Origin of the sequence: Arthrobacter cavernae (assembly GCF_017368795.1) — a bacterium.
In the GTDB taxonomy this organism is placed as follows: Bacteria; Actinomycetota; Actinomycetes; order Actinomycetales; family Micrococcaceae; genus Arthrobacter; species Arthrobacter cavernae.
Window position 1 is genome coordinate 1 of sequence record NZ_JAFNLL010000012.1, and the last position, 55,707, is coordinate 55,707.

General features: G+C 67.8%; 56 protein-coding genes and 1 pseudogene (1 of these 57 only partly in view). 36 read left to right on the top strand and 21 right to left on the bottom strand.

Annotation, left to right across the window (positions count from 1 at the left end; translation table 11 throughout):
* From J1902_RS06335 to J1902_RS06345, 3 genes and pseudogenes are all read left to right on the top strand, one after another.
* Window positions 1-387 (top strand): annotated as a pseudogene (locus tag J1902_RS06335) (hypothetical protein); the annotation flags it as partial.
* Between the two features lie 10 nt (window positions 388-397).
* A complete protein-coding gene (gene nth, locus J1902_RS06340) occupies window positions 398-1,192 on the top strand; it encodes an endonuclease III (RefSeq protein WP_207615414.1) in 795 nt (264 codons plus the stop codon).
* Window positions 1,189-1,866 carry an NUDIX hydrolase gene (locus J1902_RS06345; RefSeq protein WP_207615415.1) on the top strand — a complete coding sequence of 226 codons (678 nt, stop codon included), beginning with the start codon at window positions 1,189-1,191 and terminating at the stop codon, window positions 1,864-1,866. The genes nth and J1902_RS06345 overlap by 4 nt, the downstream gene beginning before the upstream one ends.
* A gap of 73 nt (window positions 1,867-1,939) precedes the next feature.
* Here J1902_RS06345 and J1902_RS06350 read toward each other — a convergent pair whose 3' ends face one another.
* The 3 genes from J1902_RS06350 to J1902_RS06360 form a co-directional block, all read right to left on the bottom strand.
* Complete coding sequence (locus J1902_RS06350) at window positions 1,940-2,140, bottom strand: YegP family protein (RefSeq protein WP_207615416.1); 201 nt, start codon at window positions 2,138-2,140, stop codon at window positions 1,940-1,942.
* 246 nt (window positions 2,141-2,386) lie between these two features.
* Window positions 2,387-3,025, bottom strand: coding sequence for a CHAD domain-containing protein (locus tag J1902_RS06355; protein ID WP_207615525.1), 639 nt, complete (start codon window positions 3,023-3,025; stop codon window positions 2,387-2,389).
* A gap of 97 nt (window positions 3,026-3,122) precedes the next feature.
* On the bottom strand, window positions 3,123-4,808 hold the full coding sequence (locus J1902_RS06360; protein WP_207615526.1) for a bifunctional 3'-5' exonuclease/DNA polymerase: 1,686 nt from the start codon (window positions 4,806-4,808) through the stop codon (window positions 3,123-3,125).
* A gap of 212 nt (window positions 4,809-5,020) precedes the next feature.
* Between J1902_RS06360 and ssd the strand changes: the two genes are divergently transcribed.
* The 7 genes from ssd to J1902_RS06395 all read left to right on the top strand — a co-directional run bounded on the left by ssd (window position 5,021) and on the right by J1902_RS06395 (window position 10,451).
* On the top strand, window positions 5,021-6,184 hold the full coding sequence (gene ssd, locus J1902_RS06365; RefSeq protein WP_242701694.1) for a septum site-determining protein Ssd: 1,164 nt from the start codon (window positions 5,021-5,023) through the stop codon (window positions 6,182-6,184).
* Between the two features lie 35 nt (window positions 6,185-6,219).
* Window positions 6,220-7,500, top strand: a complete 1,281-nt coding sequence (locus J1902_RS06370) for a TadA family conjugal transfer-associated ATPase (RefSeq protein ID WP_372434396.1) — start codon at window positions 6,220-6,222, stop codon at window positions 7,498-7,500.
* Entirely contained in the window at window positions 7,497-8,330 is an 834-nt protein-coding gene (locus tag J1902_RS06375; RefSeq protein WP_207615417.1) for a hypothetical protein, read from the top strand. The genes J1902_RS06370 and J1902_RS06375 overlap by 4 nt, the downstream gene beginning before the upstream one ends.
* Window positions 8,330-8,950 carry a type II secretion system F family protein gene (locus J1902_RS06380; protein ID WP_207615418.1) on the top strand — a complete coding sequence of 207 codons (621 nt, stop codon included), beginning with the start codon at window positions 8,330-8,332 and terminating at the stop codon, window positions 8,948-8,950. The genes J1902_RS06375 and J1902_RS06380 overlap by 1 nt, the downstream gene beginning before the upstream one ends.
* 144 nt (window positions 8,951-9,094) lie before the next feature.
* Window positions 9,095-9,529 carry a DUF4244 domain-containing protein gene (locus J1902_RS19260; protein WP_242701695.1) on the top strand — a complete coding sequence of 145 codons (435 nt, stop codon included), beginning with the start codon at window positions 9,095-9,097 and terminating at the stop codon, window positions 9,527-9,529.
* Window positions 9,526-10,056: a TadE family type IV pilus minor pilin gene (locus J1902_RS06390; RefSeq protein WP_207615419.1), complete on the top strand. Its 531-nt coding sequence runs from the start codon at window positions 9,526-9,528 to the stop codon at window positions 10,054-10,056. The genes J1902_RS19260 and J1902_RS06390 overlap by 4 nt, the downstream gene beginning before the upstream one ends.
* A complete protein-coding gene (locus J1902_RS06395) occupies window positions 10,053-10,451 on the top strand; it encodes an Rv3654c family TadE-like protein (protein WP_207615420.1) in 399 nt (132 codons plus the stop codon). Before J1902_RS06390 ends, J1902_RS06395 begins: the two co-directional genes overlap by 4 nt.
* 116 nt (window positions 10,452-10,567) lie before the next feature.
* On the opposite strand, the gene sftH is transcribed toward J1902_RS06395, so the two are convergent.
* Together sftH and J1902_RS06405 are read right to left on the bottom strand one after the other, a co-directional pair.
* Complete coding sequence (sftH, locus tag J1902_RS06400; RefSeq protein WP_207615421.1) at window positions 10,568-12,910, bottom strand: DEAD/DEAH box helicase; 2,343 nt, start codon at window positions 12,908-12,910, stop codon at window positions 10,568-10,570.
* A gap of 97 nt (window positions 12,911-13,007) precedes the next feature.
* A complete protein-coding gene (locus J1902_RS06405; protein WP_207615422.1) occupies window positions 13,008-13,703 on the bottom strand; it encodes a GNAT family N-acetyltransferase in 696 nt (231 codons plus the stop codon).
* Window positions 13,704-13,830: 127 nt separating this feature from the next.
* Between J1902_RS06405 and trhO the strand changes: the two genes are divergently transcribed.
* On the top strand, window positions 13,831-14,727 hold the full coding sequence (gene trhO, locus J1902_RS06410) for an oxygen-dependent tRNA uridine(34) hydroxylase TrhO (protein WP_207615423.1): 897 nt from the start codon (window positions 13,831-13,833) through the stop codon (window positions 14,725-14,727).
* 8 nt (window positions 14,728-14,735) lie between these two features.
* Here trhO and J1902_RS06415 read toward each other — a convergent pair whose 3' ends face one another.
* A complete protein-coding gene (locus J1902_RS06415; protein ID WP_207615424.1) occupies window positions 14,736-15,266 on the bottom strand; it encodes a DUF6023 family protein in 531 nt (176 codons plus the stop codon).
* Between the two features lie 77 nt (window positions 15,267-15,343).
* Window positions 15,344-15,784: a DUF6023 family protein gene (locus J1902_RS06420; protein WP_207615425.1), complete on the bottom strand. Its 441-nt coding sequence runs from the start codon at window positions 15,782-15,784 to the stop codon at window positions 15,344-15,346.
* A 94-nt stretch (window positions 15,785-15,878) separates the two neighbouring features.
* Here J1902_RS06420 and J1902_RS06425 point away from each other — a divergent pair, with 94 nt between their 5' ends.
* The 8 genes from J1902_RS06425 (at window position 15,879) to proC (ending at window position 26,044) form a co-directional block, all read left to right on the top strand.
* Window positions 15,879-17,552 carry a DUF7059 domain-containing protein gene (locus J1902_RS06425; RefSeq protein ID WP_207615426.1) on the top strand — a complete coding sequence of 558 codons (1,674 nt, stop codon included), beginning with the start codon at window positions 15,879-15,881 and terminating at the stop codon, window positions 17,550-17,552.
* A 36-nt stretch (window positions 17,553-17,588) separates the two neighbouring features.
* Window positions 17,589-18,233, top strand: coding sequence for an ArsR/SmtB family transcription factor (locus tag J1902_RS19270; RefSeq protein ID WP_307794385.1), 645 nt, complete (start codon window positions 17,589-17,591; stop codon window positions 18,231-18,233).
* A gap of 110 nt (window positions 18,234-18,343) precedes the next feature.
* Window positions 18,344-21,070: a type I DNA topoisomerase gene (topA, locus tag J1902_RS06435; protein WP_207615428.1), complete on the top strand. Its 2,727-nt coding sequence runs from the start codon at window positions 18,344-18,346 to the stop codon at window positions 21,068-21,070.
* A gap of 455 nt (window positions 21,071-21,525) precedes the next feature.
* The gene (locus tag J1902_RS06440) at window positions 21,526-22,314 is read left to right on the top strand and encodes a hypothetical protein (RefSeq protein ID WP_207615429.1); all 789 of its coding nucleotides are present in this window, start codon (window positions 21,526-21,528) and stop codon (window positions 22,312-22,314) included.
* A gap of 170 nt (window positions 22,315-22,484) precedes the next feature.
* Window positions 22,485-22,919, top strand: a complete 435-nt coding sequence (locus tag J1902_RS06445) for an SseB family protein (RefSeq protein ID WP_207615430.1) — start codon at window positions 22,485-22,487, stop codon at window positions 22,917-22,919.
* A gap of 91 nt (window positions 22,920-23,010) precedes the next feature.
* Window positions 23,011-24,093: a Ppx/GppA phosphatase family protein gene (locus J1902_RS06450; protein ID WP_242701697.1), complete on the top strand. Its 1,083-nt coding sequence runs from the start codon at window positions 23,011-23,013 to the stop codon at window positions 24,091-24,093.
* Window position 24,094: 1 nt separating this feature from the next.
* Window positions 24,095-24,931 carry a sugar phosphate isomerase/epimerase family protein gene (locus J1902_RS06455; protein WP_207615431.1) on the top strand — a complete coding sequence of 279 codons (837 nt, stop codon included), beginning with the start codon at window positions 24,095-24,097 and terminating at the stop codon, window positions 24,929-24,931.
* Window positions 24,932-25,213: 282 nt separating this feature from the next.
* On the top strand, window positions 25,214-26,044 hold the full coding sequence (gene proC, locus J1902_RS06460; RefSeq protein ID WP_207615432.1) for a pyrroline-5-carboxylate reductase: 831 nt from the start codon (window positions 25,214-25,216) through the stop codon (window positions 26,042-26,044).
* A 36-nt stretch (window positions 26,045-26,080) separates the two neighbouring features.
* Here proC and J1902_RS06465 read toward each other — a convergent pair whose 3' ends face one another.
* Both J1902_RS06465 and J1902_RS06470 read right to left on the bottom strand, forming a co-directional pair.
* Window positions 26,081-26,719, bottom strand: a complete 639-nt coding sequence (locus J1902_RS06465) for a potassium channel family protein (protein WP_207615529.1) — start codon at window positions 26,717-26,719, stop codon at window positions 26,081-26,083.
* Window positions 26,720-26,759: 40 nt separating this feature from the next.
* Window positions 26,760-28,193, bottom strand: a complete 1,434-nt coding sequence (locus tag J1902_RS06470; protein WP_207615433.1) for a TrkH family potassium uptake protein — start codon at window positions 28,191-28,193, stop codon at window positions 26,760-26,762.
* Between the two features lie 100 nt (window positions 28,194-28,293).
* Here J1902_RS06470 and J1902_RS06475 point away from each other — a divergent pair, with 100 nt between their 5' ends.
* From J1902_RS06475 to J1902_RS06490, 4 genes are all read left to right on the top strand, one after another.
* Window positions 28,294-29,505: an acetoin utilization protein AcuC gene (locus J1902_RS06475; RefSeq protein WP_207615434.1), complete on the top strand. Its 1,212-nt coding sequence runs from the start codon at window positions 28,294-28,296 to the stop codon at window positions 29,503-29,505.
* A 66-nt stretch (window positions 29,506-29,571) separates the two neighbouring features.
* Entirely contained in the window at window positions 29,572-30,117 is a 546-nt protein-coding gene (locus tag J1902_RS06480) for an ArsR/SmtB family transcription factor (RefSeq protein ID WP_207615435.1), read from the top strand.
* A 251-nt stretch (window positions 30,118-30,368) separates the two neighbouring features.
* Window positions 30,369-31,709, top strand: coding sequence for an NADP-specific glutamate dehydrogenase (gdhA, locus tag J1902_RS06485; RefSeq protein ID WP_207615436.1), 1,341 nt, complete (start codon window positions 30,369-30,371; stop codon window positions 31,707-31,709).
* 134 nt (window positions 31,710-31,843) lie between these two features.
* Entirely contained in the window at window positions 31,844-32,257 is a 414-nt protein-coding gene (locus J1902_RS06490; RefSeq protein ID WP_207615437.1) for a nuclear transport factor 2 family protein, read from the top strand.
* Between the two features lie 4 nt (window positions 32,258-32,261).
* Here the strand turns inward: J1902_RS06490 and J1902_RS06495 are convergent, their stop codons facing one another.
* Entirely contained in the window at window positions 32,262-33,536 is a 1,275-nt protein-coding gene (locus tag J1902_RS06495; RefSeq protein ID WP_278253602.1) for an alpha-hydroxy acid oxidase, read from the bottom strand.
* 108 nt (window positions 33,537-33,644) lie between these two features.
* Between J1902_RS06495 and J1902_RS06500 the strand changes: the two genes are divergently transcribed.
* Complete coding sequence (locus J1902_RS06500; RefSeq protein ID WP_207615438.1) at window positions 33,645-34,337, top strand: FadR/GntR family transcriptional regulator; 693 nt, start codon at window positions 33,645-33,647, stop codon at window positions 34,335-34,337.
* Between the two features lie 84 nt (window positions 34,338-34,421).
* Here the strand turns inward: J1902_RS06500 and J1902_RS06505 are convergent, their stop codons facing one another.
* Together J1902_RS06505 and J1902_RS06510 are read right to left on the bottom strand one after the other, a co-directional pair.
* A complete protein-coding gene (locus J1902_RS06505) occupies window positions 34,422-36,923 on the bottom strand; it encodes a beta-glucosidase family protein (RefSeq protein ID WP_207615439.1) in 2,502 nt (833 codons plus the stop codon).
* The gene (locus J1902_RS06510) at window positions 36,924-38,189 is read right to left on the bottom strand and encodes an MFS transporter (protein ID WP_307794386.1); all 1,266 of its coding nucleotides are present in this window, start codon (window positions 38,187-38,189) and stop codon (window positions 36,924-36,926) included.
* Window positions 38,190-38,300: 111 nt separating this feature from the next.
* Here J1902_RS06510 and J1902_RS06515 point away from each other — a divergent pair, with 111 nt between their 5' ends.
* A complete protein-coding gene (locus J1902_RS06515; RefSeq protein WP_207615440.1) occupies window positions 38,301-38,900 on the top strand; it encodes a TetR/AcrR family transcriptional regulator in 600 nt (199 codons plus the stop codon).
* Here J1902_RS06515 and J1902_RS06520 read toward each other — a convergent pair.
* A complete protein-coding gene (locus tag J1902_RS06520) occupies window positions 38,890-39,903 on the bottom strand; it encodes a LacI family DNA-binding transcriptional regulator (protein ID WP_207615441.1) in 1,014 nt (337 codons plus the stop codon). The two genes, J1902_RS06515 and J1902_RS06520, sit on opposite strands and share 11 nt — an antisense overlap.
* Before the next feature lie 364 nt (window positions 39,904-40,267).
* Here J1902_RS06520 and J1902_RS06525 point away from each other — a divergent pair, with 364 nt between their 5' ends.
* The 3 genes from J1902_RS06525 (at window position 40,268) to J1902_RS06535 (ending at window position 42,060) form a co-directional block, all read left to right on the top strand.
* Window positions 40,268-41,416: a 3-deoxy-7-phosphoheptulonate synthase gene (locus tag J1902_RS06525; RefSeq protein ID WP_242701699.1), complete on the top strand. Its 1,149-nt coding sequence runs from the start codon at window positions 40,268-40,270 to the stop codon at window positions 41,414-41,416.
* Window positions 41,417-41,574: 158 nt separating this feature from the next.
* A complete protein-coding gene (locus tag J1902_RS06530) occupies window positions 41,575-41,787 on the top strand; it encodes a helix-turn-helix domain-containing protein (RefSeq protein WP_207615442.1) in 213 nt (70 codons plus the stop codon).
* Between the two features lie 174 nt (window positions 41,788-41,961).
* Window positions 41,962-42,060 (top strand): 30S ribosomal protein bS22, encoded by a 99-nt coding sequence (locus J1902_RS06535; protein ID WP_003792170.1) that lies wholly within the window; start codon window positions 41,962-41,964, stop codon window positions 42,058-42,060.
* A 140-nt stretch (window positions 42,061-42,200) separates the two neighbouring features.
* On the opposite strand, the gene J1902_RS06540 is transcribed toward J1902_RS06535, so the two are convergent.
* A complete protein-coding gene (locus J1902_RS06540) occupies window positions 42,201-43,019 on the bottom strand; it encodes an HAD family hydrolase (RefSeq protein ID WP_207615443.1) in 819 nt (272 codons plus the stop codon).
* Between the two features lie 96 nt (window positions 43,020-43,115).
* Between J1902_RS06540 and J1902_RS06545 the strand changes: the two genes are divergently transcribed.
* On the top strand, window positions 43,116-43,370 hold the full coding sequence (locus J1902_RS06545; protein ID WP_207615444.1) for a glutaredoxin family protein: 255 nt from the start codon (window positions 43,116-43,118) through the stop codon (window positions 43,368-43,370).
* A gap of 85 nt (window positions 43,371-43,455) precedes the next feature.
* Window positions 43,456-44,151, top strand: a complete 696-nt coding sequence (locus J1902_RS06550; protein ID WP_207615445.1) for a redox-sensing transcriptional repressor Rex — start codon at window positions 43,456-43,458, stop codon at window positions 44,149-44,151.
* Window positions 44,152-44,194: 43 nt separating this feature from the next.
* Here J1902_RS06550 and J1902_RS06555 read toward each other — a convergent pair whose 3' ends face one another.
* The 3 genes from J1902_RS06555 to J1902_RS06565 all read right to left on the bottom strand — a co-directional run bounded on the left by J1902_RS06555 (window position 44,195) and on the right by J1902_RS06565 (window position 46,574).
* Complete coding sequence (locus tag J1902_RS06555) at window positions 44,195-44,935, bottom strand: hypothetical protein (protein ID WP_207615446.1); 741 nt, start codon at window positions 44,933-44,935, stop codon at window positions 44,195-44,197.
* 222 nt (window positions 44,936-45,157) lie between these two features.
* Window positions 45,158-45,814, bottom strand: coding sequence for a hypothetical protein (locus tag J1902_RS06560; RefSeq protein WP_207615447.1), 657 nt, complete (start codon window positions 45,812-45,814; stop codon window positions 45,158-45,160).
* Window positions 45,815-46,025: 211 nt separating this feature from the next.
* Window positions 46,026-46,574, bottom strand: a complete 549-nt coding sequence (locus tag J1902_RS06565; RefSeq protein WP_207615448.1) for a YceI family protein — start codon at window positions 46,572-46,574, stop codon at window positions 46,026-46,028.
* Between the two features lie 204 nt (window positions 46,575-46,778).
* Here J1902_RS06565 and J1902_RS06570 point away from each other — a divergent pair, with 204 nt between their 5' ends.
* From J1902_RS06570 to ccsB, 5 genes are read left to right on the top strand one after another with little or no spacing between them, the layout of a single operon-like run.
* A complete protein-coding gene (locus J1902_RS06570) occupies window positions 46,779-47,444 on the top strand; it encodes a histidine phosphatase family protein (RefSeq protein ID WP_207615449.1) in 666 nt (221 codons plus the stop codon).
* A gap of 2 nt (window positions 47,445-47,446) precedes the next feature.
* Entirely contained in the window at window positions 47,447-48,061 is a 615-nt protein-coding gene (locus J1902_RS06575) for a TlpA family protein disulfide reductase (protein ID WP_207615450.1), read from the top strand.
* Window positions 48,062-48,072: 11 nt separating this feature from the next.
* On the top strand, window positions 48,073-48,828 hold the full coding sequence (locus tag J1902_RS06580) for a cytochrome c biogenesis CcdA family protein (RefSeq protein WP_207615451.1): 756 nt from the start codon (window positions 48,073-48,075) through the stop codon (window positions 48,826-48,828).
* A complete protein-coding gene (gene resB, locus J1902_RS06585; protein WP_207615452.1) occupies window positions 48,828-50,543 on the top strand; it encodes a cytochrome c biogenesis protein ResB in 1,716 nt (571 codons plus the stop codon). Before J1902_RS06580 ends, resB begins: the two co-directional genes overlap by 1 nt.
* On the top strand, window positions 50,543-51,613 hold the full coding sequence (ccsB, locus tag J1902_RS06590) for a c-type cytochrome biogenesis protein CcsB (RefSeq protein WP_207615453.1): 1,071 nt from the start codon (window positions 50,543-50,545) through the stop codon (window positions 51,611-51,613). The genes resB and ccsB overlap by 1 nt, the downstream gene beginning before the upstream one ends.
* Window positions 51,614-51,951: 338 nt before the next feature.
* Here ccsB and J1902_RS06595 read toward each other — a convergent pair whose 3' ends face one another.
* Both J1902_RS06595 and J1902_RS06600 read right to left on the bottom strand, forming a co-directional pair.
* Window positions 51,952-52,890, bottom strand: a complete 939-nt coding sequence (locus J1902_RS06595; RefSeq protein ID WP_207615454.1) for a PDDEXK family nuclease — start codon at window positions 52,888-52,890, stop codon at window positions 51,952-51,954.
* 193 nt (window positions 52,891-53,083) lie between these two features.
* Complete coding sequence (locus J1902_RS06600; RefSeq protein WP_207615455.1) at window positions 53,084-53,461, bottom strand: PLDc N-terminal domain-containing protein; 378 nt, start codon at window positions 53,459-53,461, stop codon at window positions 53,084-53,086.
* A 79-nt stretch (window positions 53,462-53,540) separates the two neighbouring features.
* Between J1902_RS06600 and J1902_RS06605 the strand changes: the two genes are divergently transcribed.
* Window positions 53,541-53,849 carry a DUF4229 domain-containing protein gene (locus J1902_RS06605; RefSeq protein WP_207615456.1) on the top strand — a complete coding sequence of 103 codons (309 nt, stop codon included), beginning with the start codon at window positions 53,541-53,543 and terminating at the stop codon, window positions 53,847-53,849.
* A 61-nt stretch (window positions 53,850-53,910) separates the two neighbouring features.
* Here the strand turns inward: J1902_RS06605 and J1902_RS06610 are convergent, their stop codons facing one another.
* Together J1902_RS06610 and J1902_RS06615 are read right to left on the bottom strand one after the other, a co-directional pair.
* Window positions 53,911-54,792 carry a 1,4-dihydroxy-2-naphthoate polyprenyltransferase gene (locus J1902_RS06610; protein ID WP_207615457.1) on the bottom strand — a complete coding sequence of 294 codons (882 nt, stop codon included), beginning with the start codon at window positions 54,790-54,792 and terminating at the stop codon, window positions 53,911-53,913.
* A gap of 96 nt (window positions 54,793-54,888) precedes the next feature.
* Window positions 54,889-55,707 carry the 3' portion of an AMP-binding protein gene (locus tag J1902_RS06615; protein ID WP_207615458.1) on the bottom strand. 312 nt of this gene lie beyond the right edge of the window, so the window shows 819 of its 1,131 coding nt (coding positions 313-1,131); its start codon lies off the right edge, out of view; its stop codon occupies window positions 54,889-54,891.

Genomic DNA, 55,707 nt, shown 5'->3' on the forward strand with positions numbered 1-55,707 from the left:
GCCGCGCAGCCTGCAGCCGCGCAGCCTGCAGCCGCGCAGCCCGCGGTGGCAGCCCAGCCCGAAGCCGCACAGCAGCCGCTGGCGGCCACCATGGCCACGCCGGTGGTCTCCGCGGACATGCGGGCAGTCAGCGAATCCATCGGTGCCACCGTGGACCCGGCAAGCCGCCCCGAGGAGTCCGCGCATGCCCCTGCCTACGAGGCCTTCTGGTTCGCCGTCGCGCAGCCCCGCCCGGCCCTGAGCGAGCAGACCGGGGAACCCGTCTTCACGATCCAACCCGGCGGCTGGGTGCTGGCCCTGGAAGACCGCGGCCACGAATTCCTGGTCCAGGACACCGACGGCAAGGTAGGCGTCCTGCGCGACCTCAGCCACATCGAGCGCGGTTAGGCAGCCCGCCGTGGCCGCTGACGGAGGCGAAACGCCGCTTGCCCTCAAGCGCCGCGCGCGCCGGATTAACAAGGCTCTCGCTGTGATGTACCCGTATGCGCACGCCGAGCTGGACTTCCGGAACCCTTTCGAACTCGTCGTGGCCACAGTGCTGTCCGCCCAGACCACCGATGTTCTGGTCAACCAGGTCACCAAGATCCTGTTCGCCCGCTACCCGGACGCCCGCGCCATGTCCGAGGCCGAACCCGCCGAACTGGAAGCGATCCTGCAGCCCACCGGCTTCTTCCGGGCCAAAGCGAAGAATGTCCTGGCGCTGAGCACCCGACTGGTGGACGAGTACGACGGCGAGGTGCCCGGCCGGCTGGAAGATCTGGTGACGCTTCCCGGCGTCGGGCGGAAAACCGCGAACGTGGTGCTGGGCAACGCCTTCGGTGTCCCCGGGATCACCGTGGACACACACTTCGGCAGGCTCGCCCGCCGCTTCGGCTGGACCGCCTCGGAGGACCCCGTGAAGATTGAATTCGATGTCGCGGAACTGTTCGAGCCCAAGGACTGGACCATGCTGTCCCACCGCGTGGTCTTCCACGGCCGCCGGGTCTGCCATGCGCGCCGGCCCGCCTGCGGCGCCTGCCCCGTCGCCACGCTGTGCCCCAGCTACGGCGACGGCGAGACCGACCCCGCCAAGGCCGCCAAACTGCTCAAGTACGAGCTCGCCCCCGGCAACGAGGCGCTCCTGGCGCAGCTGCTGGCCGAGACGCACCGCGCAGCGGAGATCCGGATGGAATCGCAGAGGAGGCCTTCGTGACGGCGCTCGAGGACCTGGCAGGACTGATTACGCGCTTTGATGCGGGCGGGGAGCAGCGCTCGGAGCATTGGGCGCAGCTGGCGGTGGGCGAGGAAACCAACAGGCCCGCGGCGGTCCTGATGCTGTTCGGCGTGCTCGATGACATCCCCGCCGAGTCCGGGCGCCCCATCGCGCCCGCGGACCTGGATGTCCTGCTGCTGGAACGCGCGCACACCCTGGATGACCACCCCGGGCAGGTGGCGTTCCCCGGCGGCAGCGTCGATCCCGAGGACGATTCGGTGGTGGCGGCGGCACTGCGGGAGGCTGTGGAGGAAACGGGGCTCGACGCCGGCGGTGTCCAGGTTCTGGGCGTCATCCCCGAACTGGGGCTGGCCCACAGCAACTTCAGGGTGACGCCGGTGCTGGCGTGGTGGGCTTCGCCGTCCCCGGTGCACGTGGTGGACCATGGGGAATCGGCCCAGGTATTCCGGGTGCCGGTGCGCGATCTGCTGGATCCGGACAACCGCGTCACGGCCACCATCACGCGCTTCGGGCGGACGTTCAGGAGCCCGGGCTTCACCGTCAATGGCGTGGTGGTGTGGGGCTTCACCGGGATGGTTCTCAGCGGGCTCTTCGATGAGCTGGGCTGGACTGTCCCGTGGGATGAAGAGCGGCTGGTCGAGATCGACATCTAGCGGCGGGGCCGCCTGGGTCTTGGAGTGCCCGGGCCGCACGGCGCCCGCTGTGGGCGCCGGTGCGGCACATGCGCTAAGCCGCCATGCGCTCCGAGTTGGAGCGGTCCACGATGAGACCCGTGGCGGCGTTTTCCCGGACGGCATTGATGCCGGCAACCACGCCCTGAAGGTGCTTGAACGTCGGCGACACTGCCACAACTGTTCCGTCCGCGGCCGTGAGCCGGAACCGGTACAAATCGTCGCTGTCCTTGAGAATTTCGAACTTGCCAGCCATAGCTGCAGTCTCCCCCTTCATGCTTCCTTGCATACCGGCGTCCGCGATGTGTCGGACGCCACAGTGGGATAGTAGGCAGATGCCGCAGGGCAAACGAAGTTACCGCACGGTACATGACCTTCCCGGGGTCATACCGGCACATCTGGCTGAATATGCTGGCCAAAGGGCCTTCCCGGCGCTAGGGTGCGGGCTGGCATGGGGCGACTGTTGCGCACGGGGGTGCCCGGGGTGCGCAGGCGGGTGAGCTCAGAACAGCAAGACGCGGCGCGGCGCCGGCACCGGGAACTCGACGGCGGCCCGGAACTGTGCCTCGGCGCCGGCCAGGCGGCGGGCCTCCATGCCCTGGAGCTCCGCGGCGTCCGCACTGTCCACGCCGGGCCGGGCGGCAAGCTCCATAAGCCACGCTCCGGCCACCACGCTGTCGTGCTGCTCGCCGAGGATCCGCTGCATGGCGACAGCGGGCTGGATGATCCCTGCCGCGGTGGGACCAAAGGCTTCGGCCACGGCCTCCACCTCATACCGTAGGCACTTGATGTCCTTGCGCGCCTGGTGCAGCAGCGTGTTCCGCTCCGATTCGTCGCCGGCTGCTGCCTCTGCAGCGAGGCTGAGTTGCAGCATCTCCCACTGGGTCTGCAGCCGCCGTGCCAGCTCCCCCAAGGTGTGGTGCCGCCCGTCATGGCGCAGCCGGTGGGAGTCCTTGCCCTTTCCTGCGAGGAGGGCCTCCCGGGCTGCCTGGACGGCCCTGTGGCTGCGCTTGCCCGCACCAAGGCAAGCCGTGCGCCGTGGATGGCTTCCTGGTCGGCTGCCGCGATCAGGGGGAGGTAGCCCTCCAGCTCGGTCAGCTGGAAAGCAAGGTACGTTCCCAGCGCGTCGCGGCCGTCGGATCCCACGGGGACAGTGTCCTACGGCGCTGGGGTGTGGGCAAGGTCGGGCCGGCTCGGCGGGTGGGGGTGCCGGGGCTTTGGGGCCGGTCGGGCTGCTCTTATTTCGCCTTGTCGTAGGAGTCGACGACGGCGATGCTCACCGGGAATTCGACCGGGATGGCGCCGAAGAGGAGTTCCTTGGCGGCATTGGCGGATTCCTCGATGGCACGGATGCACGCGTCCACCGCATCGTCCGGGGCATGGACCATGACTTCGTCGTGGAGGAAAAACACCAGTTCTCCGGACGGCGAGCCCTCGGCACGCAAGGTGCGCAGCCGCCGTCGTAGTTCAGCCAGCCAGCAGGAGGCCCAGTCCGCGGCGGAACCCTGCACCACGAAGTTGCGGGTGAAGCGACCCCTGGAGCGGGCCAGGCTGTCCGCGCGGCGCTGCTCCTCCGCCGTCGTGGACCGCTGGCTGCGGAGCCATCCCTGCGACGGCGGCGGGCTGCTGCGGCCCAGCCGCGAGGTGACGGTGCGGCCTGCCTCGCCGTCGCGCGCGGCCTGTTCCACGAAGCCGACCGCCCGCGGGTAGGTCCGGGCGAGCTGGGGCATGAGGCGCCCCGATTCGCCGGTGGTGGCGCCGTAGATGGCGCCGAGGAGGGCGATCTTGGCCTTGGCCCGGTCGCCGCCGAAGCCCTGGGCCGCGATGCCGGCGTAGAGGTCCTTGCCGCGGGCGGCCTCGGCCATTTTGGTGTCCTGCGCGAGTGCCACCAGCACGCGTGGTTCCAGCTGGGAGGCATCGGCGACGATCAGCTTGTGCCCGGGATCGGCATGGACGGCGCCGCGGATGTTGCGCGGGATCTGCAGTGCCCCACCGCCGCGCGAGGCCCAGCGCCCGGACACCACGCCGCCCACCACGTACTCGGGCCGGAACCGCCCGTCGCGGACCCAGGTGTCCAGCCATGCCCAGCCGTTGGCCGTGTGCAGGCGCGAGAGCTTCTTGTAGGCCAGGAGCGGCTCGATGACGGGGTGGCTGGATTCCTGCAGTTCCCACTGCCGGGTGCTCTTGACCTCGATGCCGTTGCGGTGCAGGGCGCGCATGAGGTCCTGCGGGGAGTCCGGGTTCAGGTTCGGCGACTTGAGGATGCTCCGCAGCTCGGCACAGAGGGCCTCCAGCTTGGCCGGACGGTGGCCCGCCGGCGGGCGCGGGCCCAGATGGCCGGCCAGGATCTCCTCGTGCAGCTGCTCCCGCCACGGCACTCCGGAATGCTGCATCTCGGCGGCGATCATGGCCGTTGCCGATTCGGCGGCCAGCAACAGCTGGAGCCTCTTCTGCTTGTCCGCCGGCGCCTGGACCAGGGCGTGCTGCTGGGCGGCGAATTCGGTGCGGAGCTCCTCGAGGCCGGCCTGTGCCTGGCGGGGACCGGGGTCCTCGAAGAGGGCGCCCTGCTCGGCGGGCGGGGCGGGCGGCTGCAGGGCCCGCGGCGGCTGGGAGCCGTCGTCCTGCGTGAGCTTCTCGGCGTTCAGGGCGTAGTTGGTGTGGGCGGTGAACTCGGAGTGGGCCAGGATCGCGCCGCACAGGGCAAGGTCATGGCACCGTTCGAGCTCGACGCCGGCAGCCAGGAGCGCCGGGTACCAGTCCTGGGTGCGGAGCCAGACCCAGCGCGGGCGCTGCGCCTCGAGCTCATGCACGACGTCGGGCAGCTCGCTTGCGCTGACAACACGCGCGTCGGCTGTGGCCTTGCCCGCCGGGGAGACCCGCTGGATGGCTGCGCCGTCGGCATGGGCGGCGAGCAGCAGGTACATGCCCTCCATCATGCCCTGCCGCTGCGGGATGCCGCACGCATTGCGGACAGCTGCTGTTCCGTTCCAGGCGTCTTGCGGTTGGCGGGTCTGTTCTTGTTGGGGGCGGGGGCCGGGGTCGGACCGTTCCTCCACAGGGAGCGCCGGGGACGTGTTGTCCACATACGCCTCTTTCCAGCTGTTCCCGGCATGCCGTCGTCGGCGACATTGGCTCCATGAGAAGGCGACACCTCGAGCAGCGGGCACCCGGCGGCAATACACGTAGCGGCACCATCCATGGCGGCATGCGTGGAAGCGGCGACGGCGGCAGGGACGGTCCCGGCGCGTGGCTGCCCCCGGCGTCGGGTGAGATTCTCCTGGTCACGGGCAACAATTTTCTCCGCGATGAAACGGAACGGATCGTGGCCGCGGCCGGAGGGAGCCTGCGGACCGCCGCGGACGCTGCCCAGGCCGCCGCAGGCTGGGACAATGCGGACATCGTCCTGGTCGGCAGCGATGTCCGCGAGCTCCCGCCGCGCCGGCGGGCCCCTGCTGTCCTGCTCGGTGTCAGCGGCGAGGACGGCAACATCTGGCAGCTCGCAGCGGTGCTGGGTGCCGAGCGCGTGGCGCTCCTGCCGGAAGCCGCCGCATGGCTTGCCGAGCACCTCAGCGCCTCCCGCTCGCCGGAAGCAGGAGGGCACGTGCTCGGACTGACCGGCGGGAGCGGCGGTGCCGGGGCAAGCACTGCGGCTGCCTGGCTGGCCCAGGCGGCGGCCGGACACGGCGCCCGGACCCTGCTGATCGACGGCGACCCGTGGGGCGGAGGCCTTGAGCTCACCCTCGCCGCGGAGGACACCCCTGGCCTGCGCTGGCCCGATCTCGCCGAGGCCCGGGGGAGCATCGACCACGCCCAGCTGTCCGACTCCCTTCCCGTTGCCGGCGGCTTCTCCTTTCTCTCCTGGCCCGGGACCAGGGAGCGGCCACCCGCAGTGGACCCCGCGTCCGTGGCCGCCGTCATGGACGCGGCCAGGCGCGGCTTTGAAGTCGTCATCGTCGACATCGGCCGCGGCACCGACTCGCTGCGATCGTTTGCCTGGGACTGCGACAGGATCCTGCTGCTGGCAACGGCACAGCTGAAGTCGGCAGTGGCCGCCGCGCGGCTGCTGAATGAGCTGCCTCCTGTGGACACCGGACTCGTCATCCGGGGCAACCCGGGGGCCGGCATGGACGCACCGCTCATCGCCGAATCCTTGGGGCTGCCGCTGCACGGAGTCCTTCCCGAAGTCCGCGGCACGGGCACCGCCGCCGAGCTGGGCCGCCTGCTGGAGCTTGGCCGCCGGAAGCCCGTCCGGCGCTTCGCCGCCGGTGTCCTGGAGCTGCTCGACGGGGACGCGCCGTGAACGGCCTGGGCGCGGGCATGGGTTTGGGCGCGGGCATGCCTGGCTCCGGGCCGCGGCGTCGCCAGAGCCAGCGACTGGACTCGGCACTGCTGGAGACGGTCCGCGAATCCGTCATGGCCGGGGCGGGGCCCGTCACGCCTACACGCGTGGCCGCGGCCGTCCATGCCAGCGGCCGCCTGCTTGGCACCGCCGGGGCGCTCGCCGCCGTCGAGACCATCAGCGCTGAACTCAACGGGCTCGGCCCCTTGCAGCAACTGGCACGGGACCCGGCCGTGACAGACATCTTCGTCAACGGAACGCAGTCCGTGTGGCTGGACCGGGGGCATGGATTGGAACGGTCCGCCGTCCACTTCGAGAGCGAGGCCCAAATCAGGGCACTGGCCGTGCGGCTGGTTGCGGCCGGTGGCCGCCGCCTGGACGACGGCTCGCCATGCGTGGATGTCAGGCTCGACGGCGGCTACAGGGTCCATGCGGTGCTGCCGCCGATATCGACCGCCGGCACGCTGCTGTCCATCCGCATCCGGCGCGAGGAGGTGTTCACGCTGGCGGAGCTGCGGGCCGGCGGCATGTTCGGTCCGCTCGTCGAGCAGCTCCTGCGCGCTGTCATGCAGCGAAGACTGAGCTTCCTGATCAGCGGCGCCACGGGATCCGGCAAGACCACGCTGCTGTCCACCATGCTTGGCCTGAGCCGGCCGGAGGAACGTCTGGTCCTGATCGAGGATGCCGCCGAGTTGAACCCGGTCCATCCGCATGTAGTGTCTCTGGAATCACGGCACGGGAACCTCGAGGGCGGCGGTGCGCTGGATCTTGGCGAGCTGGTCCGGCAGGCTCTGAGGATGCGCCCGGACCGCTTGATCGTGGGCGAATGCCGTGGCGCGGAGGTCCGCGAACTGCTGACGGCCCTCAACACGGGCCACACCGGCGGCGGCGGGACCATCCACGCCAACACAGCCGAGGCCGTGCCGGCCCGCCTGGTAGCGCTCGGTGCCCTCGCCGGGCTGAGCCAGGACGCCGTGCGGCTGCAGGTCTCCAGCGCCCTCGACGCCGTGATCCACGTGGAGCGGACGGCCCGGGGCCGCACGGTGGCGTCCATCGGGCTCCTGACCGACGACGCCGCGGGCCAGACCGTGGTGCCCGCCCTGGAACTGCGCGGAGGCCGGGTGCTGGCGGGCCCTGCGTGGGGGAGGCTGGCAGCGAAGCTTGGGCTGGATTCGGACGAGCTGGGGCCGGAGGGGCTGGGGCCGGAGGGGCTGGGGCCGGAGGGGCTGGTGCCGGCCGCCCCGGGGCCCAAGACCCGGACCGGTGAGGCCACATGACGGTCCTTCTGGTCCTGGTGCTGGCGGCCGCAGCCTGGCTTGTGGTGCGCCATCCCCGCGGGCGGGCCCTGCGTGTGCGGCGCGCGCTGCGCCGCGGTGCCGGACCCCTCGACCGTAAACCGTGGGGGCGGAGGACACGGGGACGGCAGGAGGCGCTGCCCCTCATGGTCCTCGTCCAGCAGTTGGCCGCCCTTCTGCGTGGCGGACGGTCGTCGTCAAAGCTGTGGGAGGAACTGTGGACCGTCCACGGAGGGGAGGAGCGCACGGCCGCCAGCGGTGGGTCCCCGGGAAGGCCAGCCGGCCGAGCCCCTGACCAGCCCGCGGTGACGGCCGCGTCCGCCCGCCTGTCGCCCGCATCGCTGGACGTCCTCGCCGCAGCCAGGGCAGCCTCGGCCCTCGGAGCCTCAACCGCGGACGCCATCCGGAGCACCCTGGACCATGCCTTCGCGCAGCAAGGCGGCTCCATGGCGCTGCAAAGCAGGGCCGAGCGGCGGATCTGGGGCGAGCTCGCGGCCTGCCTCGATGTTGCCGAAACCAGCGGCTGCCCGCTGGCGGACATCCTCACACGATTCTGCACGCAACTGGAAGCCGAGGACGACGCCGACGCCGCACGTCAAACAGCGCTCGCCGGCCCCAAAGCCACTGTCCGGCTGCTGAGCTGGCTGCCTGTCCTTGGCCTTGGCCTGGGCATGGTCCTCGGCGTGGATCCGCTGGGTATCCTTCTCGGCAATGCCGTGGGCGTCGCCGCGCTGGCAGCCGGTGTGGTCCTTACGGTGGCCGGCAGGGTCTGGTCCTCGCGGCTGGTCAGCTCCGCGGCGGGAGGACCGTGATGCACGGACCGGTTCCCGCGCTTGCCGTGGCCCTTCTGCTGGGGCTTGCGGCCGGACTGGCCCTCACCGGCCCGAGCAGGAGTCGTGGCCGCCTGACGATGGAATTCCTGGGCAGGCCTTCCGCTGCGCCCTGGGACGGCGGCAGGGAAGCCACAGGATCCCAGGACGCGCGCGGAGGCCACAGGGACGGCCTGCGCGACACCGCCATGATGCTTGAACTCATTGCCGCGATGCTCGACGCCGGGGCGGGGATCGGGAGGGCACTGGAGCTGATCGCTGCGTGTGCTGCGCCTCCGGTCAGCCGGTCCCTGCGCCCGGTCGTCGCCGCCCTGGCCATCGGCGCCGACTGGGAGACGGCGTGGCGCAGTTCCGCCGCGCAGACCGCCGAGGTCCTGCGCCTGAAGGATGCCCTCGCCTTCGCCGCCCTGACCGGCGCCCCCTCCGCGGCGATCCTCTACGCACAGGCGGCACGGGACCGGCGGGAACAATTCAGGTCCGCGGAGAAGAAGGCGGCTGCCCTGGGCGTGAAGCTCGTCATCCCGCTGGGCCTGTGCTCCCTCCCGGCCTTCCTGTGCCTCGGAGTGGTTCCGGTCCTCATCGCCATGCTGCCGGGCGGCTGACCAGCCGCATCGAGTTCCCCTCCACACGCTCCCGCCAGGGACGGTTTTCCACTTAGCCGAAGCCGCCGCTTACCTGCACCACTCGGCCGCGGAAGAGTCAAAGAAGTACCGGCAGAAGCGCCGGCACCCGACGAAAGGAACATCATGCAAACCACAACCAAGATCCCGTCCGGCCCTTCCGCCACCCCGTCTGCCCATGGCGCAAGCCACACGGCGCCGTCTGAGCCGGGAAGCCCGGCTGGGCCCGCCGTCGCGCCAATGCTGGCCTCCTCGGCGGGGTCCGCTGGCCCGTCGCGGCCGGCCGCGATCCGTGAACTCCCCCTCGGATCATCCCCGTCCCGGGCGGCTGAGGAGCCTGCCCACGAGGGCAAGGGGCCGGGTTTGCGAACAGGCTCAGGCCGCAAGATCCGCAGCCGCGCCCGCCTCACGGGATCCGAGCTGGGGATGGCCACGGCCGAATATGCGATTGCCACTCTGGCAGCAGTCGGTTTTGCCGGCCTGCTGGTGGTCATTCTGCGCAGCGATGAAGTCCGTGGGTTCCTGCTGAACCTTATCCGCACGGCCCTCGCGTTGCCATGACCGCGCCCACCGGCGGTCGAGCAGGGCGGGCGGGACCCGCAGCCGCGGGATGGCACCCTGGTCCGGGGAAGGACCGGGGCGCCGTCACCGCCGAGTTCGCCGTGGCCCTGCCAGCGGTCCTACTTCTCCTCGCCTTCCTGCTGGCCGGTTCCGCAGCAGGCATCATGCAGTTCCGCTTGGAGGAGGCGGCCCGGGCGGGTGCCCGGGCCCTGGCCCGCGGCGAGAGCACCGGACTCGTCGACGACGTGGTCCGGCGACTTGCCGGACAGGGCGCCACGGCGGTGGTCGCGGAGGACGGCGAGTGGGTGACTGTCACCGCCTCGGCGAGGGTTCCCGGGCCCCTCGGCACCATCATCCCGTGGACGCTCTCGGCCACGGCATCGGCCCGCGGGGAGACTCCGCAGGCCGCGGCGGCCCAGGTTCATCCGTTGGGACACGGCGTTTCATTTCCGGGGCTGAGGGAAGCCCGCGCAGACGGGCTCGACGCACTGGACCGGACGTGGGGCTGGCACGGAGTGGCCGCATGAGCGGCCGCAGGGGTGGCCCGGCCCCAGGGCCGGGTGCGGGGCGCGTGGATGCCGGCCACCGGGAGCGCGGTTCGGGAACCATTTTGGCCGCCTCTTTGGGAATCGTGGTCATGCTCATGACGGCGGGTGTGCTGCTGCTGGCCCAGGCAGGTGTCATGGCTTCACGGGCAGCGTCGGCGGCAGATCTGGCTGCCCTGGCCGGGGCTGATGCCGCGCGGGGGATCATGCAAGGCGATCCCTGCTCCGTCGCGGCCAGCGTGGCCGCGCGCCACAGCGCCGCGGTGCTCTCCTGCACAGTGGCCGGCGGCGAGATCGTGGAAGTCCGGACAGAGTTGGCGCAGCATTCACCCTTCGGCGCGGCCACAGGCCGGGCAAGGGCAGGACCGCCGCCCTAGGAAACGGGCTGCCACCATGGGGTTGGGACTGCTGAGTTGGGCTGCGCTCCGGATGCCGAGGGGCCTTCCGCTTTTACATCACGGCACGCTCTTCACAGGCTCCACGGGAACCGCTCCTACACGGCGTCCTTGAGGAATACGTCGATCAGCGTGATGGCGGCTGCCTTGTCCAGGGGGTTGTTCTTGTTTCCGCATTTGGGGGACTGCACGCAGGAGGGGCAGCCGTTGTCGCACTCGCAGGAGCGGATGGCGTCGCGGGTGGCCGTGAGCCACACCCTGGCCTTCTCGAAGCCCCGCTCCGCGAAGCCCGCACCCCCGGGGTGGCCGTCGTACACGAAAATCGTCGGCACCCCGGTGTCGGCGTGGATGGCCGTGGACACCCCGCCGATGTCCCAACGGTCACTTGAGGCGACCAGGGGCAGGAGCCCTATTGCGGCGTGTTCCGCAGCATGGAGTGCGCCGGGGAACTGTGCTTCGACCAGGCCCGCGCCCGTCAGTGAGCGGTTATGCACCACGAACCAGACGGCCTTGGTGAAGAGGTCCCTGGCCCCGAGCTCCAGGGGCTCCTCGCCCAGGATCTCGTTCGATATCAAGGCCTTGCGCTGGAAGGAGACCACCTGTGTTGTCACCTTCACCTCCCCGAAATGGACCGCGACATCGCCCCATTCCACGGTCCGGAGGGTTTGCAGCACTTCGATCTGCGTTACGTCCCGGGCCGTCGTGTAGAAATCGGGGTTGGCCCGGCGGACCATCACGCAGTGCTCCTCTTCATTCAGGTCTTCCACGAGGTAGCTGTCGCCCTGGTGGACGTAGACGGCCCCGGTGTGCGCCTGGTAGTGGGTCTGGGGCGAATCCATGGTCCCCAAGAGGGACCCGGTTTCGGAGTCCACGATGCTCACCGGTCCGCCGCCGTCGGCCCGCAGGTTCACCATGGCCGCGGCGCTCTCCGGGTGCGTCCAGAACCAGCCGGCAGGCCTCTTCCGCAGATACCCCTGGGTCACGAGCTGTCCCAGCAGGCCCTCGGCCGTGGGGCCGAACAGCTCCAGTTCCGCCGTCCCGATCGGCAGCTCGGCCGCGGCAGCGCACAGGTGCGGCCCCAGCACATAGGGGTTGCCGGGATCGAACACGGTCGCTTCCACGGACACATCGAAGATCGCCTCCGGGTGGTTCACGAGGTAGGTGTCCAGGGGGTCGTCGCTTGCCACGAAGGCCGCGATGGCATCCTGTCCCGCACGGCCGGCACGGCCGATCTGCTGGAAAAGCGACGCCCTGGTTCCTGGCCAGCCGGCCACGAGCACGGCGTCGAGGCCCGAGATATCGATGCCCAGCTCCAACGCCGAGGTGCTGGAAACACCCAGCAGCTCACCGGACCTCAGTGCCCGCTCCAGGGCGCGGCGTTCCTCGGGCAGGTAACCGGAGCGGTAGGCCGCCACCCGCCGGGGCAGGCTCGGGTCCACCTCTTCCAGAAGCCTCTTGGCGATGGACGAAATGGTCTCGGCTCCGCGCCGTGACTTGATGAAGGCGATGGTGCGGACGCGCGAGGAGACCAGATTGGCCAGAATGTCTGCGGTCTCGGCAACGGCCGTCCGGCGATTCTTGGCACCGTTTTCGCCCTTGAGTTCGGTCAGCGCCGGTTCCCAGAACGCCACCGTTGTGGAACCATGCGGCGAGCAGTCCTCCGAGACTTCCTTGACCGGGGCGCCGATGAGCCGGCCGAAGGACGTGCCGGGGTCGGATGCCGTTGCCGACGCCGCGATGAACACCGGTTCCGGGAAGGAGGTCCCTGCCCCGTAGTAGGCACAGATGCGCCGGAGCCGGCGCATCAGATTGGCCACATGTGAACCGAACACGCCCCGGTAGCTGTGGGCTTCGTCCACGATCACATAGCGCAGCCGCCGGAAGAACCGCGCCCACCAGGCATGGTTCGGCAGGATCCCGAAGTGCAGCATGTCCGGGTTGGCCAGGATGAAGTTGGCGTGGTCCCTGATCCAGCGGCGGGATGAGGGGTCGGTGTCCCCGTCGTAGGTCTCCGCGCGGACCGTGGGCAGCTTCAGGGCGCGGATGGCGGCCAGCTGGTCGGCAGCGAGGGCCTTGGTGGGGGACAGGTAGAGGGTGACGGCGCCGTCGTCGTGGATTTTTCCGGGCTCGGACAGCACGCGCAATTCGGAACGGTGGATCGCATCCAGGGCCGGGAGTTGGTAGGCGAGGGACTTGCCGGACGCCGTCCCGGTGGCGATCACCACGTGCTGGCCGGAGTGGGCCAGCTCGGCGGCCTCGGTCTGGTGCCGGTACGGCTCGTGGATTCCGAGTGTGCCGTAGGCGGCGACGACGTCCGGGTGGGCCCAGGCCGGCCATGGCTCGTGGACGGCCTGCCGGGCGGGGATGGTGCGGACATGACGGAGCTGCTCGGGGTCCGGAGTACGGCCCAGAAGGGAGATCAGCGAGTCGTGCGTGGCCACCCGTTTATTCTGTCACCGCGCCGGGGGAGCCAGCGCCGCCGAGTCACCACCGCTGCGGGCACCACCGCCGCCGGGCAGGACCACGCCAGCGATGCGGCTACGCCACCGAGAGGTCGGCTGCCTCTCCGCCCCTGGTGGAAATCATCAGCACGTGGCAGACGTCCTTCCAGCCAAGGTGCGAATAGAGCTTCTGCCCGTCCAGGGAAGCCAGCAGGAGGCCGTTCTGGACGTCATGTTCGAAGGCCTGCGCTGCCAGCGCCTTCATGATGAAACTGCCCAGCCCGCGGCGCTGGAACGCCGGTTCCGTGACAATCTTGTCGAACACTGCCGTGCCCTTGACCACGTACACACGGCCGCTCGCGGCCACCTGTTCGCCGGAATGGACCACGGCGTGGTGCACGCCGTTGGCCTCGGACGTGGCCAGCTCCAGGTCATCGTCATGCAGCCACGGGTCCTCGGAATCCTGGGTTTCCATGTCCACGATCATCATGGTCTGGGACGCCGAGGTGACATGCAGCCCATGCTGCCCGGCCAGGAACGAGTACCGGGCGACGTCATTCGTCAGGACGGTGAGGATGCGCGTGGGGGCTTCCGATGTCTTGGCGGCAAGCTCGGCAAATTCGCCGTCCGAAGGATCATGCGCGAAGTACTCCCAATCGCCGGTCTTGTCAGCGCGCAAGGCCGCCGGGAAGCGGCCCTCGTTGCGTGTTTCATAGCCCCGGCAGCCGGACCAGCCGGCTACCCAGACTTCCAACAGATGAGCGATGTCTTCAACCAAGGCGTCTGCACTCATGTAGAGAGACTATGCCAGCGCCGCATTTAGCAACAGGGGGCCGCCAGTATCAGCAGCATTAACACTTCGGGCGCCTTGCGAAAGCTTCCGACACGCGGATTTTCCCCCACCAAGTACGCTTAAATACGTGGCTTTGAACCGAATTGTGCTCTTTTATGGCTTTACCCCGATCGCCGACCCGGACGCGGTGCGGCTCTGGCAGCGTGCCCTGTGCGAGAAACTCGGCCTCGCCGGGCGCATCCTGATCTCCCCGGACGGCATCAACGCCACCGTGGGCGGCGAGCTGAACAACATGAAGCAGTACGTCAAGACCACCCGCGAATACAAGGGTTTCCACGGCATCGACTTCAAGTGGTCCGAGGGCGGCGCCGCCGATTTCCCGCGCCTGAGCGTCAAGGTCCGCGACGAAATCGTCTCATTCGGCGCTCCGGGCGAACTGAAGGTGGACGGGAACGGCGTGGTGGGCGGCGGCACGCACCTCCAGCCGGAGGAGCTGCACGCCATGCTGGAGGCGAAGAGGGCAGCCGGACAGGAAGTGAAGTTCTTCGACGGCCGCAATGCCTTCGAAGCGCAGATTGGCAAATTCAAGGATGCGATCGTTCCGGACGTCGCCACCACGCACGACTTCATCAAGGAACTCGATTCCGGCAAGTACGACGACCTCAAGGACCAGCCGGTGGTCACGTACTGCACCGGCGGCATCCGCTGCGAAGTCCTCTCCAGCCTCATGGTGAACCGCGGTTTCAAAGAGGTCTACCAGCTCGACGGCGGGATCGTCCGCTACGGCGAGACGTTCAAGGACCAGGGACTCTGGGAGGGCTCGCTGTACGTGTTCGACAAGCGCATGCACGTCGAATTCAGCGAGGACGCCAAGACCATCGGCGAATGCGTGCGCTGTGCGTCGCCCACCAACAAGTTCGAGAACTGCTCGAACCTCAGCTGCCGGACCCTGACCCTGTACTGCGCCGGGTGCGCTTCCAGCCCGGAGACCCTGCGCTGCCCCGGAGGCTGCGCCGCAGCCTGAACAGCCCGCTAAAGCCGACTGACGCGGTAGGCGAAATTCGCGTCGTTGTTCGCCGACACCGTGATGGCCAGCACGGCATCCCTCGCCAGCTGCAGCACGTTCACCCGCGTGTTGGCGCAGTCCAGCGTGAGCTCCACCAGTGCCGCGTTGCCGTTCTTCACCACGAATGATGCCCGGCGGGTCCCCCGGCAGGCCAGGGACACGGCGTAGGAGCCGCCGGGGAGCTGCACGGTCTGTTCGGTGCGCGATTCCCCGGCCTTCACGAGCCCGTGGCTTTCATAGAACGACTGCCCCTGGGAGTCCGGCACCACGGCCCGGGCCCAGGCGTCCAGTTTTTCCCCGGTGACCGTCCGGCCCAGCTCCGGGTCGCGCGGCAGCACCGGATCCGTGAAGGACCGTGCGGCGGGGCTGGGGGTCGGCCTCCCGCCGTCGTCGATGTACTCGCAGGCGGCCAGCGGGCCGCAGAGCCCAAGCAAAATCACGACGGCGGCACCCGCCAGCCGTCCAGACCGCACCTGCCGGGCGCCCGGGCTGCCCATGTGCTGACTCTACGCCTGCAGCATCGGCGGCCAAAAGACCATCCGCCCGGGACGCCGGAGCCGGGCCGGAACGCCCGTCAGGCGGCGGGAACCAGTTGGTAGGCATAGATCAAGGGTGCGTCCACGCTTGAGGTGCTGATGCTCAGCGGCCCGCTTGTGGCCACCTTGATCCTGACCGTTTCGAGGCTGCCGTTGCAGGCCGCCCCGGCGTCGGCGATCTGCCTGCCTGCGGAGGTCACGGCGAAGAAGGCCTTGCCGCCGCCGTCGCAGGCCATGGTGAGCCTGTAGTTCCCGGCGGTGACACTGGCCGCGTCCTTGACGATGGGGTCCCGGTTGAGGATCTTCCCTGCATCCTCCAGAACGATGCCGCTGGCGGACGGCAGGGTCGTGGCCTTCCAGGAGGGGACGTCTGCGTCGGTGATGCTGCCGGGCGCCTGGCAGGCGGTTGCTGCCGCGACGGTGCCTGCCGCGACGGCAAGCAGGGCGGCGAGGCGCCATGTGGAGGGGAGGAAAACCATGCTTCAACGCTACCTGCTCCGGCCTGCTGGGGCTTTGTCCACATAGGGGCATTGCCCGGTCAGCCTCCGGGAATCGCGGCAATAGACTGGCAGGGTGACTGATTCCGCAAGCATTTTCGCCACCGGCAACATCCCCGACGCCCCGCGCAGCGACCTCCCGGAGCTGCTCGTGGCGCTCGCGGCGGACCTTCGCGCCGTCGGCTATACGGTGGACGGAGTCGCCGCGTTCCTGGGCGCCGCCGCGTCCTCGGCGCTTAATCGGGACCAGTTGATCCCCGCCCTGATCGTCACCGGCCAGGCCGTCAAGGCGGATCCGGGTGCCCGTGCGCTCGCCGCCGTTGTCAGTCTGTGGCTCCTCGCCGTCCCGCAGCCGCCGGAAGAGATCGACGCCGCCCTTCCGGGCATCCGCACCGCGGGCTTGCTTGAGCTGGGGTTGGTCGAGCTGGACGACGGCGCTGTCGCCGCCAAGGCGGATCTGCGCCCCTACGGCTGGGATGCGAATGAGGACGGCAGCGGAGGTGCGGAGCTGTGGGTCTCCAGCGACCTTGCGGCCCACCAACGTGCCGGCGTGCTGCGCCATGACCATGTGCTGGGCATCGGGCAGGCCTCCACCACGCTGGTGCAGACCACCATCCGGCGCCACACGGAACGTGCCCTGGATCTCGGGACCGGCTGCGGCATCCAGACCTTCCACCTGCTGCACCACTGCGATCACGTCACAGCGACCGACATTTCCGAGCGAGCGCTGGCCTTCACCCGCTTCAACCTCCTGCTCAACGCGGAGGCCCTGCACCTGGACCCCAAAAACCTGGAAGCCCGCGTCAGCCTGCGCCTCGGATCGCTGCTGGAGCCGGTCGCGGGGGAGCACTTCGGGCTGGTGGTCTCCAACCCGCCTTTTGTGATCACCCCGCGCAGCACCGGCGAGTCCGCGTCAGAGCAGTTCACGTACCGCGACGGCGGGCTGCCGGGAGATGACATCGTGGCCAGCCTGGTCCGGACCCTGTTCGGGGTCCTGGCCCCCGGCGGCACGGCCCAGATGCTTGGAAACTGGGAAATCACGGCCGGCACGCGGTGGAGCGAGCGGCCCAAGTCCTGGCTGGACGGTTCCGGCACCGACGCCTGGTTCATACAGCGCGAGCAGGTGGGCCCGGAGCAGTACGCGGAAACCTGGCTGCAGGACGCCTCGGAAACCCGGGACCGCGGCCATTACCAGGAGTCGTACGCCGCCTACCTGGCGGACTTCGCTTCGCGCAACGTGGAGGGCATCGGCTTCGGCATGATCTGGCTTCGCCGCCCCGCAGATACCGCGAACGCCGCAAGCGGGGAGAACGCCGCAGATACCGGGAACGCTGCTGCCATCAGCCGCTTCGAGGAAATCACCTACCCCATCGAACAGCCCGTGGGTCCGCACCTTGGCGCTTCGGTGGAGCGCGCCGACTGGCTGGCCGCCCACCACCTGGCGGAGGCCCACCTGGTGGTTGCCGAGGACGTCACGGAGGAACGCCACCAGCGCCCCGGCGCAGAACACCCGGGCGTCATCCTCCTGCGCCAGGGAGCCGGCCTGCGCCGGACCAACCTGCTGAGCACCGAACTCGCCGGTTTCGTCTCCGCGTGCGACGGTGAACTCTCCGTCCGCCAGATCATCGGCGCGCTTGCCGCGCTACTGGGCGGGGGCGAGGACTTCGAGCCGGAGGCCTTCCGCGCAGGCCTGCTGGAGGAGGTCGGCAACTTGGTGCGCGACGGCTTCCTCCTCCCGGAAGGACACTAGCCCGTGGGCGGCCAGAGCGCTGGCTACACTGATCAGGTGATTGCAGACAGGCAGCAAGGGGAGGCCGCGGCAGTGGCCGCCCGCCGGAAACGGCCAGAGAAAACGGTCGAGATCAGCGATCCCAAAGCCATCCGTGCCCTCGCCCATGCTGCCCGCCTTGAGGTCATTTCGGAGCTCTACGCCACCCAAGCGAGCCACACCGCCACGGAGCTTGCCGCCCGTACCGGGCTGACCCCCAGCGCCATGAGCTATCACCTGCGGGCACTGCGGAAATGGGGGATCGTCGCGCCGGCTGAAACGTCCGGCGACGCCCGTGAACGGCGCTGGAAGGCGGCCGGAACGGACTTCACCATCAAATCCGGCGGCAGCGCCGCGAACCCCGAGATCGCCGTCGTCGACCTCGAACTGGATGCTTTCCGGCGGCGGGCAGCGGCATTTGCCCGGGCTCGGGCCGAACGGCGGCAGCACGGCAATGCCGCTGCGGAGCCCAGCTCGGTGATGCTGTCCAGCAACCTGCTGTACCTGACCGACCAGCAACGGGCCGAGCTCTCCGAGAAGCTTTTCGAGCTCCTGCGAAGCTACGAACTCGAGGATCCCGCACGGATCCCCGCCGGTGCGCAGAGGGTCGCCACGCTGTGGTCGATGATCCCGGATGACCGGGTGGCGCCCGGAAACCAGTAGACGGCCAGGGCCCCGGGTTTTCCACATAGATGCGCAGGATTCTGCAAAATATGGTGAACTAGGCCAATATGGGCACATCGCCCGAGCAAATCTTTTTCTGTAGGAGCACCGTGCCAAGCAAGGCCAAAACCGGCAAGAAACTCGTGATCGTGGAGTCTCCTGCCAAGAGCAAGACCATCGCCAAGTACCTGGGCGAAGGCTTCATTGTCGAGGCCTCCATCGGCCACATCCGTGACCTCCCGCAGCCCTCGGACCTCCCTGCAGAACTGAAGAAGACCTCGGTTGGCAAGTTCGCCGTCGACATCGAAAACGACTTCAAGCCGTACTACGTGGTGTCCCCGGACAAGAAGAAAAAGGTTGCCGAGCTCAAGGCCCAGCTGAAAGACGCTGACGCGCTCTATCTCGCAACCGATGGGGACCGCGAAGGCGAAGCCATCGCGTGGCACCTCCTGGAGGTCCTGAAGCCCAAGGTTCCCGTCTACCGCATGACCTTCGGTGAAATCACCAAGGAAGCCATCCACCGGGCCATGGACAACCTGCGGGACGTCGACACCGCCCTCGTGGACGCCCAGGAAACCCGCCGCGTCCTGGACCGCCTCTACGGCTACGAGATCTCCCCGGTCCTGTGGCGCAAAGTGGCCCGCGGCCTGTCCGCTGGCCGCGTGCAGTCCGTGGTCACCCGCATGGTGGTGGACCGCGAACGCGAGCGCATGGCTTTCAGGTCCGCGTCCTACTGGGACCTGACCGGCCAGTTCGGCGCCGGTTCGGCATCCTTCAAGGCCAAGCTTGCTGCCGTGGACGGCGCGAAGGTTGCCAGCGGCCGCGACTTCAACGACGACGGCGTGCTCACCTCCTCCAACGCCGTGCACCTCAACGAGGAGCTGGCTACCTCGCTGGCGGCTGCGCTGGAGACCGCGGACTTCCGTGTCCGCTCCGTCGACACCAAGCCGTACACCCGCCGGCCTGCCGCCCCGTTCACCACGTCCACGCTGCAGCAGGAAGCCGGCCGCAAGCTGCGCTTCTCCTCCAAGAGCACCATGCAGGTGGCCCAGCGCCTGTATGAAAACGGCTACATCACCTATATGCGTACGGACTCGTCCGCGCTGAGCGATGAAGCCGTCACGGCCGCCCGCCGCCAGGCCTCCGAGCTCTACGGCCCCGAGTACATCCCGGCGTCCCCCCGGGTTTACACCGGCAAGGCAGCGAACGCGCAGGAAGCCCACGAGGCCATCCGCCCCGCCGGTGACTCGTTCCGCACGCCGGCCCAGGTGGCCAGCCAGCTCTCCGGCGATGAGTTCCGCCTCTACGAGCTGATCTGGAAGCGCACCGTTGCCTCCCAGATGGGCGATGCCAAGGGATCCACCGCCACCATCCGCCTCGGTGCCGTGGCGAGCGACGGCCGCGACGCCGAATTCTCGGCCTCCGGTACCGTCATCACCTTCCCCGGCTTCCTGGCCGCCTATGAAGAAGGCAAGGACGAGAGCCGCGGAGACGAGGACTCCGAGGAAGCCCGCCGCCTGCCCAACGTGGCCAAGGACGATGCCCTGAGCGCCTCCGAGATCGTTGCGATCGGCCACGACACCTCGCCGCCGCCGCGCTACACGGAAGCCTCCCTCACGGCGGAGCTGGAAAAGAAGGGCATCGGCCGCCCGTCCACCTATGCCTCCACCATTTCCACCATCCAGGACCGCGGCTACGTCCGGAAGCAGGGTTCGGCCCTGGTGCCGAGCTGGATCGCGTTCTCGGTGATCCGCCTGCTCGAGCAGCACTTCACGGACTACGTGGACTACGAGTTCACGGCCGACATGGAAGGCGACCTGGACAAGATCGCCAACGGCCAGGCCGTGGGCGCGGCGTGGCTCAAGCACTTCTACTACGGTGAAGACTCCGATCCCGGCCTGCTCAGCATTGTGAACAACCTCGGCGAAATCGATGCCCGCGAGATCAACTCCGTGCCGATCGCCGAAGGCATCACCCTGCGCGTGGGCAAGTTCGGCCCGTACCTGGAAAGCTCCATCCCCACCATCGACGCCAAGACCGGTGAAGTGGTGGAATCGGCCCGCGCCAACGTGCCCGAGGACCTGGCCCCGGACGAGCTCACGCCCGCCAAGGCCATCGAGCTCATGGAGACGGCAGCCCCGGAGGAACGCGTCCTGGGCAACGACCCCCACACCGGGCACACGGTGGTGGCCAAGAACGGCCGCTACGGCGCCTACGTCACCGAGGTCATCCCGGAGGTGACCGAGGAACAGCTGGCCAACCAGCCGGTGGAGTACTACAAGAACGGCAAGCCCAAGCCGCCGAAGAAGCCCGTCAAGGCCAAGCCGCGCACCGGCTCGCTGTTCAAGTCCATGACGGTTGACTCCATCACCCTGGACGAGGCCATGCAGCTCATGAGCCTGCCCCGGGTGCTCGGCGACGACGCGGAAGGCACCCCGATCACGGTGCAGAACGGCCGCTTCGGCCCGTACCTGAAGAAGGGCACCGACTCCCGCTCGATCGGCACGGAAGAGGAAATCTTCACGATCACGCTGGAACAGGCGCTGGAGATCTACTCGCAGCCCAAGCAGCGTGGTGCCCGTGCCGCCGTGCCACCGCTGGCCGAGTTCGGCCCGGACCCGGTCTCGGAGAAGAACATCGTGGTGAAGGAAGGCCGCTTCGGCCCGTACATCACCGACGGCGTCACCAACATCACGGTTCCGCGGGCAACCTCCCTGGAGGAGCTGACCCGGGAGCAGGCCATCGAACTCCTCGCCGAAAAGCGCGCCAAGGGCCCGGTCAAGCGGACCACCACGGCCCGCAAGGCGCCGGCGAAGAAGGCCGCAGCCAAGAAGTAACCGCTTGGTGGCCTTGGCCTGCTTGAGTCCGTGGGTGCGGGCCGGGTGCTGCGTTCCAGAACGCAGCACCCGGCCCGCACCCACGTTCAGGGTTTTCCACATAGGCAGTTGCGGCGCTGGCATGGCCGGTGCCATCCCCTGAAGCTGAATGTATGGAGTCTTCCAACAGCCAGCAACCGCACGCTTTGACCGACCCACTTGCCAGCTTGTGGGCCGACATGCCAGATGTTGCCGATCCAAGCCGTGGCGCCCCGCCGAGGGACAGGTCCCGTGGCGACGCCCGGCCAAGCGCAAGTCCCGTCCGGCCCGCCTCCGGGCTGAAGAGGGCCACGGCGATTCCGGTGCCGGCGGGGAACCTCTGGCGGACCGAGGAACTGAGAGCCCAGGGCCTCAGTAAGCGCCACATCAACGAGCACCTCCGCTCCGGCTCCTTGGTAAGGGTCCGGACAGGAGTCATGGTCCGTGGCGCCTTCTGGAATGAACTTTCGGACGACGGCCGGGAGCGCGCCCGATTGGCCGCGTATGGCAGGCGTACCATTGTGGCCTCGGCGGACGGGCTGACGTTCAGCCACACCTCCGCCGCCCGCCTGCATCGCCTATCCCTGTGGGATGCTGATCGGCTGATCCACGTGATCATCCCCTACCATGCGGCAAAGGGATCCCACGCTACCGACGTCAGGGCACACGCAGGCTCCCTCCTTCCCGGTGACCGGATGGAGATTGACGGGCTGCCGGTGACAAGCCTCGACCGCACCATCCTTGATTGCGCGCTGATGATGAGCTACCGGCAAGGCCTGGTTCTCCTGGACCACGCCTTGCGGGTTGGTGGCAACCGTCAGTGGTTGGAGTTGGAATGCGTCAGGCTGGTTGGTGTCAGGGGAGTCACCGCATTCCGCCGGGCGTTGGCGTTCGCCGGCCCCTTGTCCGAGTCTGCGGGGGAGACATTGGCCCGAGACGCGATAGCCAAGCTGGGATTCCCTGAGCCTGTGCTCCAGTTCCAGGTTAAGACACATCGGGGCGCCAACCGGTTCGACTTCGCCTGGCCGGATCGTCGTGCGGCCGTGGAATTCGACGGCAAGTCCAAATACTTCGACTACAAGCCCACGGCCGAGGTGATTTTCGAGGAACGCCGGCGGGAGAAGCTATTGACCGAGCAGGGCTGGCGGATCCTGCGCATCGAATGGAAGGACCTCTTTGACGAACGAGGCCTGAAGGTACGGCTGCTCAGGCTGCTTGGGGGCTGAGTTCGTGGGTGCGGGCTTGGTGGCTTCGGTCTGAATACGTGGGCCTGCGCCGGGGACTTGGTTCCGGAACGCAGCGCTTGGCCCGCACCCACGATCTCGACGGCGGGGACTCGGCCAAGAGCGGACGGCCGGAATTGCGTCCCGGACGGCAGCTGTGGTCGAGTAGAAGCATGACTGAACAGACGGTTTCCCCGGACGACGCGCCCCTGAACGACCTCGAAGCCCAGCTTGCCCTGGCCGAACAGCCGGATGCGAACCCCGTGGACGTCATCCTGGCCTTCCTCAACAACGAGGTGTTCCTCATCAGCGCCGAGGCCGTGGAAGGCCCGGAATCGTCGGTGGAGCCGCTGGTGCTCTCCAACGCCGAGGGCCAGCCCGTCCTTGCCGTGTTCAGCCACCCCAGCCGCGTGGACACCCGTTTCCTCGAGGCCGCCCCGTACGTCCTGGGCACCATGGGCTCGGCCGTGTTGGGCAACATCGGCGACGAACTCGGCATGGTCATCAACCCCGGCAGCGCCTACGGCTTCGAAATCGACCCGGAAGGCATCTCCAACATCCGCCGCGACTTCAAGCGCGCCGACGAAGCCGGGCAGCCCGCGGAATAGCGGCTGCCAGCCGGGTGCCACCGGCCGCCAAGATGCGAGAAACGCCCCGCCAATTTGCTCCGCGGGCTTCGAATCGGGGAATAATGGCAGAATGCGTCTTGGCGTTCTCGACATCGGGTCCAACACCGTCCACCTTCTACTGGTGGACGCGCACCCGGGCGCACGCCCCGTAGCCTTCGCCTCGCACAAGCGACCCCTGTCGCTGGTGCAGTATCAGGACGGCGACGGCAACATCACCGACGCCGGCCAGCACGAACTGATCGAATTCATCCTCGAAGCCTGGGAGTTCGCGGCCCGCCACAAGGCCAAGGACCTCCTCGCGTTCTGTACCTCGGCCATCCGCGAAGCCAGCAACGGCGCCGAGGTGCTGGCCAGGGTCAAGCACGAAACCACCGTGACGCTGCAGGAACTGACCGGCAGCGAGGAAGCCTCCATGACGTTCTTCGCCGTGCGGCGTTGGTACGGTTGGGGCGCCGGGCCCATCCTGGACCTGGACATCGGCGGCGGCTCCTTCGAAATGGCCTACGGCACGGACGAGCTTCCCGAACTCGCCACCTCGGTCCCGCTGGGGGCCAGCCGGCTGACGCGTGACTGGCTGCATGACGATCCGCCCACGGCCAAGAGCGTCAAGGCACTGCGCCGCTACATCCGAGACACCCTCAAGCCGGTGATTCCCGGCTTTGCCTCCCTGGGCCGGGCCAACCTCGTTGCAGGGACGTCCAAGACCTTCCGCTCGCTCGCGCGGATCGCGGGGGCCGCCCCCAGCGGTGCCGGCCCCTACGTAAAACGCGAACTCCACGCCACGGACCTCGGTCTGTGGTCCCAGCGCATCTCCGCCATGACCGTGGCGGACCGGCTGTACCTGCCCGGCGTGTCGGATGCCCGGGCCCGGCAGCTGCTGGCCGGTGCGCTCGTGGCCGAGGCCGCGCTGGAAATGTTCGAGTTTCCCAAGATGGAGATCTGCCCCTGGGCCTTGCGCGAAGGCCTGATCCTGCGCCGCCTCGACCAGCTGGTCTTTGACGATGCACTGGATCCCGCACCGCACGTGGGCAAGGCCGCCAAGACCAAGGAAAAGGCCGCCAGGAAGGCCGCCAAGCTGCAGGAGAGCATGGACGAGGCCCTCCGGGACCCCGCGGCGGAACCGGCCCCCGCGGCGGGCGGGCTGACGGTCTGAGATGAGCACCGACGTCGAGCACCCCGAAGCAAACGGCCCCCGCATCCCGGTGGCGCTCTCCAGCGCGTCCGTCTACCCGCTGAGCGTCCACGACGCCTTCGCCGTGGCGCAGGACCTCGGCTACGACGGCGTAGAGGTCATGGTCACCAACAACGCCACGAGCCAGAACCTGGACGCCCTGGTCCAGCTCAGCCACCGCTACCGGCAGCCGATCGTGTCCATCCATGCCCCCACGCTGCTGCTGACCCAGCAGGTGTGGGGTGCGGCGTGGAACAAGATAGTGATGTCCTGCCGGATGGCCCGCGAGGTGGGCTGCGACACCGTGGTGGTCCATCCGCCGTTCCGCTGGCAGGCCAACTACGCGGAGAACTTCGCCGAAGGCGTCCGCGAGATCGCTGCGCTGTACCAGGTCCACATCGCGGTGGAGAACATGTACCCGTGGCGTGTGCGCGGCCGGGAAGCGCTGGCATACCTGCCGCACTGGGACCCGATCGGCCAGGACTACGACGACGTCACGTGGGACTTCTCGCACGCCGCCACCGCGGGGGTCAACAGCCTGGAGGCCGTGCAGGCGCTGGGCAACAAGCTGCGCCACGTCCACCTGACGGACGGCTCCGGCTCCGGCAAGGATGAGCATCTGATCCCCGGAACAGGAACGCAACAGTGTGCCGATGTCCTCCAGCACATTGCCTCCAACGGGTTCAACGGAGTGGTGGTGGCCGAGATCTCCACGCGCAAGGCCAAGATCGCAGGGGAGCGCGAACAGATGCTCGCCGAAACGCTGCGTTTCGCCCGCCAGCACCTGGGGGCACCGCTGGTGCGGAGTTTCGAAAACTAGCACCCGACGGCGGCAGGCCGGCTGTGCGGCGACGGCGGCCACCGCCGAGTGCCGGCGTTTAAGGCGAAAGCACCGGCGGTCCGGACGGGAAATGGGGGTAAACCGTCGGGACCACCGGTGCTGTTGGCGGACATCCCCATGCCCGCCTCATCACTCGCACCCTCTATGAGGTAACTACCAAGATACGGAGCAATCTTGGGCGAAGCCTGCAATAATCTTGGGAACTCGCTGTGAATCCTGGCGGTAACTGCGCCGGCCCCGGCGAACTGGCATCATGGAGCCATGAACAACCGAATCGCCTTCCTTGGCTGTGGATCCATGAACGAGGCCATCCTGGGCGGCATGCTGGCCGCGGGGACGGACCCGGCCGACATCGTCGCCACCGTCCGCCGTGCCGAACGTGCGGACGAGCTGGCCCACCGCCACGGGATCATGGCCATCGCCGGCGAGGAGGATCCGGACAACAACAAGCTCGCCGCGAAGGGCTCCGCGGTGGTGATCCTGGGCGTCAAACCCGCCGGCATCGCCGACCTCGCCCGGGAAATCGGCTCCTCGTTGGCCCCGGACACCATCGTGGTGAGCGTGGCCGCCGCCGTCTCCATCGCGCAGATTGAGGCGCTGCTGCCCGTCGGCCAGCCTGTTATCCGGACCATGCCGAACACGCCCGCCAAACTGGGCCGCGGGGTCGTCTCCGTGTCGCCCGGGACGCACTGCACCCCGGAACAGCTGCAGAAGGCCAAGGACATCCTGGCCGCAGCCGGCAAGGTGGTGGAGATCCCCGAGGAACAGGTGGACGCGCTGTCCGCCATCAGCGGCTCGGGCCCCGCTTATGCGTTCTACCTCGCCGAGGCCATGGCGGCCGCCGGTGTCGAACTCGGCCTGGACGCGGAGTTGTCCCTGATGCTGGCCCGCGAAACCGTGGCCGGCGCGGGCTTCATGCTGGCCGAGCCCGGCGCGGACCCAACCGCACTGCGCATCGCTGTCACCAGCCCGAACGGAACCACCGAGCGTGCCATCGCGGCTTTCAACGACGGCGGGATCCCCGGCATCATCGCCGACGGCGCCCGCGCGGCGGCCGCCCGCGCCGCCGAAATCACGCAGCAGCTCGGCTGACCCTACGGCCGCGCCGGTCCTACGGCCGCGCCGGTCCTACGGCCGCGCCGCGAAGCGCTCCAGCAGGTCCACGTGGCCGGACACGATTAGCATGTCGTGCCCGGAGACCTTGGTCTCCGGGCGGGCGTATGTGAAGTCCTCGCCCGGGGTCTTCACACCCACAATGGTCACGCCGTACTTGGAGCGGACTTTGGATTCCTCCAGGGTGAACCCCACCGTCTCCTTGGGCGGGTACATTTTGACGATCGCGTAGTCGTCGTCGAACTCGATGAAGTCCAGCATGCGCCCGGAGACCAGGTGGGCGGCGCGGACGCCGGCGTCGGCCTCGGGGTAGATCACGTGGTTGGCGCCGATCCGGGTGAGGATCTTTCCGTGCGAAGGCGTGATGGCCTTGACCCAGAGGTGCTGAATCCCGAGGTCCACGAGGTTCACGGTGATCAGCACGGAGGACTCGATGGACGTGCCCACGCCCACCACGGCCGAGCTGAACTCCTGGGCACCGAGTTGGCGGAGGGCATCGATGTTGGTGGCATCGGCTTCCACCACGTGGGTGAGGACGGGCGCCCATTTCTGCACCAGGGCGCGGTCGCGTTCGATCGCCAGGACCTCGCGGCCCTGCTTGACCAGTTGCTCGGCCGTGGCGGAGCCGAAGCGGCCCAGGCCGATCACCAGCACGGGTTCATTGTGGGAGGGCCGGTTGGCCGCTCCTGTCGAATTAGCCAATGATTGGCCTCTCTTCCGGGTAGTGGTACAGCTGGCTGCGCTCGCGCAGGGCCAGCGCAGCGGCAAGGGTCACGGTGCCGACGCGGCCGGCGAACATGAGGGCGGACAGGACGTAGACGCCCGACGGCGGCAGCTCGGCACTGAGGTTGGTGCTGAGTCCCACGGTGGCGAAGGCGGAGATGGTTTCAAAGAGCACGCGGTCCAGCGTGGCCCCGCTGATCTGGAGCAGCAGGAAGGCCGACACCGATACGAGCGTGGCACCGGCGACGATCACCGAGATGGCCACCCGCATGGTGCCCTGGGGGATGGTGCGGCCGTAGACCTTCACATCGGTGTCGCCGCGGGCCTCGGCCACGATGGCGAGGAACATGACGGCGATGGTGGTCACCTTGATGCCGCCCGCCGTCGACGCCGAACCGCCGCCGGCGAACATGAGGGCATCGGTGAGCAGCATGGTGGTGGATTCCATGTGGTTCTGGTCCACCAGGTTGAAACCGCCCGAGCGGGTCATGACGGAGGCGAAGAGGGAATGGATGACCTTGTCGTCAAGGTCCATGCGGCCGATGGTCCGCACGTTGTCCCACTCCATGAGCGCCCACAGGACCATGCCCGCCGCCAGCAGGATGAAGGACACCTGGATGGTGAGCTTGGTGTGCAGGTTCCACTTTTTCCAGTTGAGCCCGTTCTGCTGCAGGACCATCACCACGGGGAAGCCCAGGCTGCCCAGGAAGACGCCCAGCATGAGGGGGACGAGGATCCACAGATCGGTCTCGTAGGGCACGATGCCGTCCGAGTGGGGCGTGAAACCGGCGTTGTTGAACGCGGAAATCGAGTAGAAGACGCCGTGCCACACGGACTGCCAGAAGTCTTCGCCGAGCGTCATGAACCGGGGGATCAGGGCCAGCGCCAGGGCTGCCTCGATCACCACGGAGGTCACGATGACGATCCGCAGCAGGGTACCCACCTCGCCCAGCCTGCCCGCGTTGTTCATGGCCTCCTGCGCGATCAGCTTGCCCCGCACGCCCAGGCGTTTGCTGACCATGAGGGCCAGCAGCGAGGCGAGGGTCAAGGTGCCCAAGCCGCCCACGAAGATGCCCACCAGGATGACCAGCTGGCCGAAGAAGGTCCAGTGCGTCGCCGTCGAGACCACGGTGAGCCCGGTGACGCAGACGCTGGAGACAGCCGTGAACATGGCCTGGTGCAGCGGCGTGACCACGCCGGCGGCGGAGGCTGCGGGCAGGGACAGTAGCCCGGTGAACAACAGGATCACGACGCCGAAGACCGTCAGCGCCAAACGCGCCGGGGAAGTGTTGGCGATGTTGTCGATGAAGTCGCGCACGCCTGTGAAGATCCACAGGCCTTCCCGTTCGGACTGGACGGGTTGCCAGTTGGCCGGGCTCTTGGACCTCGACTGGCTCTGAGTCATGGTGCTTCCTCGATCGAACATGCTTTCCTGAGTAGTAAACCACTAATCGCGCGGCGTAACCGGGCGGCCGGGCCCCAGGGGCTCGGGTAGCCTGATCTGGATGACTTTCCGGTCCAACATCCGCCACTCCGCACTGCCAACGACGGTGGTGTGGGACCCCGCGCTGACCGCGTACAACTTCGGCCCCGGCCACCCCATGGCGCCGGACCGTCTTGAGCTCACGGCGAGGCTCGCCGCGGCGCTTGGACTGTTCGACCACGAACACGTGGCGGTCGAGCCACCGGAGCCCGCCACCGACGTCGAACTCCACACCGTGCACAGCGCCGACTACGTCGCGGCGGTCCGCCGCGTGAGTGAGGATCCGACGACGCCGGACGAGGCGCATGGCCTGGGCACCGAAGACGATCCCGCGTTTCGCGGCATGCACGAGGCCAGTGCGCGGCTGGCCGGCGGTTCGCTGCTGGCCGCCAGCGCCCTGCTGTCCGGCAGCGCCGTCCGCGCCGTGAATTTCAGCGGCGGCATGCACCACGCGGCCCGTGACCGGGCCAGCGGATTCTGCATCTACAACGATGCGGCGCTCGCCGTGCAGCGCCTGCTCGACGGCGGCGTCCGCAAGGTCGCGTACATCGACGTCGACGCCCATCACGGCGACGGCACGCAGAACATCTTCTGGAACGATCCCCGGGTCCTGACCATCTCCCTGCATGAATCCGGGCTCTCGCTGTTCCCCGGCACGGGCTTCGCCAACGAGATCGGCGGCCCGGACGCGCAGGGCATGGCCGTCAACGTGGCACTGCCGGCCTGGACCGAGGACGCCGCCTGGCTGCGAGCCTTCCACGCCGTGGTGCCGCAACTGGTGGGGGCCTTCGAGCCCGAGGTGATCGTCAGCCAGCACGGCTGCGACTCGCACCGCCTGGACCCCCTCACACATTTGAACCTCAGTGTGGACGGACAGCGCGAGGCGGCTGCCGCCGTCGCCAGCCTGGCGTCCCGGTACTGCGGGAACCGGTGGATTGCCACCGGCGGGGGAGGCTACGAGGTCACGGGCGTTGTCCCGCGCGCCTGGAGCCACCTGATCGGCATGGTGGCCCAGCGCCCCGTGCCGGTCTCCACGCCGGTTCCCGAGGCCTGGCGCAGCTATGTACGCGAGCGCTACGGCATCACGGCACCGGAGCTCATGGGCGACGGCGTGGACACCTGGTGGCGTTCCTGGGAGGTCGGCTACGACCCCAACGACGCCGTGGACCGGAGCATCATGGCCACGCGCAAGGAAGTGTTCCCGCTGCACGGCCTGGACCCCTGGTTCGACTGAGGGCACCTGGCTCCCATCGGCGAAATAGTGATGCCAATCGGTGTATATGTCGCTAGGGTGGGAGCCATGGTGACTGACGACGTATTTGCCGTCATTGCTGAGGCAACCAGGCGCGACATCCTGGTTTCCCTCCGCTCTGGGGACAAGGCTGTAGGTGAACTGGTGGAGGAGCTTGCTGCGAGCCAGCCCACCATTTCGAAGCATTTGAAGGTTCTGCGGGAGGCGGATCTCGTCAGCATGCGTGCCCAGGGCCAGAAGCGCTACTATGCGCTGAACGCCAAGCCACTGGCCGGCATCGCCAGCTGGCTGGAGACGTTCGACGTCGGCCCTGCCGCAAGCGCCGTGGTTCCCGCCGTCGCGCCCGCCGAAACCGAAACGGAAACAGTGCACGGCCGCCCCGCCGGCGACGCCGCGAAGGCACAGCCTGCCGCCTCCGCGGTCACCGCCGGCGAACCCCAGGCCCCGACGCTCCCCGAAACGGCCGGCGCCGCGCCCGGAGCGGACGATACCGTTCCGCAGCAGATCGGACGCACCGTGGGCCGCGCGGCAACCAAGGCGGCCGACCTTCTGGCGAACCTGCCGAACCTGCCGAAGTTCGGCCGGAAGAAGTAGCCTCCCCGCGGCTTGGAGGAAGCGCACAATATACACCGCCTCGACAGCAATCTAACGTGATGCTCGCCACACTGTTAAGTTGGCGTTCATCCCCTGTTCCCGCGTCATTACGCCATTTTGCGGCACCTCCATGTCCTGAAGCGCCACCGGTCACAATGAACTGAAATGGTTGTCCTACGTCCAGTGGTGCGACCATGGGCGGGACTGATACATCTCGCCGCGGGTCGGCGACCAGAGTGATTGGAACATGCATGGATTCGAGGCTTGAGGCTGTCCGGGACACCGTATTGGCACGCAACCCCGGCGAACTGGAATTCCACCAGGCCGTAACCGAGGTCTTCGAAAGCCTCGGCCCGGTGCACGACCGTCACCCTGAGTTCCTCGAAGGCGCCGTTCTCGAGCGGCTGTGCGAGCCCGAACGCCAGATCATCTTCCGCGTCCCGTGGACCGACGACTCCGGCCGCGTGCACGTCAACCGTGGCTTCCGCGTTGAGTTCAACTCCGCACTGGGCCCCTACAAGGGCGGCCTGCGCTTCCACCCCTCCGTGTACCTGGGCATTGTGAAGTTCCTCGGCTTCGAGCAGATCTTCAAGAACGCGCTGACGGGCATGCCCATCGGCGGCGGGAAGGGCGGCTCGGACTTCGACCCCCGCGGCCGTTCCGACGCCGAAATCATGCGCTTCTGCCAGTCCTTCATGACCGAGCTGTACCGCCACATCGGCGAATACACGGACGTCCCCGCGGGCGACATCGGCGTGGGCGGCCGCGAAATCGGATACCTGTTCGGCCAGTACAAGCGCATCACCAACCGCTACGAGTCCGGCGTCCTCACCGGCAAGGGCATGTCCTGGGGCGGTTCCCTGGTCCGTCCGGAAGCCACCGGCTTCGGCACGGTCATCTTCGCCGAGGAAATGCTCAAGACCCGGGGCCAGTCCTTCGACGGCCAGCGCGTGGTGGTCTCCGGCTCCGGCAACGTGGCCATCTACGCCATCGCCAAGGCCCAGGCCCTGGGCGCCACCGTGGTGGCCTGCTCCGACTCCGCCGGCTACATTGTTGACGAGGCCGGCATCGACGTCCCGCTGCTGCGCCAGATCAAGGAAGTCGAGCGCGCCCGTCTCACCGAATACGCGGCCCGCCGCGGTTCCTCCGTGTCCTACGTTGCCGGCGGTTCGGTCTGGGACGTCAACGGCACCGTTGCCCTGCCCTGCGCCACGCAGAACGAGCTCGACGGCGACGCGGCGGCAAAGCTTGTCAGCAATGGCCTGGTGGCCATCGCCGAAGGCGCCAACATGCCCTCCACCCGCGAGGCCGTGTCGGTCTTCCAGGAAGCCGGCGTGCTGTTCGGCCCGGGCAAGGCGGCCAACGCCGGCGGCGTGGCCACCTCCGCCCTGGAAATGCAGCAGAACGCCAGCCGCGACTCCTGGAGCTTCGAGCACACGGAAGCGCGCCTCACCGAAATCATGGTGGGCATCCACGACCGTTGCGCCGCGACCGCCGAGGAGTACGGCGCCCCGGGCAACTACGTGCTGGGCGCCAACATCGGCGGCTTCGTCAAGGTAGCCGATGCCATGCTGGCACAGGGCCTGATCTAGTCCTTTCCTCTTCGCCGAGATGACAGATGGCGGCAGTGTTCTTCCGGGAACACTGCCGCCATTGTCGTCATTGCGCGTGCCTGCCGCCCGACACCATAATCATCATGGGTCAGCGTTCATGGAAGGGGACGGTCATGCGTCGTTCGCAGGAACTGGAAGATCTGGTCGCGCGGTGGTTCGCTGCGGCAAGCACGGGAGATGCATCCCTTGTGGATACCGCCGTCTCACTAGACCCGGGCGCCCGCCTGATTGGCAGTGACCCCTCGGAATGGCTTCATGGTGGCGAAGCCGTGGCTCGGTTCCTGCGCGGCGAAGTAACCAACGCCGCGGGCCAGGCGCAGTTCTCCCCGGAGGGAACCGAGGCGTTTGAGGAGGGGACGGTGGGGTGGGCCACCACCCGTCTCACCATCACGCTTCCGGACGGCGGCCACGTCTCGCCGCGCTGGAGCGCCGTTTTCCACCGCGAGGGTGATACCTGGCGGTTCGTTCAGACGCATGCCTCGATAGGAGTCGCCAACGCCGACATCGGCTGGATCTACCCCGGCTGAAGGGTCAGAGGGACAGCAGCCGGACGTGGTCCGGGGTGAGTTCCGAGACCTTGCTTACGCCGAGTAGCGCCATGGTGCGTGCCATGTCCTTCTCCAGGATCCCGATGGTGCGGTCCACGCCTGCCCGGCCGCCGGCCATGAGCCCGTAGAGGTAGGCGCGGCCGATCAGCGTGAAGTTGGCCCCCAGGGCCAGTGCGGCCACGATGTCGGCGCCGCCCATGATGCCGGTGTCCAGGATGATGTCCGCCTTCCCCTTGAGGGCGGCGGAGACCTCCGGCAGCAGGTGGAACGGGATGGGCGCGCGGTCCAGTTGGCGGCCGCCGTGGTTCGAGAGCACAATGCCATCCGCACCGTGGTCCACCACCTTGCGCGCGTCGTCCACGGTCTGGATGCCCTTGACCACCAGCTTGCCCTTCCACGTTTCGCGCAGCCAGTCGAGGTCATCGAACGTCAGGGTGGGGTCGAACATGGAGTTGATGAGATCGGCCACCGTGCCGGTGTAGCGGGACAGGGAGGCGAACGTCAGGGGCTCGTGGGTCAGGAAGTTGAACCACCAGGCCGGGCGGTACGAGGCATCCAGGACGGTCTTGATGGTCAGTGCCGGAGGAATGGTCATGCCGTTGCGGACATCGCGCAGGCGGGCCCCGGCAACGGCGGTGTCCACCGTGACCATGAGGGTGTCGTTCCCCGCGGCGGCGGCCCGTTCGATGAGTTCCAGCGAACGCTCGCGGTCCGTCCACAGGTACAGCTGGAACCAGTTGCGCCCGTTCGGCGCCGCGGCGGCCACGTCCTCGATGGAAGCCGTTCCCATGGTGGAGAGGGTGTACGGGATGCCCGCGGCCTCCGCGGCCTGCGAGCCGGCATATTCGCCCTCGGACTGCATCATCCGGGTGAAACCCGTGGGCGCGATGCCGAAGGGCAGCCGGGATTCCTTGCCCAGGATGTCCGTGCGGAGGTCGATGCTGGACACATCGCGCAGGATGCCCGGCCGGAACTCGATGTCCTGGAAGGCCTCCCGGGCCCGGCGCAGGGTGATCTCCGCTTCCGCGGCGCCGTCGGTGTAGTCGAACGGTGCCTGCGGGGTGCGGCGCTTGGCGATGTCCCGCAGCTCCCAGATGGTGCTGGCGCGGCGCAGGCGGGCGGCCTGGCCGAATTCGGGTTTCTTGAACTGCATCAGGGGAGCCAGGTCTGCGATCTTCGGAACGCGCCGCCTGAGGGCCGGCGGACGCCCGACGGCGGTGCCGCCGTGTGCGGATGCGTCACCGCTGGCGCCGCTCATCGGAGTGGTGGGCTGGATGGTCTGCGTCATTGCTGTCTCCGGATTCGATTGTGTGGTTGGACCACACTCTAGATCATGTGGTCCAACCACATCAAGTAGAATTCGCATATGCGCACCCACGAACTCGTCCTGCACTGGATCGAGAAGCAGCTCTCGGACGGCCAGTTGCTGCTCGGCGGCAGGCTCCCGGCCGAGCGGGCCCTGGCCGAGCAGCTGCAGGTGTCCCGCACCTCGGTCCGGGAGGCCATCCGGATCCTCGAGGCCATGGGCGTGGTCCGGGCGGGCGTGGGCTCGGGCAAGGACGCCGGGACCGTGGTCATCGCAGAGCCTGCCTCGGCACTCGGCTCGGCGCTGCGCCTCCACGTCGCCACGCAGCATCTGCCCGTCGCCGATATCGTGGAAACGCGTGCCCTGCTGGAATCGTGGGCCGTGGCGCGCGCCAAGCCGGACACCCCTGCACTGGCGGAAGCCGCCCGGCTGCTGGAGGAGATGGACGCGCACGCCGCCGTCGACGATTTCCTCGGACTGGACGTCCGCTTCCACGTTGCGCTGGCAGAGGCCGCCGGAAATGCCGTGGTGAGCACCATGATGGGCTCGCTGCGGGAGGCGATTGAAGGCTACGCCGCTGCGCTCACGGCCAACCTGCCCGACTGGGAGACCACCGCAGCGCGCCTGCGGGCCGAGCACCGCGCCATCCTGCAGGCAGTGAACGACGGCGACGGCGAGCGCGCGGCCGAGCTGGTGGCCGCCCACATCCACGGCTTCTACCGCGAGGCCGGGCTGGGACAGGCCCCGGACTGAAGCCGCCCAAATGAAACGAGGCGGCAGCGTCCTTCCGGACACTGCCGCCACCTGCTATTTCGCGGATCGAACCAGAAGCCGCGACTAGCGCAGCTCGATGTCCAGGACCTGGAAATCATCGGCCGCATGGCGGCCCACCAGCAGCTGGAACGTTCCGGGCTCAAACTGCCAGCCGCCGTCGTAGTGGCCGAAGGAACGGGCTGGGAGCAGCACTTCAACGCTGTCCGCGCCGCCGGCGGCCAGGTGCACGTCCGCAAAGCCGGCCAGCCAGCGCACGGGACGCTCCACGGCGGAATCCTTGCGGGCGAGGTACACCTGCACCACTTCGCGGCCCGTCCGCTTGCCCGTGTTGCTCACGGGCACGTGGACTCGCACGTCCTGGCCTGCCAGGACGGACGCCGGGGCGTGGGCCCCGCCGAATTCGAACGTGGAATAGCCCAGGCCGAAGCCGAACGGGTAGGCCGGGGCGGCGCCGCCGGCGGCTTCCTGCCGGAGCCAGGCGCGGTAGCCGATGTGGATGCCCTCGGAGTACACCACCTTGCCGTCCACCGGCGTGGTGCTCAGCACGGGACCGTCCTCAAGGGTGGCCGGCCACGTGGTGGGGAGGCGTCCGCCCGGTTCCGCCGCGCCCAGCAGGATGTCGGCGACGGCAGCGCCGAATTCCTGTCCGCCGAACCAGCCCAGCAGCACCGCGCCCACCTTGTCCCGCCACGGCATCAGCACCGGGGATCCCGAGTTGACCACCACCACCGTGCGCTGATTCACCGCGGCCACGGCCTCCACGAGCCGGTTCTGGTGCCCGGGCAGGTCGAGGTCCTGGCGGTCGAAGCCCTCGGACTCGATCGCGGCGTTGGTGCCGACCACCACCACGGCGACGCCGGCCGTCCGGGCCGCCTCCACGGCGGCGGCGATCTCCGCGTCCGGATCCTCGACGACGGTTTCCTCGCCCAGCAGGATGGCTGTCAAGGGGATTTCCTGCTGTGCCGGCAGCCGGTACACGGCCTCGATGGAGATACGCTGCCCGGCCTCGGCCTGGACAGCATGCACGGACTGCGGCGGGGCGAACAAGGCCGCGCCCAGCACGTTCGTGTCGTCATGGATGGTGTCGTTGAAGAGTTCGACGCCGTCGATCTCCAGCCGGACTTCGCCCACCGTGCCGACGCCCAGGTGGTGCACACCGGCGGTTTCGGCCGTCCATTCAGTCTGCATGCGGATCGCTGCTGCACCCTCGGGGATGCCGACGCCGAACCAGATCAGGTGCGAGGCCAGCCGGTCCTCACCCGAGATTTCGGTGCCGTCGGCAGCCAGGAAGCTGACGCGCATGCCGGGAACGCCGGACACCGGGTTGTGGAGTGCGGTCCGGGCGAAGGGCTGCAGCCCCTCGGCCACCTTGGCGCCGCGGACATAGCTGAGCTCGACGTTGCCGGGCAGGGCCTTCCGCAGCCCTTCCAGCGGCGAGACGGTGTATTTGGGCATCACGGTGGCGCTGCCGCCGCCCTGGGTGCGCGCTTCCTCGGCGTTGTGGCCGATGACGGCGACGCTGCCCAGCGCCGCGGCGTCCAGCGGCAGCAGGCCGCCCTCGTTGCGGACCAGCACGGCGCCCCGCACGGCCACCTCGCGGGCCAGCGCGGCGCCGTCGAGCTGCGCGGGAAGCTCCCGGACGGCCGGTTCGAAGCCCTCCAGGACCCCCACCCGGGCGGCCAGGCGCAGGATGCGGGTGGCCTTTTCCAGGATCGCGTCGCGGCTGACCCGGCCGTCCTCGACGGCGGCGAGCAGCTTGGCGCCCCAGTGGCCCACGGGGCCCGGCATCTCCAGGTCCTGGTGGGCATTGGCGGCCTCCACGGACCGCACGCCGGTCCAGTCCGAGACCACTACGCCGTCGAAGCCCCACTCGGTGGAGAGCGGCGTTTCCAGGAGTTTGTTCTCACTGGCGGTGGTGCCGTTGATGGAGTTGTAGGAGCTCATCACCAGCCACGCGCGGGCTTCGGTGATGGCGTCCTCGAAGGCCGCCAGGTAGAGCTCCCGCAAGGGGCGCTCGTCCACCACGGAGTCGGCCGTGAAGCGATCAGTCTCGGCCTCGTTGGCCAGGTAGTGCTTGGGGGTCGCGCCAACGCCCATGGACTGCACGCCGGCCACATAGCCGGCAGCCATGGTGGCGGTGAGGCGGGGGTCTTCGCTCATGCACTCGAAGTGGCGGCCGCCCAAGGGTGAGCGGTGCAGGTTGATGGTGGGGCCCAGGACGACGTGGACGCCCTTGCGGCGGGCCTCCTGGCCCAGGACCTGTCCGTAACTCCGGGCCAGCTCGACGCTCCACGTCGCAGCGAGGGCCGACGACGACGGCAGCGAGACGGAGTCGTGGCGCTCGTCGAAGTCCTCGCCGCGGACCCCGGACGGGCCGTCGGAGAGCACAATGCGCTTCAGGCCGATCTCCGGGATGCCGTGCGTGGACCAGACATCGGCGCCGGTCAGCAGCCTGAGCTGCAGCTCAAGGCTGAGGGAGCGGGCAGTTTCGCGGATCCGGGCGTCGTCGTCGGGAAAGATTGCCGCGGAGGGCTCGACGGCGGACGGGGACAGTACGGGGTTCACTTACTTGACTCCTTTGATGCGGGTGACGAGGGCGGCGCCGATGATGCCAACGACGGCCGCGCCGATGAACAGCGCCGAATAGCCACCCCAGGCGATGACGGGGAATGCCAGGGCCGGCACGAGCGACTGGGGGAGTGCCTGGGCGATGTTGAAGACACCGAAGGTCTTGGCGTTCTCGCTCTGGTTGCCCGGCAGCAGGTCTGTGATGAGGGCGACGTCGACGGCGCCGAAGCAGCCCAGGCCCAGCCCAACGACGGTCTGGCCCACCATGACCTGGCCCGTGGAGGCGCTCGTGGCGATGATGATGAGGCCGATCATGATGATCAGGGCCGAGGCGATGACGAGGACCTTGCGCTTGCCGATCCTGTCGCTGATCCAGCCACCGATAAGGCTGGTGACCACAGTGCCCACGGAGCTGACCAGGGTTGCCTGGAAGACGAGTCCTGCCACGGCCGACTCCGCGACGTGGAGCTGGTCCGTGAAGAAGTACGGCAGGTAGAGCAGGGCGGCGCAGTAACCGATGAAGACCATGAACTTGGTGAGCCAGGCCCAGCCCAGGCCCGGGAAGGCGCGGGGATCGAAGTAGAAGGAGCCCAGGATTTCCTTGAGGTTCAGCGGGGCGGGCTTTTCCGTGAGGACCCGGTCCTTGAAGGTGAACGCGAAGGCGATAGCGAGGACGGTGCCCGTGATGCCCGGCACGATGGCCATCTGGAAGGCGTTGTCGAAGAGCTGCGCGAAGTAGGCGGCGGCCACCAGCCCGATGGGCAATGTCATGCCGATCAGGCCCGAGAGCCGGCCACGCTCGGCGGGGGCCGCCTGGTCAGGCAGGGTGGCAACGAGCGCTGCGAGGGCGGCGTTGAAGCCCAGCTGGGCGAAGATCCAGGCCACCATCACCCCTGCCACGTTCCCGGCCAGGCCGAGAAAGAACAGGGCGGCAAGCCCGGTGAGGGCGCCGCCGATGATCCATGGCTTCCGCATGCCAAACCGGGAGGTGGTCCGGTCGCTCAGCCGGCCGAACAGGGGATTGGCGAGCAGTGCGACGATCGCCCCGACGCCGGCAACCAGGCTCAGTGCGCCGGCGCGGGTGTCCGGCGTCGTGATTTCCGAGACCTTGATGGCCAGCACCACGATGGCCGGAGCGAGCAGTGCCATCCAGAGCCCGGCGCTGGCGATCGGCATGCCGATAACGTAGGCGCGCGGTGCCGGCACGGCTGCGGCGGGCCCGGACACTGCTGCTGGGGTTTGGGGAATGGTCTTGATGGCCACGTTGCCTCCTGACGGGAAGTGGCCCACCTTTGGGCCATGGGGAAGATCCTAGCCGCAAAAACCGAGTCTGACTAGGTTTTTGATGAAATGAAGGTGAAATAGGCTGTCTGGATGTCCACTTCGAAGTCGCGCGGGCCGTACGCCAAGGGGGCGGAACGCCGCGAACAGATTGTCCAGACCGCCACCGATGTCTTTGCCACGGAGGGTTTTGAAGGCACGGCACTCAAGCGCGTGGCCGAACTCGTGGGGGTCAGGGAGGCCACGCTCTTCCACTATTTCCGCGGCAAACAGGAGCTTCTGACGGCCGTGCTCGCGGAGCGCGACCGCCGAGGAATGGACACGGTCGGATCCGACCACGTGGCCCTGCCCGGGCTGGCGGCCGTGGCCGAGCGCAACAGCAGGGAGCCGGGCCTCACCACCCTGTACACGGTGGCCTCCGCAACCGCGAACGATCCCGGGCATGACTCGCACGCGTATTTCCGGCAGCGGTATGCGTGGCTGGTCCAGGAACTCGGTGCGGACATCACGGCGCGGCAGGCGGCCGGCGAGGTGCGCACAGACCTGCCCGCCGACGCCCTGGCCCGGCTCGTCATAGCGTCCTTCGACGGCCTGCAGTTGCAGTGGCTCTACGACAAGGACCTCGATGTGGCGGAGGGTCTCCGCGGGCTGATCGACGTGATCCTGGCCCCGCCCGGGAAAGCTACGCCCTGACCGGTCCCGTGCTGCCCCGGACTTCCATCTGCGGTGCGAAGTAGTCGGTGGGGGATTCGGCGTCGTTGTTCATGATCAGGTCACGCATGCGCCGCCATGCGAGGTCGCCCAGGCTGGCAATGGGGACCGCCGCCGTGGTGAGCGGAGGCATGGTGTACCGCGCGAACGGCATGTCATCGAAGCCGGTGACGGATATGTCCTCGGGGACGCGGATGCCACGCGCGCTGAGACCGTTGAGGAGCCCCATGGCGGCGAGGTCGTTGAAGACCAGGATGCCGGTGGCGCCGCTGGCCTGCACGGCATCCGTTGCCTCGAAACCGGCGTCGAAGGTGTTCCCGCCGGGCAGGATCTGCAGCTCAACCCCGGGGAAATCGGCGGTGAACTGCCTCAGGCCCGCGAGCCGCTGCACATTCGAGGCGCTGGCCTCGGGGCCGGTCAGGTAGAGCAGCCGGCGGTGGCCGAGTCCCACCAGATGGGCGCCCAGTTCCTGGATGCCCTGGCCGTAGTCCACCACCAGGCTGGGTGTGGGCACTGACGCGGTGGTGCGGTTGATGAGGACCAGTGGATACAAGGACGGGGCAAGCTCCTCGAGTTCGGCGTCGCTCATGCGTGGGGCGCAGAGCACCACGCCGTCGCAGCGGCGCCTGGCCTCACCGGCGAGGATGGCTTCCTCGCTTGAGACCTCGGAGGAGTCGGCAATCAGGACCCTGTAGCCGTCCCGTGCTGCGGCGACGCTGAGGCCGCGGAGGATGGCCTGGAAGGTGGGGTTGGAGAGATCCGGGACCACGATGCCGATCGTGTCCGATTTTCCCAGCGCCAGGCTGCGGCCCATGGGATTCGGCTTGTACTTCAGTTCGGTGGCGGCGGCGCGCACACGGGCTGCGATGACCGGATCAACACTGGTGTTTCCGTTCATGACCCGAGACACCGTGGCATGTGACACTCCGGCCTTGAGGGCGACGTCGGCGATGCCGATGCGCCGGGTTTCGCGTCTGCCCGCCATGGAGTCCTTCCTCTGCCAAAACTCTCCTGCAACAGAAGCCTAGCGGGTGCGGGGAAGCGTTTTCTCTGCATGACTCCGGGGTCACGGTGCATGACGCCGGGACGGGAGCACGCACGGGGCTCTAGGAACGGCAAGGTGCCACATCGTGGACGGAATTTGGCGGGCCCGGGAGGCCCGGGCTATGGTGTGTCCATGACTAACCGTTGGTATGCGTATTTTTCGTTGGCTCTGGAGGGGCCCGCGTCGCACTGACACGCATCCAACACACCTTCAGAGCCAACAGGGCAGAGATCATTCTCTGCCCTTCGCCATATCCGGCGGGTTCTGAACTGGGACCCGCTCCACATCCGGAACAGGACCCATCATGACCAGCATCGCCGCAGAAACCACCGAAACCGAAGGCCGCGCCCTGAACGGCGGCGCCAGCCAGCCGTCGACGTCGAACCTGCGCGTCAGCCGCTTCGAGCCCCTTCCCGCCCCGCAGGAAGTGATCGCCGAACTGCCGCTGACCGAGAAGACCGCCGCCGTCGTCGAACGCGGCCGCGACGAAGTCCGCGCCATCATGGACGGCGTGGATGACCGCCTCCTGGTGATCGTGGGACCGTGCTCCATCCACGACCCCAAGGCCGGCCTCGAATACGCCCGCCGCCTGGTCAGCCAGGCCGAAAGGCACAAGGAAGACCTGCTGGTGGTCATGCGTGCGTACTTCGAAAAGCCGCGCACCACGGTGGGCTGGAAGGGCCTCATCAACGATCCCCACCTGGACGGCAGCCACGACATCGCCGCCGGCCTGCGCGCCGCCCGCGGCTTCCTGCACCAGGTGACGGCCCTGGGCCTGCCCACCGCCACCGAATTCCTCGAGCCGATCAGCCCGCAGTACATGGCCGACCTCGTCTCCTGGGGCGCCATCGGCGCCCGCACCACTGAAAGCCAGATCCACCGCCAGCTCGCTTCCGGGCTGTCCATGCCGATCGGCTTCAAGAACGGGACCGACGGCGACCTCCAGGTCGCGATCGACGCCTGCGGTGCCGCTGCAGCGCAGCAGGCTTTCCTGGGGATCGACGGCGACGGCCGTGCGGCCCTGGTGGCCACCGCCGGAAACCCGGACACCCACGTCATCCTGCGCGGCGGACGCAAGGGCCCCAACTACTCCGCAGACGACGTCGCGGCGGCCTCCGGACGCCTCTCGGCCAAGGGCCTGAACCCGCGCCTGATCGTGGACGCCAGCCACGCCAACAGCGGCAAAAGCCACCACCGCCAGGCCGAGGTCGCCCTCGAAATCGGTGCGCAGCTGGAGGCGGGGGAATCGTCCCCGATCGCAGGCGTCATGCTCGAGAGCTTCCTGGTGGGCGGCGCCCAGAACCTGGACGTCGAGCAGCAGCTCTCCGGCGCTGCCGAACTCGTCTACGGCCAGAGCGTCACCGATGCCTGCATGGAATGGGATGTCACGGTGTCCGTGCTGGATCAGCTCGCCGCCTCTGCCCGGAAGCGCCGGCTGGCAACGGCCGCGTAGGCCCTCCGGGAACGCCGTTTTACCCCAGACCCCTTTCACAGCGGCACCATCAGCACCTAGAGTATCTAGCACATGGTTGGATTGATGGCTCAGCATCGACGGACCCGTGCAATATCGTGGCGTCACTGTCGCGAGCTGAGAGCAAAGGAATAAGAGAAATGTCTGCAGGGACTAACTTCTCGAATGCGCGCTTCATGACCGTGGCGGAAGTAGCCGAGGTCCTGCGCGTTTCCAAGATGACCGTGTACCGCTTGGTCCATTCGGGGGAAATGCCTGCCGTCAGGTTCGGCCGGTCTTTCCGGGTTCCTGAAGAAGCTGTGGCACAGTACCTCAAAAGTGCCATCGTGGACGGACAATCCGAGTCCGCCTGAGGCCTGCTTTGGTCCGTTGAGCGGACGGCGGTCACGGGGTGCCCCGGATAGGCGGTACCCTGTTAAGGAACGTTTTACGTCATCGTAAGAATCTGTCAGTTGACGAGTCTGTTGCTCAGTTCAAGGACCTCACCCAGCAGACAGGATCTTCATCTAGTTTGGTAAGGAACTTTCGTGGGTTCAGTTATTAAGAAGCGTCGCAAGCGTATGGCCAAGAAGAAGCACCGCAAGCTGCTTCGCAAGACCCGCCACCAGCGCCGCAATAAGAAGTAGAGATACTTCACAAAGCGTAAATGCCCGTCGCCTTCCGAGGTGGCGGGCATTTTTGCGTCCGGGTTGGCGGGTTTATGTACACATCGCGCCCTTATCGCCCGGCCTTTGAGGGCGAGAGGTGTACATAAACTCCAGTGGGCCTAGACCCGCGGGCCGCGGAACTTGGAGAAGCCCCGCCACAGGCCGTACACGGCACCGCCAACGGTCGCGGCCTTCAGCCCGAGGGTGGCGGCGCGGCGGCCGGAACGGAAGTCGTACACGGGCCAGTTGTACTCGCGGGCATGGCGGCGCAAGGACGCGTCCGGGTTGATGACCACCGGGTGGCCCACCAGGGTCAGCAGCGGGATGTCGTTGTGCGAGTCGCTGTAGGCCCAGCAGCGGTCAAGGTCCAGGCCCTCTTCCTCGGCCACGCGTTTCACCGCCACGGCCTTGGCCGGGCCGTGCAGGATCTCGCCCACCAGCTTGCCGGTGTACTTGCCGTCGTGGATTTCGCCGACGGTGCCGAGTGCGCCTGTGAGGCCGAGCCGGGTGGCGATGACGCTGGCCACTTCAATGGGGGTGGCCGTCACCAGCCACACCTTCCGGCCGACACGCAGGTGCTGTTCGGCCAGGGCCTTGGTGCCCGGCCAGATCCGCGACTCGATCATTTCGTCGTAGACTTCTTCGCCGAGTTCCTTGACGTCGGCCACGGCGATGCCGGCCGCGAGCGTCAGTGCGGAATCCCGCACCGAGCGCACATCGTCCATGTTCTCGCCGCGCAGCACGAACTTGAACTGCTTCCAGGCGAATCCGGCGGCCTGCGACAGCGTGAACGCCTTGCGTTCGTACATCTTGCGCGCCACGTGGAAGAGGCTGGCGCCCTTCATCAGGGTGTTGTCGACGTCGAAGAATGCGGCTTCGCCGTGGTGCTGCGGTGCGTTGGGCGCCTTGGCCGCAGCGGCGTTCTTCTCGTCGGGCATGCCTTGAGTCTAGTCAATCGCCGGAGCCTTGCGGTGCCGGCCGGGCCCGGCCGGCCCGCGTCGACGGCGCGCCCCGCCTCCCGTTACCGTTGAGGCATGCCGAATCCCGACGTCGTTCTTCTCACCAAAGCTGACTGCCACCTGTGCGCTGCCGCGCGCGACGCCGTCCAACGCGTGACCTCCGGGCTGGGGTTGGGCTGGACGGAGAAGTCCATCGAAGCCGACCCCGCCCTGCAGGAGCGCTACGCGGAAGAAATCCCCGTGGTGCTGGTGGACGGGATCCAACGGGACTTCTGGAAGATCGATGAGGCCCGGCTGACGCGCGTTCTCCAGAAGGCATTGGACGGCTGAGCCGGCTGCACGTTCTGACACGGCTTTGTTGCGTCCGGCAACGGAGTCATAGAGTGGAACAACCAAGAGACGCAATGGAGAGACCGTGACTGCGCTGGAACCGTCGCCCAAGGCGACAACAGGGGATCAAGAATCTGCCGCCAAGCAGATTCCGCCCGCGGCCGTGGCCCGGATGACCCTCTACCTGCGCGCGCTGAACTCCCTGCTGGCCGAAGGCGTGGAACGGGTGTCGTCCGAGGCGCTGGCCGAGGCCTCCGGTGTCAGTTCCTCCACGCTGCGCAAGGACCTCTCGTACGTGGGCTCCTACGGCACGCGCGGGGTGGGCTACGAGGTCCAGAACTTGAGCCGCCACATCGCCGCGGCCCTGGGACTGACACACGACTGGAAGGTCGCAATTGTCGGTGCCGGCAACCTCGGCAAGGCCCTCGCCCGGTACGGCGGTTTCGAATCCCGGGGTTTCGACGTCGTGGCGATCTTCGACGCGGACCCCATGGTGATCGGAAACGAGGTCGGCTGGCTGCGGGTCAGCGACAGCGCCGAGCTGGAGCGCGTCCTGGAACGGACGGGTGCCAACATGGTGGTGCTCGCCCTGCCGGCCACCGTGGCGCAGGAGGTCTGCGACCGCGTGATCGCCGCCGGCATCCGCAGCATCCTCAGCTTCGCCCCGGTCCTGCTGCAGGTGCCCCCGCACGTCAACCTGCGCAAAGTGGACATGGCCACCGAACTGCAGATCCTCGCCTACCATGCACAACGGGCGCAGACACCGGGCCAGGCAGTCTAGCCCCGGCCGGGTCCGCGCCCGCTCGCTTGTGGGTCTCCGCGGCCTAGCGGCCGTACGGGTTCCCCGGCTGGTTGTAGGGGTTCGCGAAAGGCTGGGCCTTGCGGAAGTACGGTGCCGAGGCCGGCAAGTACAGCAGCACGATCGCGGCGATGCCCAGCAGGATGGTGATGGTGCCCACACCGATCTGGGTCAGCCCCAGCAGTGAAATTGCGGCGAAGACCGTTCCGAGGATGCGTGCCCAGTTCTTGCCCTTGCGGACGCCGAATGCAACCAGGGCGTAGAGCCCGGCGAAGATCACCGAGACGACAATGAAGACGGTGACCAGGCCGCCGATGAGGCTGTCGGCGTCGATGCCCGAGGCATTGCTGCCCTGGGCAGCCAAGGCCTCCTCGATCATGCGCTTGCCTTCCGGCGAATTCAGCGTGGCGGACGCGAACGGGATGCCGATCAAGGTCAGCAGCCCGGCCGCAAGGATCAGCCAGAAGGAGATGTTGACCAGTTGCGGCACGCCGGCCGGCGCTGGCTGCTGGCTCGGCCACACGTTCTGCTGTGCGTACGGGGAGGGCTGCTGGCCGTAGGGCGAGGGCTGCTGGCCGTACGGGGGCGGCTGCTGGCCATACTGGGGAGCCTGCTGGCCGTACTGCGGGGCGGCGGGCTGGCCCGGCTGAGGAGCCTGCTGGCCGTACTGGGGAGCCTGCTGGCCGTACTGCGGCTGTTCGGGGGTTCCGTTGCCGGGGCTGGTTCCGTCACCCGGGTTGGACGGCGGATAGGGAGGGTTGCTCATGGCGTTCCTTTGCTTGGTCGACTGCGATAGCGGCTGCCGGGTGCAGCAAAACGACCCTGCCCCCAGCCTGGCTTAATTCCACCGTACCCCGCAGCAAGGCGCCCGGGAGGATCACACGCAGGAAATGTGGATGCCGGGGAGAGGAAGCGCGCAAAGAAGGCCACGGCAGGTCCTGGGACAGCTTGCCGTGGCCTTCAGTTGTGAGAGAGCGGTGGGACGGGACTACACGAAGTGCTTCTGCGATTCCGGGAGCCACATCAGGACGGCTGCTGCGACTGCTGCGGCCGATCCGATGAAGTTGACGTTGAGGGTCATGAGCTGGAACAGCAGCGCAATGGCCGCCAGCCCGCCCAGGATCGACAGCACCAGGCGCGCCCAGCGGGCGCCTTCCTTCAGCCGTATCGCAATGAATACGTAGAACGCTGCGAAGACCAGGCTGAACACGAGGCCCGCAATGCCGGCCCCGATCAGCAGTTCGCCGAACGCGCTCTGGATAGTGAAGATGTTGACAATGCTTGCTACGACTCCAAGGGCTGCGGCTGCGATCCATAGCCAGTAGGAAATGGTCAGTTGCTGCGGCACACCGGTGGTGTCCCTGAGCCGCTGGGCGATGTTGTTGAAATCCAGTCCAAAGGCGTTGCGGGCCGGGGCGGCATAGCCAAGGCCCGCCGGCGGTGCGTTGTTGGGGCCCGCGGGGACTCCGTAGCCCGGCATCGGCTGGCCCGGCTGTGCCGGCGGCTGGTACGCCTGCGGCGGCTGGTATCCCTGCGGAGGCTGGTATCCCTGCGGAGGCTGGTAACCCGCAGGAGGGACATTGCCAGGCTGTGGTGGCTGTGCGTCTGGCTGCTGAGGTTGAGGAACTTCGTTTGGGTTACTCATGGCACTCACTTTAGACCCGGGGTTGAAGGATGCATAGGAGATTTTCAGCCAATTTGATGCCACCTGCCGGGGCTTGTCCAAAGAATTGCCGGAGGTCCCCAGGGCAAGAAAACGGCGCCCCCAGTTCGTGCAATGCACGACTTGGAGGCGCCGTGGGCGCTGGTTCAGACGTCCTGCCGACGCAGGGACTGCCCGTACTTATACGGCAGACTTATGCCGCGGGGGCGATGAAGGCGAGCTCAAGGTTGATGACAACCTTGTCGCTGACCAGCACGCCGCCGGCCTCAAGCACTGCGTTCCAGGTCAGGCCGAATTCCTTGCGGCTGATGGTGGTCTCGCCGGAGATGCCGGCGCGGGTGTTGCCGAAGGGGTCAACGGCCACGCCGTTGAATTCGGTCTCAATGGCGACCTCCTTGGTGACGCCCTTGATGGTGAGATCGCCCACCAAGTCGAAGCTGTCGCCGTTGGCCTTGATGTGGCGGGAGACAAAGGTGATTTCCGGGAACTTCTCGACGTCGAAGAAGTCCTCGCCCTTGACGTGGCCGTCGCGGTTGACGTCGCCGGAGTCGAAGCTGGCGGTCTGGATGCTCGCGCTGACCTTGGAGTCTGCAAGGCTCTCGCCCAGTTCCAGGGTGGCCTCGGCTTGTGTGAACTGGCCACGGACCTTGCTGATGCCTGCGTGCCGGACGGTGAAGCCGATCTCGCTGTGGGAGTTGTCGAGGGTCCAGATGCCGGTGGTGACGTTGGCGGGGAGAGTCATGGTGGTGCTCCTTGTTCGTGTGGAAGGTGGTCCGTTGCCTGGCCTGCTGACTGTTAGTTGAACTATCAACCGACCCTTATGTCAAGTATAAACATGCATATGCATCTTTTATTCCAATGCGGCGGGAACGTTTCGCAACAATCTTGAGTTCTACATTCCGTAGAAGATTTCAGATCACCCGACATCTTTGAGAAACTGGTAAACATGCCCCAAGCAACTGTCCATCTGCTTCGCCATGGCGAGGTCCACAATCCCGATGGCGTCCTCTATGGCAGGCTGCCCGAATTCCACCTGTCCGAACGCGGACGGGACATGGCGCAGATGCTTGCCGAGCACTTTGCCGCCCGTGTCCAGGACGGCGCCAGGATCGTGCACCTGGTCGCTTCGCCGCTGACGCGTGCCCAGGAGACGGCGCAGCCCACGGCTGAGGCGCTCAACCTTGAGATCCACACCGAGCCGCGCATCATCGAGGCCGAGAACCACTTCCAGGGCCTCCACGCCACCATGGGCGAGTTCTTCAAGCCCAAGCACTGGTTCCAGCTGCGCAACCCGCTGCGCCCGTCCTGGGGCGAAGCCTACAAGGACCAGGCCGCCCGCATGCTGGCCGCCGTCGAAGATGCACGGCTGCGCGCGATCGCCCTCGGTGGCGACGGCGCGGAAGCCATCCTGGTCAGCCACCAGCTGCCCATCTGGGCCACCCGCCTGAGCGCCGAAGGCCGCCGCCTGTGGCACGATCCGCGCAAGCGCGAATGCACACTCACCTCCCTGACGTCCCTGGTGTTCGACGACGACGGCAGGATCGTGCGCGTCGACTACAGCGAACCGGCCGCCGTGCTTCTGCCCGGCGCAGCCAGCACCCCGGGGGCATAGGCATGGACAGCAAGACTCCCCTCACCTCGCGCCGCGGCCTCCTGGCCGCCGGCGGCGTGCTGCTGGCCGGGCTGACCATGGGCCTTTCCGCCTGCGCGCAGGAGGACGCCCTGGCCAAGCAGGCCAAGGCCGGCGACAACAAGAACTACGTGGCCGGCGACGGCTCCGTGACCGAGTTCGCCAAGGCCGACCGCAGCTCCGCCATCGCCATCAAGGGTTCGCTCTTTGACGGCACCACCATTGAGCCCAAGGACCTGCTGGGCAAGGTGACCGTCCTGAACTTCTGGTTCGCCGCCTGCGCGCCATGCCGTGTGGAGGCGCCCGTCCTCGAAGAACTGCACCAGGAATTCAAGGCCCAGGGCGTCCAGTTCTTCGGCGTCAACCTCCGCGACGAGAAGGCCACGGCCGAGGCCTTCGAGAAGTCCTTCGGCGTGGGCTACCAGAGCTTCGATGACAAGAACGGCGCCGTGCTCCTCTCCGTCTCCGGCATCGTGCCGCCGGGCGCGGTCCCCACCACGCTGGTCCTGGACAAGGACGGCAAGGTGGCTTCCCGCGTGCTCGGCGAGATCCAGAAGAGCACCCTGAAGGCACTCATCACCTCCGCCGTGGCCGAGTAGGCCGCAGCCCCATGAACAGCCCCTTCGCCGAGACCATCCTGAACGGATCGCTGCTCCTCGCTGTGCCCGTTGCGCTGCTGGCCGGCCTGGTCTCCTTCCTCTCGCCGTGCGTGCTGCCCCTCGTCCCCGGCTACCTGGGCTACGTCACCGGGCTCACCGGCGTCGACCTCCAGAAGCAGAAGCGCGGCCGCATGCTGGCCGGAATCGGCCTGTTCGTGCTGGGCTTCTCGGTGATCTTCGTGCTGCTGGGCGGGGCCTTCGGGCAGCTCGGCACGCTCATCACCGGCCCGCAGAACGCCTGGATCACGCAGGTTCTGGGTCTCCTGGTCATTGCCATGGGCGTGGTGTTCATGGGCGGCTTCGGCTGGCTGCAGCGCGACGCCAAGATCCATGCCAAGCCGCCGGCAGGGCTGTGGGGCGCACCGCTGCTGGGCATCACCTTCGGGCTCGGCTGGGCGCCGTGCATCGGGCCGACCTATTCGGCGGTCCAGCTGCTGAGCCTGTCCGGCGGGTCCTCCGCGACCAAGGGAGCCCTCCTCGCCTTCGCCTATAGTCTTGGCCTTGGCATCCCCTTCCTGCTGATCGCACTGGCGGTCCGGCGCGGAATCGGCGTCATGGACTTTTTCCGTACCCACCGCCTGGCCATCCAGCGGATCGGCGGCGGGATCCTGCTCCTGCTCGGCATCCTCATGGCCACCGGGGTGTGGGGCACCTGGGTGACCGGGCTGCAGTACTGGTTCCAAAACGACGTGAAGTTGCCGATCTGATGAGCGAGCCCGTGAAAGCCAAGAAGTCCGCCGCCACGTCCGCGGCCCCTGCGCCTAAGACGCCAGCGCCCAGGACGCCAGCCATCGACAAGGCCAAGTCCGAGGCCGCGCTGCCCGTGCTGGGGCCCAAGGACATGCTGCGCTGGGCCTGGACCCAGCTGACCAGCATGCGCACGGCCCTGTTCCTGCTGCTCCTGCTGGCCGTGGCGGCCGTCCCCGGCTCGCTGTTCCCGCAGCGCCCGGCCAACCCCTCGATCGTCACGCAGTACATCAAGGACAACCCGGACTACGGCAAGATCCTGGACGCCCTGCAGCTGTACGACGTCTACTCCTCGGCCTGGTTCTCGGCCATCTACATCCTGCTGTTCGTCTCGCTGATCGGCTGCGTCACCCCGCGCGCCATCGCGCACTACAAAGCCATGCGCTCCCAGCCGCCGCGCACCCCCAAAAGGCTCTCCCGGCTCCCCGAGTACGGCACACTGGTGTTGCCCGCCGACGCCGGGATCCCGGCGTCGCGCGCCATCACGGATGCCGCCGGGCTGCTCAAGAGGCGCGGCTACCGCGTGGAGGTGCGGGACGCGGACGGCGCCATGCCGAACCTCGGCGCGGAACGCGGCTTCCTCAAGGAAGTCGGCAACCTGGTCTTCCACACCTCGCTGATCGGCGTCCTGGTGTCCGTGGCCGCCGGAGGCCTGTTCGGCTACAGCGGCCAGCGCATCCTGGTGGAGGGCGACACGTTCGTGAACACCCTGGTGGGCTATGACCAGTTCACCCCGGGCACCAACTTCCAGAGCAGCTGGCTGCAGCCCTACTCCGTCCAGTTGGACAAGTTCGAGGTCAAGTTCGACCGCGAATCACCCAACAAGTTCGGCCAGCCCATCGACTTCACCGCGGACGTCACCACGAAGGACACCCCGGACGCGCCCGCCCGGAAGCAGGTGCTCAAGGTCAACGAGCCCGTCAGCCTCGGCGGCACCAGCATCTACCTGACCGGCAACGGCTACGCGCCCGTGGTCACCGTGCGCGACGGCAGCGGCAACATCGCCATGCAGGGGCCCGTCGTGGCGAAGCTGCAGGGCGACAACTACTACTCCTCCGTGGTCATCAAGGTCCCCGACGCCAAGCCGGAACAGCTCGGATTCGCCGGATTCTTCCTGCCCACGGCCTTCGTCACCGAGCAGGGCATCTCCTTCAGCGGCGATCCCGAACTGATCAACCCCCAGATGAGCCTCAACTCGTACTACGGCGACCTCGGGCTGGACAAGGGCGTGCCGCAGAACGTCTTCGAACTGGACGTCAAGGACCTCAAGCAGCTCAACGGCCGCGACCTTGAGGCAGGCGGCATCACGCTCGCCCCGGGCATGACCTACACCCTGCCCGAGGGCAAGGGCACCATCAGCTTCGACGGCGTCAAGAGGTACGTGGGCGTGGATATCCACCACAACCCGGGCCAGCTTTACGCACTGATCTTTGGCCTTCTCGCTGTCGCCGGCCTGGTCCTCTCCCTGTACCTGAACCGCCGCCGCGTCTGGGTCCGCACCGGCACCCACGACGACGGCCGCACCATGGTGGAATACGGCCTCCTGGCCCGCGGCGAGGACCACCGGCTCGCAGGCGAAGCCGCGGCACTCCGCGAACTCTTCAGCCGGGAATGGCAGATCGCCGATCAGGCGGACGCCCCCACCGTCTCTTCCTCAACCTCGAAGGACAACTAATGCCCGTCATCAACGAAACCCTGGGCCAGTACAGCGAGCTGTTCATGCTCCTGGCCGCGGCCACGTACACGGTGGCATTCATCGCGTTCGCCTGGGACCTCGCCAAGAGCTCCAAGACCCTGCAGGCCGTGGACCTGAAGGCCGCCGCGGCCGCGGCAGGCGCCAAGGTTGCCGTCGCGGCCGGCCGTCTCGGCGGGCCCGACGCGGGCGGTTCCGACGCCGGCGGGCCGGCAGGACGTGCCGAGCGTCCGACGTCGGGACTCACCGTTGAGGGAGGCACCGCGGCGGGCGACATGAAGTACGCCGCCGAACGCCGGGTCCCGGCCCGCGTTGCGGTCGCCCTGACGGTCCTGGGCGTCGCGATCCACGGCGCCGGCGTGCTGACCCGCGCCCTGGGCGCCGGCCGCGTGCCGTGGGGCAACATGTACGAATTCCTCACCACCGGCGCGTTCGTGGCCGTGGCCGTCTTCCTGCTGGCCCTCATCCGCCGCGACCTGCGCTTCCTGGGCACGTTCGTGCTGGGCCTGGCCGTCATCATGCTCGTGGCCGCGGCCGTGGCCTACTGGACCCCGGTGGGCCACCTGGTTCCCGCGTTGCAGAGCTACTGGCTGGTCATCCACGTTTCCATCGCGGTGCTGGCCTCGGCGCTGTTCACGCTGACGTTCGCCATGTCCGCGCTGCAGCTGGTGCAGTCGTACCGGCAGAGGACCTTGGCCGCGGGCGGTGCCGACAAGCTGGGCTTCATGCGCCTGGTCCCCAACGCCCTGAGCCTGGAGAACCTCTCCTACCGCATCAACACCGTCGCGTTCGTGGGCTGGACCTTTACCCTCATGTTCGGTGCCATCTGGGCCGAAAAGGCCTGGGGCCGCTTCTGGGGCTGGGACACCAAGGAAGTCTGGACCTTCGTGATCTGGGTGGTCTACGCCGGCTACCTGCACGCCCGCGCCACCCGCGGCTGGACCGGCACCCGCGCGGCCTGGCTGTCGATCGTCGGCTACCTGTGCGTGATCTTCAACTTCACCATCGTGAACCAGTTCTTCAACGGGCTGCACTCGTACTCGGGGCTGTAAGGCGGGCTGCTGCCGCCAAGCTGGGGGCTGAGGTCCGTAGGGCGGGCGGCTGGGTCCGCCGAGCCGAGGCCCTTCGCCGTCGCTTAGACACGCTCGAAAGGCGCCACTTCGGTCGCTGGGCGACCTCCGTGGCGCGTTCGATCGCGATGCGCTCCTACCCGAAGGGCCGCGGCCTGGCTCGTGGGCTGCTACCCCTATGCTGCGGGGCGTCGGCTGGCTGGATCCGGACGTGATGTCGCCACCCTTCTAGCTGTGGATTGCCACTTTGGGCCGCTATGAGAGCTCGATTGCGGCCCCAAGTGGCAAAGGGCTTCCGAAATGTGGGTTTACTTCGGTGCCTAGGATGCCCCATTTGCCTTTGGCGCCGTCCAGCCACGTTCCGTGAGCGCTGCGCGGACCCTGGTGACAGCTCTTGGCTCGGCTCCGGGGACGGCTACGTCCAGATCGGATTGTGTTAGCCGGACGACCCGCCAACCAAGTTCCAAGGCATTTTCGTCACGGGCGATGTCGCTGCGGCGCTGCGCTGGCCTTGCATGATGGCCGCCGTCGTACTGGATGGCAATCTTCAGCTCTTCGTAGGACATGTCCGGGTCCTGGATCCAGCCGCCGGTGTTGTCAAAGATGGGCAGGTTGATTCCGGGTTCCGGGAGCCCGTGCTTCACGAGGAGGAGCCGCACCTCCGTCTCCTTGGGCGAATCGGTGCCTGTACGCATTCGTTTCCTGGCATCCATGGCCTTGCAGTGGCCGGCCGCACCACGCCGCGACTCCAGATACGCGTCGAGCTGCCCCGGCGTGGCATCTGGATTGCGGCGGCGCAAAAGGTGGTCGCCGGCGATCACGAGTTCATCCTCATCGAGGACCGAGGACAGATCGAACCACGTTCGCAGCGCTGAAGTGCACGTGACCATCCGCCCGTGGGTGATCTCGTCAGGGCGCAGGCGCAATTGATGGCCTTTGACTCCCCTGCGGCGCACAGCCCTTTTGCCGGGCAGCTGTGTCAGATGGATGATTGCGTGGTCCTGCAGCGTCAAGGGTAAAGGGAATCCCCACAATGCCGCCGCCGTGACATGGGACGCTACGGCGCCCGTGGCCGTGGTGAGTGCCTGGACCCGCCGCAGGAGTGTGACTTCAGTGCCGGTCCGGAGGCGGACGCCGCGACACGGAGTTACGAGGTCCGTTGCCCTGGTCCTTCGTCGCGTGAGGCCCGCTTCCAAGGCCTGGGCCACGGTGAAGGGGGCGTCGTGGAATTCCGATGGCAGGCAGTTGGGGCGTCGCATGAATTGATTCTCGGGCCGTGCAAGGCGCCCACCAGCGTTTTCCACAGATTTGCGCTGCTGTGGAGGTCTAGTTAGCAGCCTGTGCCCTGGAGAATTGCCGTTTCGTGCCGGAATAAACGCCGGAAAGCGGCCTGAAATGGCAAACGTGACGTGGCACCAACGGCGGAGGTCAGGACGGGAGGTGCTGGCTGGGTCAGGAGGTGATGCCGTCGCTGCCTTCGACGCCGGTTTCGCCCTTGAGCTTGCGCTCCTTGGCGTCCAGTTCGTCCTTGAGCTTCTTCAGCCGCTCGGCCTCGGCCTTGTTGCGGCGGCGTGCCTCAAGGTTGCGCAGGAACTCGGGATCGTCGTCGGGGGCGGTGGGGTGGCGGTACGTCTGCGGGGCTTTGCGCGTGTTGTAGGGGCGGCCGAAGATGAACCACAGGATGGCGCCCAGTAACGGGAGGCACACCACGACCACAAGCCAGGCCGGCTTGGAGAGTCCGCGCGTTGAGCGGCCATCGGTGCGGATCACGTCCACGAGTCCGTAGATGTAGATGACTAGAACGACGATGACGCCAACAACCCGGAGCATGAACCAAGTCTAGCCGCCGCCGGGGTCCCGCATGGGCCCGTGACCAGAGTGCAACCATTCGGGCAGCTAAACTTGGACTGTGGCTTTCCTGAAGTATTCCCTGATCCGTCTGGCGCTGTTCGTGCCGTTGTTCGTGCTGTTCGCCTTCTTGCAGGTCGGCTGGATACTGGCGGTGATCTTTGCCGGGCTCATCGCGTTCGCCATCAGCTACCTGTTCTTCCAGAAGCAGCGAGACGCTGCCACGGCGGCCATGCGCGAACGCTTCTCCGGCCGTGCCAAGCCCATCCGCACCGCCGGCGAGGTGGAGGACGCCGCCGCCGAGGACCGCCTGGTGGACGAAAACCCGGACATCGCCGTCAACAACGACAAGCGCCCGGACCAGGCCTAGGAGTTTATGTACAGCTGATGCCCTTTCGAGGCCTCCTTAAGGGCGGGAGCTGTACATAAACTCAGAACCCGCGGCTCAGCACCAGTCCGAGCGAGAACAACACGCTGTAGCCAAGATTGATCAAGCCGGTCTGTTTCAGGACCGGGATCAGGCTCTTGCTCTTCTTGCCGTTGACCATGAGCCAGGCCGGCGTGAGGCAGGCGGGGATCAGCAGCAGCACGATCAGCATCCACGGCTTGGCGGGGGCCAGGACGATCACCAGCAGGATCGCCACGGCGAGCATCAGCACGTAGCTTTCGCGGGCATGGCGGTCGCCCAGGCGGACAGCCAGGGTCTTCTTCCCGGCCACGATGTCCGTGGGGATGTCGCGGACGTTGTTGGCCATGAGCAGGGCGCAGGCGATCAGGCCCGTGCCGATTGCGCCGATCACGGCAGCCAGGCTCAGCTGGCCCGCCTGCGTGTACGTGGTGCCCAGCGTGGCCACCAGCCCGAAGAAGACGAAGACGAACACGTCGCCCAGGCCCATGTAGCCGTACGGGTTTTTGCCCCCGGTGTAGCCCCAGGCCGCCAGCACACAGCCGATCCCCACGAGGATCAGCCACCACGTCTGCGTGATGATCACCAGGATCAGGCCGCACACCATGGCCGCGCCGAACAGAGCGAAGGCCGCCCACTTGACCTGCCCGGGCTTGGCTGCGCCCGAACCGACAAGCCGCAAGGGACCAACCCGGTCCTCGTCCGTGCCGCGGATCCCGTCCGAGTAGTCGTTGGCGTAGTTGACGCCGAGCTGCAGGAGGAGTGCCACGAGGGCTGCCAGGATCGCGTTCGGCAGCCGGAAGGACTGCAGCTCGTAGGCCGCCGCGCTGCCGATCAGCACCGGCGCAATCGCCGCCGGCAGTGTGCGGAGCCGGGCCCCTTGGATCCATTGTGCAGCTGTCGCCACGTTCAGTACCTCGCGTAGTTTCGCAGTGATTGTTTCGCAGTGTTGTTCAGGTGCTGCGGGTCCCGCCCCGGCCATGATGGCCCGGGCGGGACCTGTCTATTGTCCCTGATGCAGTTTGGAGAGCAGTTCGATCATGGCCAGCCGGTCCGGTTTGCCATTGGCGAGCATGAGGAGTCCGTCCGCCGCGAGCACCGTTTTAGGTGCCGCAGCACCCAGTTCCGCGTGCCTGCGCGCCGTGAATCCCTCGATGCCTTCGGGGCTGGGATCGGCCACGGCCACATAGGCGGCCACGGCCTGGCCCCACTCGCGGGACGGGACGCCGGCGACGAAAGCCGCGCTCACGCCGTCGAGCGCTTCCAGCTGTGCCTGGATGAACGCGGCGGACACCTTGACGCCGCCGGTGATGATGACGTCGTCGGCCCGTCCCAGGACGGCGAGGGTGCCATCGGCGGCGAGCTCGCCGAGGTCATTGGTGCGGTACCAGCGGATGCCGTCCTCCTCAAAGAACGCCCCGGCCGTGGCCCTGGGGGCGTCGAGGTAGCCGGCGGCCACGGTGTCGCCGCCCAGCAGGATCCGGCCGTCGTCGCCGAGGCGGATCTCGACGCCGTCCAGCGGCCTGCCGTCGTACACGCAGCCGCCGCACGTCTCGGCCGAGCCGTACGTCGTGACGATGTTAACGCCCGCAGCGCGCGCGGCTTCGAGCAGCTCCGGGGAGGCGGGGGCGCCGCCCAGCAGGATCGCGTTGAAGCGGCGCAGCGCCGCGAGGGTGGCCGGCGCGGGGGATTCGAGCAGCCTCTGCAGCTGCGTGGGAACCAGCGAGGTGAAGCGGACCTTGTCCGTGAGTTCCTCGGCGGCAGCGGTGAAGGCTTCCGGCGTGAAACCGTGGGTGAGGTCCATGACCCAGGGGCGTGTGCC

Bases quoted from the DNA above. Each gene is read 5' to 3' on its own strand.
- J1902_RS06350 (WP_207615416.1), bottom strand. From the start codon at position 2,140: ATGGCTGGCAAGTTCGAAATTCTCAAGGACAGCGACGATTTGTACCGG.
- J1902_RS06360 (WP_207615526.1), bottom strand. From the start codon at position 4,808: ATGTACCTGCTGCTCGCCGCCCATGCCGACGGCGCAGCCATCCAGCGG.
- ssd (WP_242701694.1), top strand. From the start codon at position 5,021: ATGAGAAGGCGACACCTCGAGCAGCGGGCACCCGGCGGCAATACACGT.
- J1902_RS06370 (WP_372434396.1), top strand. From the start codon at position 6,220: ATGCCTGGCTCCGGGCCGCGGCGTCGCCAGAGCCAGCGACTGGACTCG.
- J1902_RS06375 (WP_207615417.1), top strand. From the start codon at position 7,497: ATGACGGTCCTTCTGGTCCTGGTGCTGGCGGCCGCAGCCTGGCTTGTG.
- J1902_RS06380 (WP_207615418.1), top strand. From the start codon at position 8,330: ATGCACGGACCGGTTCCCGCGCTTGCCGTGGCCCTTCTGCTGGGGCTT.
- J1902_RS19260 (WP_242701695.1), top strand. From the start codon at position 9,095: ATGCAAACCACAACCAAGATCCCGTCCGGCCCTTCCGCCACCCCGTCT.
- J1902_RS06390 (WP_207615419.1), top strand. From the start codon at position 9,526: ATGACCGCGCCCACCGGCGGTCGAGCAGGGCGGGCGGGACCCGCAGCC.
- J1902_RS06395 (WP_207615420.1), top strand. From the start codon at position 10,053: ATGAGCGGCCGCAGGGGTGGCCCGGCCCCAGGGCCGGGTGCGGGGCGC.
- J1902_RS06405 (WP_207615422.1), bottom strand. From the start codon at position 13,703: ATGAGTGCAGACGCCTTGGTTGAAGACATCGCTCATCTGTTGGAAGTC.
- J1902_RS06415 (WP_207615424.1), bottom strand. From the start codon at position 15,266: ATGGGCAGCCCGGGCGCCCGGCAGGTGCGGTCTGGACGGCTGGCGGGT.
- J1902_RS06420 (WP_207615425.1), bottom strand. From the start codon at position 15,784: ATGGTTTTCCTCCCCTCCACATGGCGCCTCGCCGCCCTGCTTGCCGTC.
- J1902_RS06440 (WP_207615429.1), top strand. From the start codon at position 21,526: ATGGTCCGTGGCGCCTTCTGGAATGAACTTTCGGACGACGGCCGGGAG.
- J1902_RS06445 (WP_207615430.1), top strand. From the start codon at position 22,485: ATGACTGAACAGACGGTTTCCCCGGACGACGCGCCCCTGAACGACCTC.
- J1902_RS06450 (WP_242701697.1), top strand. From the start codon at position 23,011: ATGCGTCTTGGCGTTCTCGACATCGGGTCCAACACCGTCCACCTTCTA.
- J1902_RS06455 (WP_207615431.1), top strand. From the start codon at position 24,095: ATGAGCACCGACGTCGAGCACCCCGAAGCAAACGGCCCCCGCATCCCG.
- proC (WP_207615432.1), top strand. From the start codon at position 25,214: ATGAACAACCGAATCGCCTTCCTTGGCTGTGGATCCATGAACGAGGCC.
- J1902_RS06470 (WP_207615433.1), bottom strand. From the start codon at position 28,193: ATGACTCAGAGCCAGTCGAGGTCCAAGAGCCCGGCCAACTGGCAACCC.
- J1902_RS06475 (WP_207615434.1), top strand. From the start codon at position 28,294: ATGACTTTCCGGTCCAACATCCGCCACTCCGCACTGCCAACGACGGTG.
- J1902_RS06480 (WP_207615435.1), top strand. From the start codon at position 29,572: ATGGTGACTGACGACGTATTTGCCGTCATTGCTGAGGCAACCAGGCGC.
- gdhA (WP_207615436.1), top strand. From the start codon at position 30,369: ATGGATTCGAGGCTTGAGGCTGTCCGGGACACCGTATTGGCACGCAAC.
- J1902_RS06490 (WP_207615437.1), top strand. From the start codon at position 31,844: ATGCGTCGTTCGCAGGAACTGGAAGATCTGGTCGCGCGGTGGTTCGCT.
- J1902_RS06495 (WP_278253602.1), bottom strand. From the start codon at position 33,536: ATGAGCGGCGCCAGCGGTGACGCATCCGCACACGGCGGCACCGCCGTC.
- J1902_RS06500 (WP_207615438.1), top strand. From the start codon at position 33,645: ATGCGCACCCACGAACTCGTCCTGCACTGGATCGAGAAGCAGCTCTCG.
- J1902_RS06515 (WP_207615440.1), top strand. From the start codon at position 38,301: ATGTCCACTTCGAAGTCGCGCGGGCCGTACGCCAAGGGGGCGGAACGC.
- J1902_RS06520 (WP_207615441.1), bottom strand. From the start codon at position 39,903: ATGGCGGGCAGACGCGAAACCCGGCGCATCGGCATCGCCGACGTCGCC.
- J1902_RS06525 (WP_242701699.1), top strand. From the start codon at position 40,268: ATGACCAGCATCGCCGCAGAAACCACCGAAACCGAAGGCCGCGCCCTG.
- J1902_RS06530 (WP_207615442.1), top strand. From the start codon at position 41,575: ATGTCTGCAGGGACTAACTTCTCGAATGCGCGCTTCATGACCGTGGCG.
- J1902_RS06540 (WP_207615443.1), bottom strand. From the start codon at position 43,019: ATGCCCGACGAGAAGAACGCCGCTGCGGCCAAGGCGCCCAACGCACCG.
- J1902_RS06545 (WP_207615444.1), top strand. From the start codon at position 43,116: ATGCCGAATCCCGACGTCGTTCTTCTCACCAAAGCTGACTGCCACCTG.
- J1902_RS06555 (WP_207615446.1), bottom strand. From the start codon at position 44,935: ATGAGCAACCCTCCCTATCCGCCGTCCAACCCGGGTGACGGAACCAGC.
- J1902_RS06560 (WP_207615447.1), bottom strand. From the start codon at position 45,814: ATGAGTAACCCAAACGAAGTTCCTCAACCTCAGCAGCCAGACGCACAG.
- J1902_RS06565 (WP_207615448.1), bottom strand. From the start codon at position 46,574: ATGACTCTCCCCGCCAACGTCACCACCGGCATCTGGACCCTCGACAAC.
- J1902_RS06570 (WP_207615449.1), top strand. From the start codon at position 46,779: ATGCCCCAAGCAACTGTCCATCTGCTTCGCCATGGCGAGGTCCACAAT.
- J1902_RS06575 (WP_207615450.1), top strand. From the start codon at position 47,447: ATGGACAGCAAGACTCCCCTCACCTCGCGCCGCGGCCTCCTGGCCGCC.
- J1902_RS06580 (WP_207615451.1), top strand. From the start codon at position 48,073: ATGAACAGCCCCTTCGCCGAGACCATCCTGAACGGATCGCTGCTCCTC.
- resB (WP_207615452.1), top strand. From the start codon at position 48,828: ATGAGCGAGCCCGTGAAAGCCAAGAAGTCCGCCGCCACGTCCGCGGCC.
- ccsB (WP_207615453.1), top strand. From the start codon at position 50,543: ATGCCCGTCATCAACGAAACCCTGGGCCAGTACAGCGAGCTGTTCATG.
- J1902_RS06595 (WP_207615454.1), bottom strand. From the start codon at position 52,890: ATGCGACGCCCCAACTGCCTGCCATCGGAATTCCACGACGCCCCCTTC.
- J1902_RS06600 (WP_207615455.1), bottom strand. From the start codon at position 53,461: ATGCTCCGGGTTGTTGGCGTCATCGTCGTTCTAGTCATCTACATCTAC.